The organism is Pseudochrobactrum kiredjianiae, from assembly GCF_030362795.1.
Lineage (GTDB): Bacteria > Pseudomonadota > Alphaproteobacteria > Rhizobiales > Rhizobiaceae > Pseudochrobactrum > Pseudochrobactrum kiredjianiae.
The window spans coordinates 113875-171545 of the sequence record NZ_JAUCBM010000001.1; the positions used below are offsets into that span (position 1 = coordinate 113875).

Annotated in this window: 58 protein-coding genes and 1 tRNA gene (2 of these 59 only partly in view); 40 read left to right on the plus strand and 19 right to left on the minus strand. The window is 48.1% G+C overall.

Features of this window, described 5'->3' with window-relative positions:
- The 14 genes from zapE to QUF18_RS00645 all read left to right on the plus strand — a co-directional run.
- Nucleotides 1-88 carry the final stretch of a cell division protein ZapE gene (gene zapE / locus QUF18_RS00580; RefSeq protein WP_289384306.1) on the plus strand. It extends 1097 nt beyond the left edge of the window, so the window shows 88 of its 1185 coding nt (coding positions 1098-1185); its start codon lies off the left edge, out of view; it ends in the stop codon at nt 86-88.
- Nucleotides 89-526: 438 nt separating this feature from the next.
- Entirely contained in the window at nt 527-1489 is a 963-nt protein-coding gene (mdh, locus tag QUF18_RS00585) for a malate dehydrogenase (RefSeq protein WP_289384307.1), read from the plus strand.
- Nucleotides 1490-1643: 154 nt separating this feature from the next.
- Nucleotides 1644-2840 (plus strand): ADP-forming succinate--CoA ligase subunit beta, encoded by a 1197-nt coding sequence (sucC, locus tag QUF18_RS00590; protein ID WP_289384308.1) that lies wholly within the window; start codon nt 1644-1646, stop codon nt 2838-2840.
- Nucleotides 2841-2843: 3 nt separating this feature from the next.
- Nucleotides 2844-3746 carry a succinate--CoA ligase subunit alpha gene (gene sucD / locus QUF18_RS00595; protein ID WP_289384309.1) on the plus strand — a complete coding sequence of 301 codons (903 nt, stop codon included), beginning with the start codon at nt 2844-2846 and terminating at the stop codon, nt 3744-3746.
- 284 nt (nt 3747-4030) lie between these two features.
- Nucleotides 4031-7027 (plus strand): 2-oxoglutarate dehydrogenase E1 component, encoded by a 2997-nt coding sequence (locus QUF18_RS00600; RefSeq protein ID WP_289384310.1) that lies wholly within the window; start codon nt 4031-4033, stop codon nt 7025-7027.
- Between the two features lie 75 nt (nt 7028-7102).
- Nucleotides 7103-8314: a 2-oxoglutarate dehydrogenase complex dihydrolipoyllysine-residue succinyltransferase gene (gene odhB / locus QUF18_RS00605; RefSeq protein WP_289384311.1), complete on the plus strand. Its 1212-nt coding sequence runs from the start codon at nt 7103-7105 to the stop codon at nt 8312-8314.
- 151 nt (nt 8315-8465) lie between these two features.
- On the plus strand, nt 8466-9125 hold the full coding sequence (locus QUF18_RS00610) for a LysE family translocator (RefSeq protein ID WP_289384312.1): 660 nt from the start codon (nt 8466-8468) through the stop codon (nt 9123-9125).
- Between the two features lie 159 nt (nt 9126-9284).
- A complete protein-coding gene (locus QUF18_RS00615) occupies nt 9285-9722 on the plus strand; it encodes a hypothetical protein (protein ID WP_374806481.1) in 438 nt (145 codons plus the stop codon).
- Between the two features lie 73 nt (nt 9723-9795).
- On the plus strand, nt 9796-11202 hold the full coding sequence (lpdA, locus tag QUF18_RS00620) for a dihydrolipoyl dehydrogenase (RefSeq protein WP_289384314.1): 1407 nt from the start codon (nt 9796-9798) through the stop codon (nt 11200-11202).
- A gap of 137 nt (nt 11203-11339) precedes the next feature.
- A complete protein-coding gene (locus QUF18_RS00625; protein WP_289384315.1) occupies nt 11340-11567 on the plus strand; it encodes a hypothetical protein in 228 nt (75 codons plus the stop codon).
- Nucleotides 11557-12492: a site-specific tyrosine recombinase XerD gene (gene xerD, locus QUF18_RS00630; protein WP_289384316.1), complete on the plus strand. Its 936-nt coding sequence runs from the start codon at nt 11557-11559 to the stop codon at nt 12490-12492. Before QUF18_RS00625 ends, xerD begins: the two co-directional genes overlap by 11 nt.
- Nucleotides 12493-12722: 230 nt before the next feature.
- Entirely contained in the window at nt 12723-13676 is a 954-nt protein-coding gene (locus tag QUF18_RS00635; RefSeq protein ID WP_289384317.1) for an acetyl-CoA carboxylase carboxyltransferase subunit alpha, read from the plus strand.
- 241 nt (nt 13677-13917) lie between these two features.
- Nucleotides 13918-15138 (plus strand): L,D-transpeptidase family protein, encoded by a 1221-nt coding sequence (locus QUF18_RS00640; RefSeq protein WP_289384318.1) that lies wholly within the window; start codon nt 13918-13920, stop codon nt 15136-15138.
- On the plus strand, nt 15138-15374 hold the full coding sequence (locus QUF18_RS00645; protein ID WP_289384319.1) for a sulfurtransferase TusA family protein: 237 nt from the start codon (nt 15138-15140) through the stop codon (nt 15372-15374). Before QUF18_RS00640 ends, QUF18_RS00645 begins: the two co-directional genes overlap by 1 nt.
- Before the next feature lie 153 nt (nt 15375-15527).
- Here the strand turns inward: QUF18_RS00645 and QUF18_RS00650 are convergent, their stop codons facing one another.
- Both QUF18_RS00650 and QUF18_RS00655 read right to left on the minus strand, forming a co-directional pair.
- The gene (locus QUF18_RS00650; RefSeq protein ID WP_289384321.1) at nt 15528-16694 is read right to left on the minus strand and encodes a CobW family GTP-binding protein; all 1167 of its coding nucleotides are present in this window, start codon (nt 16692-16694) and stop codon (nt 15528-15530) included.
- A gap of 9 nt (nt 16695-16703) precedes the next feature.
- On the minus strand, nt 16704-17822 hold the full coding sequence (locus QUF18_RS00655) for a D-alanyl-D-alanine carboxypeptidase family protein (protein WP_289384323.1): 1119 nt from the start codon (nt 17820-17822) through the stop codon (nt 16704-16706).
- A 379-nt stretch (nt 17823-18201) separates the two neighbouring features.
- On the opposite strand from QUF18_RS00655, the gene QUF18_RS00660 reads away from it, so the two are divergent.
- From QUF18_RS00660 to holA, 8 genes are all read left to right on the plus strand, one after another.
- On the plus strand, nt 18202-19398 hold the full coding sequence (locus QUF18_RS00660) for a M20 aminoacylase family protein (protein WP_289384325.1): 1197 nt from the start codon (nt 18202-18204) through the stop codon (nt 19396-19398).
- 260 nt (nt 19399-19658) lie between these two features.
- Nucleotides 19659-19735 (plus strand) — tRNA-Arg (locus tag QUF18_RS00665).
- A 90-nt stretch (nt 19736-19825) separates the two neighbouring features.
- Nucleotides 19826-20944: an NAD(P)-binding domain-containing protein gene (locus QUF18_RS00670; protein ID WP_289384327.1), complete on the plus strand. Its 1119-nt coding sequence runs from the start codon at nt 19826-19828 to the stop codon at nt 20942-20944.
- A gap of 8 nt (nt 20945-20952) precedes the next feature.
- A complete protein-coding gene (locus tag QUF18_RS00675; protein ID WP_289384329.1) occupies nt 20953-21567 on the plus strand; it encodes an HAD-IA family hydrolase in 615 nt (204 codons plus the stop codon).
- 216 nt (nt 21568-21783) lie between these two features.
- Nucleotides 21784-22734 (plus strand): ABC transporter substrate-binding protein, encoded by a 951-nt coding sequence (locus tag QUF18_RS00680; protein ID WP_374806480.1) that lies wholly within the window; start codon nt 21784-21786, stop codon nt 22732-22734.
- Nucleotides 22735-23078: 344 nt separating this feature from the next.
- Entirely contained in the window at nt 23079-23960 is an 882-nt protein-coding gene (locus QUF18_RS00685; protein ID WP_289384334.1) for an ABC transporter permease, read from the plus strand.
- Nucleotides 23957-24751, plus strand: a complete 795-nt coding sequence (locus QUF18_RS00690; RefSeq protein WP_289384336.1) for an ABC transporter ATP-binding protein — start codon at nt 23957-23959, stop codon at nt 24749-24751. The genes QUF18_RS00685 and QUF18_RS00690 overlap by 4 nt, the downstream gene beginning before the upstream one ends.
- Before the next feature lie 108 nt (nt 24752-24859).
- Complete coding sequence (gene holA / locus QUF18_RS00695) at nt 24860-25906, plus strand: DNA polymerase III subunit delta (RefSeq protein WP_289384338.1); 1047 nt, start codon at nt 24860-24862, stop codon at nt 25904-25906.
- Nucleotides 25907-25966: 60 nt separating this feature from the next.
- Here holA and QUF18_RS00700 read toward each other — a convergent pair whose 3' ends face one another.
- The 5 genes from QUF18_RS00700 to mnmE form a co-directional block, all read right to left on the minus strand.
- On the minus strand, nt 25967-26845 hold the full coding sequence (locus QUF18_RS00700; RefSeq protein ID WP_289384340.1) for a ParB/RepB/Spo0J family partition protein: 879 nt from the start codon (nt 26843-26845) through the stop codon (nt 25967-25969).
- Nucleotides 26846-26896: 51 nt separating this feature from the next.
- Nucleotides 26897-27697, minus strand: a complete 801-nt coding sequence (locus QUF18_RS00705; RefSeq protein WP_289384341.1) for a ParA family protein — start codon at nt 27695-27697, stop codon at nt 26897-26899.
- A gap of 53 nt (nt 27698-27750) precedes the next feature.
- Nucleotides 27751-28383 carry a 16S rRNA (guanine(527)-N(7))-methyltransferase RsmG gene (rsmG, locus tag QUF18_RS00710; protein WP_289384342.1) on the minus strand — a complete coding sequence of 211 codons (633 nt, stop codon included), beginning with the start codon at nt 28381-28383 and terminating at the stop codon, nt 27751-27753.
- Entirely contained in the window at nt 28380-30275 is a 1896-nt protein-coding gene (gene mnmG, locus QUF18_RS00715) for a tRNA uridine-5-carboxymethylaminomethyl(34) synthesis enzyme MnmG (RefSeq protein ID WP_289384343.1), read from the minus strand. The genes rsmG and mnmG overlap by 4 nt, the downstream gene beginning before the upstream one ends.
- 316 nt (nt 30276-30591) lie before the next feature.
- Nucleotides 30592-31920 carry a tRNA uridine-5-carboxymethylaminomethyl(34) synthesis GTPase MnmE gene (gene mnmE, locus QUF18_RS00720; protein ID WP_289384344.1) on the minus strand — a complete coding sequence of 443 codons (1329 nt, stop codon included), beginning with the start codon at nt 31918-31920 and terminating at the stop codon, nt 30592-30594.
- Nucleotides 31921-32011: 91 nt separating this feature from the next.
- On the opposite strand from mnmE, the gene QUF18_RS00725 reads away from it, so the two are divergent.
- Nucleotides 32012-34036, plus strand: coding sequence for a thioredoxin domain-containing protein (locus QUF18_RS00725; protein ID WP_289384345.1), 2025 nt, complete (start codon nt 32012-32014; stop codon nt 34034-34036).
- 167 nt (nt 34037-34203) lie between these two features.
- On the opposite strand, the gene rho is transcribed toward QUF18_RS00725, so the two are convergent.
- The 3 genes from rho to hemE all read right to left on the minus strand — a co-directional run bounded on the left by rho (nt 34204) and on the right by hemE (nt 37269).
- Nucleotides 34204-35469 (minus strand): transcription termination factor Rho, encoded by a 1266-nt coding sequence (gene rho, locus QUF18_RS00730; protein WP_289384346.1) that lies wholly within the window; start codon nt 35467-35469, stop codon nt 34204-34206.
- Nucleotides 35470-35713: 244 nt separating this feature from the next.
- On the minus strand, nt 35714-36244 hold the full coding sequence (gene hemJ / locus QUF18_RS00735; RefSeq protein ID WP_289384347.1) for a protoporphyrinogen oxidase HemJ: 531 nt from the start codon (nt 36242-36244) through the stop codon (nt 35714-35716).
- The gene (gene hemE, locus QUF18_RS00740; protein ID WP_289384348.1) at nt 36244-37269 is read right to left on the minus strand and encodes a uroporphyrinogen decarboxylase; all 1026 of its coding nucleotides are present in this window, start codon (nt 37267-37269) and stop codon (nt 36244-36246) included. Before hemE ends, hemJ begins: the two co-directional genes overlap by 1 nt.
- A gap of 329 nt (nt 37270-37598) precedes the next feature.
- On the opposite strand from hemE, the gene QUF18_RS00745 reads away from it, so the two are divergent.
- From QUF18_RS00745 to QUF18_RS00770, 6 genes are all read left to right on the plus strand, one after another.
- Nucleotides 37599-38522, plus strand: coding sequence for a pyruvate, water dikinase regulatory protein (locus QUF18_RS00745; protein WP_374806454.1), 924 nt, complete (start codon nt 37599-37601; stop codon nt 38520-38522).
- Nucleotides 38523-38736: 214 nt separating this feature from the next.
- Nucleotides 38737-39336 carry a Maf-like protein gene (locus QUF18_RS00750; RefSeq protein ID WP_289384349.1) on the plus strand — a complete coding sequence of 200 codons (600 nt, stop codon included), beginning with the start codon at nt 38737-38739 and terminating at the stop codon, nt 39334-39336.
- A complete protein-coding gene (locus tag QUF18_RS00755) occupies nt 39329-40177 on the plus strand; it encodes a shikimate dehydrogenase (RefSeq protein ID WP_289384350.1) in 849 nt (282 codons plus the stop codon). Before QUF18_RS00750 ends, QUF18_RS00755 begins: the two co-directional genes overlap by 8 nt.
- A 12-nt stretch (nt 40178-40189) precedes the next feature.
- Nucleotides 40190-40780: a dephospho-CoA kinase gene (coaE, locus tag QUF18_RS00760; protein WP_289384351.1), complete on the plus strand. Its 591-nt coding sequence runs from the start codon at nt 40190-40192 to the stop codon at nt 40778-40780.
- Nucleotides 40781-40799: 19 nt separating this feature from the next.
- Nucleotides 40800-41501, plus strand: coding sequence for a DNA polymerase III subunit epsilon (dnaQ, locus tag QUF18_RS00765; protein WP_289384352.1), 702 nt, complete (start codon nt 40800-40802; stop codon nt 41499-41501).
- Between the two features lie 75 nt (nt 41502-41576).
- Nucleotides 41577-42062, plus strand: coding sequence for a hypothetical protein (locus tag QUF18_RS00770; RefSeq protein WP_289384353.1), 486 nt, complete (start codon nt 41577-41579; stop codon nt 42060-42062).
- A gap of 69 nt (nt 42063-42131) precedes the next feature.
- Here QUF18_RS00770 and secB read toward each other — a convergent pair whose 3' ends face one another.
- Together secB and QUF18_RS00780 are read right to left on the minus strand one after the other, a co-directional pair.
- Entirely contained in the window at nt 42132-42614 is a 483-nt protein-coding gene (secB, locus tag QUF18_RS00775; protein WP_289384354.1) for a protein-export chaperone SecB, read from the minus strand.
- Between the two features lie 314 nt (nt 42615-42928).
- The gene (locus QUF18_RS00780) at nt 42929-43471 is read right to left on the minus strand and encodes an FxsA family protein (RefSeq protein WP_289386066.1); all 543 of its coding nucleotides are present in this window, start codon (nt 43469-43471) and stop codon (nt 42929-42931) included.
- A gap of 369 nt (nt 43472-43840) precedes the next feature.
- On the opposite strand from QUF18_RS00780, the gene QUF18_RS00785 reads away from it, so the two are divergent.
- From QUF18_RS00785 to QUF18_RS00800, 4 genes are all read left to right on the plus strand, one after another.
- Nucleotides 43841-44557, plus strand: coding sequence for a Tim44/TimA family putative adaptor protein (locus tag QUF18_RS00785; RefSeq protein ID WP_289384355.1), 717 nt, complete (start codon nt 43841-43843; stop codon nt 44555-44557).
- 137 nt (nt 44558-44694) lie between these two features.
- On the plus strand, nt 44695-45810 hold the full coding sequence (gene mltA, locus QUF18_RS00790; RefSeq protein WP_289384356.1) for a murein transglycosylase A: 1116 nt from the start codon (nt 44695-44697) through the stop codon (nt 45808-45810).
- A gap of 4 nt (nt 45811-45814) precedes the next feature.
- Complete coding sequence (locus QUF18_RS00795) at nt 45815-46558, plus strand: Smr/MutS family protein (protein WP_289384357.1); 744 nt, start codon at nt 45815-45817, stop codon at nt 46556-46558.
- Nucleotides 46555-46932, plus strand: a complete 378-nt coding sequence (locus QUF18_RS00800; protein ID WP_289384358.1) for a helix-turn-helix domain-containing protein — start codon at nt 46555-46557, stop codon at nt 46930-46932. Before QUF18_RS00795 ends, QUF18_RS00800 begins: the two co-directional genes overlap by 4 nt.
- A gap of 115 nt (nt 46933-47047) precedes the next feature.
- Here QUF18_RS00800 and QUF18_RS00805 read toward each other — a convergent pair whose 3' ends face one another.
- The 4 genes from QUF18_RS00805 to hslV all read right to left on the minus strand — a co-directional run bounded on the left by QUF18_RS00805 (nt 47048) and on the right by hslV (nt 50736).
- Nucleotides 47048-47947 carry a DUF1402 family protein gene (locus QUF18_RS00805; protein WP_289386067.1) on the minus strand — a complete coding sequence of 300 codons (900 nt, stop codon included), beginning with the start codon at nt 47945-47947 and terminating at the stop codon, nt 47048-47050.
- A gap of 261 nt (nt 47948-48208) precedes the next feature.
- Nucleotides 48209-49516: an ATP-dependent protease ATPase subunit HslU gene (hslU, locus tag QUF18_RS00810; protein WP_289384359.1), complete on the minus strand. Its 1308-nt coding sequence runs from the start codon at nt 49514-49516 to the stop codon at nt 48209-48211.
- 5 nt (nt 49517-49521) lie between these two features.
- Nucleotides 49522-50121, minus strand: coding sequence for a DUF2585 domain-containing protein (locus tag QUF18_RS00815; RefSeq protein WP_374806453.1), 600 nt, complete (start codon nt 50119-50121; stop codon nt 49522-49524).
- Between the two features lie 57 nt (nt 50122-50178).
- Nucleotides 50179-50736 (minus strand): ATP-dependent protease subunit HslV, encoded by a 558-nt coding sequence (gene hslV, locus QUF18_RS00820; protein ID WP_022709154.1) that lies wholly within the window; start codon nt 50734-50736, stop codon nt 50179-50181.
- Between the two features lie 265 nt (nt 50737-51001).
- Between hslV and hisB the strand changes: the two genes are divergently transcribed.
- From hisB to coaA, 7 genes are all read left to right on the plus strand, one after another.
- Nucleotides 51002-51604 (plus strand): imidazoleglycerol-phosphate dehydratase HisB, encoded by a 603-nt coding sequence (gene hisB, locus QUF18_RS00825; protein ID WP_289384363.1) that lies wholly within the window; start codon nt 51002-51004, stop codon nt 51602-51604.
- 2 nt (nt 51605-51606) lie between these two features.
- The gene (locus QUF18_RS00830; RefSeq protein ID WP_289384364.1) at nt 51607-52125 is read left to right on the plus strand and encodes a DUF2628 domain-containing protein; all 519 of its coding nucleotides are present in this window, start codon (nt 51607-51609) and stop codon (nt 52123-52125) included.
- 1 nt (nt 52126) lies between these two features.
- Nucleotides 52127-52777: an imidazole glycerol phosphate synthase subunit HisH gene (gene hisH, locus QUF18_RS00835; RefSeq protein WP_289384366.1), complete on the plus strand. Its 651-nt coding sequence runs from the start codon at nt 52127-52129 to the stop codon at nt 52775-52777.
- Nucleotides 52774-53517: a 1-(5-phosphoribosyl)-5-[(5-phosphoribosylamino)methylideneamino]imidazole-4-carboxamide isomerase gene (hisA, locus tag QUF18_RS00840; RefSeq protein WP_289384368.1), complete on the plus strand. Its 744-nt coding sequence runs from the start codon at nt 52774-52776 to the stop codon at nt 53515-53517. The genes hisH and hisA overlap by 4 nt, the downstream gene beginning before the upstream one ends.
- Nucleotides 53514-54317 (plus strand): imidazole glycerol phosphate synthase subunit HisF, encoded by an 804-nt coding sequence (gene hisF, locus QUF18_RS00845; protein ID WP_289384371.1) that lies wholly within the window; start codon nt 53514-53516, stop codon nt 54315-54317. Before hisA ends, hisF begins: the two co-directional genes overlap by 4 nt.
- A 255-nt stretch (nt 54318-54572) precedes the next feature.
- Nucleotides 54573-54896 (plus strand): phosphoribosyl-ATP diphosphatase, encoded by a 324-nt coding sequence (locus tag QUF18_RS00850; protein ID WP_289384374.1) that lies wholly within the window; start codon nt 54573-54575, stop codon nt 54894-54896.
- Nucleotides 54897-54947: 51 nt separating this feature from the next.
- Nucleotides 54948-55904, plus strand: a complete 957-nt coding sequence (gene coaA / locus QUF18_RS00855; RefSeq protein WP_374806452.1) for a type I pantothenate kinase — start codon at nt 54948-54950, stop codon at nt 55902-55904.
- Between the two features lie 61 nt (nt 55905-55965).
- Here coaA and QUF18_RS00860 read toward each other — a convergent pair whose 3' ends face one another.
- The 3 genes from QUF18_RS00860 to QUF18_RS00870 all read right to left on the minus strand — a co-directional run.
- Nucleotides 55966-56277, minus strand: a complete 312-nt coding sequence (locus tag QUF18_RS00860) for an HPr family phosphocarrier protein (RefSeq protein ID WP_289384378.1) — start codon at nt 56275-56277, stop codon at nt 55966-55968.
- A 136-nt stretch (nt 56278-56413) separates the two neighbouring features.
- Complete coding sequence (locus tag QUF18_RS00865) at nt 56414-56815, minus strand: PTS sugar transporter subunit IIA (protein ID WP_289384380.1); 402 nt, start codon at nt 56813-56815, stop codon at nt 56414-56416.
- A 420-nt stretch (nt 56816-57235) separates the two neighbouring features.
- Nucleotides 57236-57671, minus strand: the 3' portion of a protein-coding gene (locus QUF18_RS00870; RefSeq protein ID WP_289384382.1) for an HPr kinase/phosphorylase. The gene runs 38 nt beyond the window's last position; the window shows 436 of its 474 coding nt (coding positions 39-474); its start codon lies off the right edge, out of view; its stop codon occupies nt 57236-57238.

A 57671-nucleotide genomic window follows, 5' to 3' on the forward strand; every position in this document is an offset into this window, starting at 1 on the left:
CGCATCGCGCCTTTTCGAGATGCAAAGTGCCGAATATCTGGAAGCATTTGAGACAAATGAGTCAGGTGCAGTGCGGATAACCGCGTGAAGAACGAGCTAAACAGGCCATATATTCCTGTTGTCACTATTTTGTGACGATCATAGCCTAATTTATGTCGATTAGAGGAATCATAAGAGCTCTTATGATTCAGCAAATAAGCATTCCGCAATCAGGCTGACTGTAAGCCGTTCTGAATAAACAAAAATTAGCTGTAAGCGGACAAATTTCAGGGACAATTCCTCTTCTTGATTTCACCAGATGAAACAGGAGAAAAATTCGGCTTTTGTCAAAAATGATTTACGTTTACGTAAGAACTTATTTAGCTAAACGATTGAAATAATTAAATACAAATTTATTAGTTGAGTTATTTTGAAAACGGGCATATCGACCATACAGCGTAATGGCCTCTGCGGGCATAACTGAACGGAAAGCTCAAGCAGAGGTTAAGCTGTTTTAGTTAGATTTTAGATCAGGGAAGTAACCAGCATGGCTCGCAATAAAATTGCTCTCATCGGTTCAGGCATGATCGGCGGAACGCTCGCCCATATGGCCGGTCTCAAAGAGCTCGGTGACATTGTGTTGTTCGATATCGCCGAAGGTACTCCGCAGGGCAAAGGCCTCGATATCGCTGAATCCTCACCGGTTGACGGTTTCGATGCAAAATTCACCGGTGCCAATGACTATGCTGCCATCGAAGGCGCAGACGTTGTTATCGTTACCGCCGGTGTACCGCGCAAGCCAGGCATGAGCCGTGATGACCTGCTGGGCATCAACCTGAAAGTCATGGAACAGGTAGGCGCAGGCATTGCCAAATACGCCCCTGATGCTTTCGTGATCTGCATCACCAACCCGCTCGATGCGATGGTTTGGGCTCTGCAGAAATTCTCCGGTCTGCCAGCAAACAAAGTTGTCGGTATGGCTGGTGTGCTTGATAGCGCCCGTTTCCGTTACTTCCTCGCTGAAGAATTCAACGTTTCCGTTGAAGATGTTACCGCATTCGTTCTCGGCGGTCACGGCGATACCATGGTTCCGTCGAGCCGCTATTCGACTGTTGCCGGTATTCCTCTGCCGGATCTGGTCAAAATGGGCTGGACTACACAGGACAAGCTCGACAAGATCATTCAGCGCACCCGTGACGGCGGTGCTGAAATCGTTGGCCTGCTGAAAACCGGTTCGGCTTTCTATGCGCCTGCTGCTTCCGCTATCCAGATGGCAGAATCCTACCTCAAGGATAAGCGCCGCGTTCTGCCAGTTGCCGCGCAGCTGACCGGTCAGTACGGCGTTAAAGACATGTATGTCGGCGTACCAACCATTATTGGTGCGAACGGCGTAGAACACATCATCGAAATTCAGCTCGACAAAGAAGAACAGGCCGCATTTGAGAAATCAGTTGCTGCAGTTCAGGGTCTTTGCGACGCCTGCATCGCGATTGCACCTAATCTGAAATAAGCACCCGTAATTTAAAGTTCTGGGATGTATCGGGGCGCTTTTCCCAAAAGTGGCCCCGAACTGCTCTCTGGAACTTCATATAAAAATCACGAAACCTGTCTATCAACGCAAGTTGAAACCACAGTTTTCAGGGCGCCTTACAAAGGACAACCAGATGAACATTCATGAATATCAGGCCAAGCGCCTGCTCCACTCCTACGGCGCACCGATTGCCAATGGCGTGGCTGTATACTCCGCTGAACAGGCTGAAGAATGGGCAAAGACCCTTCCTGGCCCGCTTTATGTGGTCAAGAGCCAGATCCACGCCGGTGGCCGCGGTAAAGGTAAGTTCAAAGAACTGCCTGCTGAAGCTAAAGGTGGCGTACGTCTTGCCAAATCCATCGAAGAAGTTGTTGCCAACGTTAAAGAAATGCTCGGCAACACTCTGGTGACCAAGCAGACCGGCCCTGCCGGCAAGCAGGTTAACCGTCTTTACATCGAAGATGGTGCGGATATTGACCGTGAGTTGTATCTCTCCCTGCTGATCGACCGTACCAACGGCCGTCCGGCTTTCGTTGTCTCCACCGAAGGCGGTATGGACATTGAAGCTGTTGCGGAAGAAACACCGGAAAAGATCATCAATGTTGCAATCGATCCTGCCAAAGGCGTGACCGATGAAGACAATGCAAAGCTCGCAGACGCGCTGAAGCTCGAAGGCGAAGCCCGTGCAGATGCAATTGCGCTGTTCCCGGTTCTCTACAAAGCTTTTGTTGAAAAAGACATGAGCCTGCTGGAAATCAACCCGCTGATCGTCATGACCAATGGTCGCGTACGCGTGCTGGATGCCAAAGTATCCTTCGACGGCAATGCTCTGTTCCGTCATCCTGACATTCAGGAACTGCGCGATCTGTCCGAAGAAGACGAAAAAGAAATCGAAGCTTCCAAGCATGATCTGGCTTATGTTGCCCTCGAAGGTAATATCGGCTGCATGGTCAATGGTGCCGGTCTTGCTATGGCAACCATGGACATCATCAAGCTTTACGGCGCAGAACCGGCAAACTTCCTCGATGTTGGCGGCGGCGCTACCAAAGAAAAAGTAACAGCTGCATTCAAGATCATCACTGCTGATCCGGCTGTTGAAGGTATCCTCGTGAACATCTTCGGCGGCATCATGAAATGCGATGTTATCGCTGAAGGCGTGATCGCAGCTGTTAAAGAAGTTGGCCTTAAAGTTCCTCTGGTGGTTCGTCTCGAAGGCACCAATGTTGAGCTTGGCAAGAAAATCATCAACGAGAGCGGCCTGAATGTTATTTCAGCTGACGATCTCGACGATGCAGCGCAGAAAATCGTTGCTGCAGTGAAGGGAAATTGATCCATGTCTATTCTTGTAAACAAGGACACCAAGATCCTCGTTCAGGGTCTGACCGGTAAGACAGGTACTTTCCACACCGAACAGGCGCTGGCTTATTACGGCACTCAGATGGTTGGCGGTATTCACCCTAAAAAGGGTGGCGAAACCTGGACAGGTTCCAAGGGCGAAAATCTGCCGATTTTTGCAACTGTTGCTGAAGCAAAAGAACGTACCGGTGCAGACGCATCCGTGATCTACGTTCCGCCTGCAGGTGCAGCTGATGCCATCATCGAAGCAATTGAAGCTGAAGTCGGTTTCATCGTCTGCATCACTGAAGGTATTCCGGTTCTGGACATGGTTCGCGTGAAAGAACGTCTGGAACGTTCAAAGTCACGTCTCCTCGGCCCTAACTGCCCGGGCATCCTGACCCCTGAAGAATGCAAAATCGGCATTATGCCAGGCAACATCTTCAAAAAAGGTTCGGTCGGCGTTGTTTCCCGTTCGGGTACACTTACTTACGAAGCTGTGTTCCAGACCTCCAATGAAGGTCTTGGCCAGACAACCGCTGTTGGTATCGGCGGCGATCCGGTTAAAGGCACAGAATTCATCGACGTGCTGGAAATGTTCCTTGCGGACGAAAACACCAAATCGATCGTTATGATCGGTGAAATCGGTGGTTCGGCTGAAGAAGAAGCAGCTCAGTTCCTCAAAGACGAAGCCAAGCGCGGCCGTTCAAAGCCAATGGTTGGCTTCATCGCCGGTCGTACCGCTCCGGAAGGCCGCACCATGGGTCATGCCGGTGCCGTTATCTCCGGTGGCAAGGGCGGCGCTGAAGACAAGATTGCAGCTATGGAAGATGCGGGCATCCGCGTTTCCCCATCGCCTGCACAGCTCGGCAAAACACTTGTTGAAGTTCTCAAGGGCTAAGGCCCTTGGGTTGAAGTTCTCAAAGGTTAATCCCTTGGAACCCTGACGATAATGGCAGTTTTTAAGCACAACTGCCTCTAAAAAGCCCGGTTCGTGGCCCAAGCCACAGCAAAGCACGAACCGGGTTTTATAAAAACGATTACCTATGCCTGTTTCTATTGGAAATCAGTTTTAAAACACTATTTCTCAATACAGAAACAACAGACCAGTAACTTAAAACGGGACCGGAAGATTTTCCGGTATGGCCGGTATAAGGAGACGGAGTGAATACTCCGGCAAGGACAATGGCACGGCAAGAAGAAGCCAACGACGTTTTCGCCCTGACCTCGTTTCTCTATGGCGGCAATGCCGACTATATTGAGGAGCTCTATGCTGCATATGAAACCGATCCGAATTCGGTTAATGCAGAATGGCGTGATTTTTTCGCAAATCTCGGTGACAACCGACAAGATGTGCTTGAAAATGCCCGCGGCGCATCCTGGGAAAAGAGCAACTGGCCTGTTACGCCTAAAGATGAGCTGACCAATGCTCTCGACGGCAACTGGGCAGAAGTTGAAAAACACATCTCGGACAAGCTGAAAGGCAAAGGCGGCAAAGCTGCTCCTGCTGCACCAGCTCTGAGCGAAGTTGAAATTACACAGGCAGCACGCGATAGCGTTCGCGCGATCATGATGATCCGCGCTTACCGTATGCGCGGTCACCTGCATGCCAATCTTGATCCGCTGGGTCTTTCCGAAAAGCCAAATGATTATAATGAACTGGCTCCGGAAAACTACGGTTTCACTCCGCAAGATTTTGATCGCAAAATCTTCATCGACAATGTGCTTGGTCTTGAATATGCGACCGTGCGCGAAATGCTCGATATTCTAAAGCGCACCTATTGCTCAACACTCGGTGTTGAATTCATGCATATTTCTGATCCGGCTGAAAAAGCCTGGATTCAGGAACGTATTGAAGGTGCCAATAAAAATATCGCTTTCACACCGGAAGGTAAGAAAGCCATCATGTCCAAACTGATCGAAGCTGAAGGCTTTGAACAGTTCATTGACGTGAAATACAAAGGCACCAAGCGTTTTGGTCTCGATGGCGGTGAATCTCTGATTCCTGCTCTTGAACAGATCGTCAAACGCGGCGGTTCCATGGGCGTTAAAGAAATCATTTTCGGTATGGCTCACCGTGGCCGTCTGAACGTGCTTTCGCAGGTTATGGGCAAGCCACACCGCGCTATTTTCCACGAATTCAAGGGCGGCTCTTATGCGCCGGATGATGTGGAAGGTTCGGGCGACGTTAAATACCATCTGGGCGCATCTTCGGATCGTGAATTCGACGGTAACTCCGTTCACCTGTCACTGACAGCCAACCCTTCCCATCTGGAAATCGTTAATCCGGTTGTTATGGGTAAAGCCCGTGCCAAGCAGGATCTGCTCGTTGGCCGTACCCGTGATGATATGGTACCGTTGAGTGAACGCGCAAAAGTTATGCCGCTGCTGCTGCATGGCGATGCTGCTTTTGCCGGTCAGGGTGTTGTTGCTGAATGTATGGGTCTGTCGGGTCTGCGCGGTCACCGCGTTGCCGGTACTGTACATTTCATCATCAATAACCAGATCGGTTTCACCACTGATCCGTCCTTCTCCCGTTCATCGCCATATCCGTCCGATGTTGCGAAGATGATTGAAGCTCCGATCTTCCACGTCAATGGTGATGATCCGGAAGCTGTGGTTTTTGCTGCAAAAGTTGCAACCGAATTCCGCCAGACCTTCCATAAGCCGGTTGTTGTGGACATGTTCTGCTACCGTCGCTTTGGTCATAACGAAGGCGATGAGCCTGCGTTCACCCAGCCTTTGATGTACAAAGAAATTCGCAAGCACAAAACCACTGTTCAGCTCTACAGTGAGAAGCTGATTGGCGAAGGTCTGCTGACTCAGGCTGAAATCGACCAGATGAAAGCTGAATGGCGCGATAAACTGGAAACAGAATTCGAAGCCGGTCAGAACTATAAGCCGAACAAGGCCGATTGGCTTGACGGCGCATGGGCAGGTCTGCGTACCGCTGATAATGCCGATGAACAGCGCCGTGGTAAAACCGGCATGCCAATGAAATCCCTCAAGGAAATCGGTAAAAAGCTTGCCGAGACACCTGAAGGTTTCAATGTTCACCGTACCGTTCAGCGTTTCCTCGACAATCGCTCCAAGATGATTGATTCCGGTGAAGGCATTGATTGGGCAACAGCTGAATCGCTGGCTTTTGGTTCGCTTGTAACTGAAGGTAATCCTATCCGTCTTTCCGGTCAGGATGTTGAGCGTGGCACGTTCTCGCAGCGCCACACTGTTCTTTACGATCAGGAAAATCAGCAGCGTTATATCCCTCTGAATAATCTTCAGAAGGGTCAGGCGATCTACGAAGCCATCAACTCGATGTTGTCCGAAGAAGCCGTGCTTGGTTACGAATATGGTTATTCCCTGTCAGAGCCTCGCGCACTGACTGTCTGGGAAGCTCAGTTCGGTGACTTCGCCAACGGTGCTCAGGTTGTTTTCGACCAGTTCATCTCTTCGGGTGAGCGTAAGTGGCTGCGTATGTCCGGTCTCGTCTGCCTTCTGCCACATGGCTATGAAGGTCAGGGTCCTGAGCATTCATCCGCACGTCTGGAACGCTTTCTGCAGCTTTGCGCGGAAGATAATATGCAGGTTGCCAATGTTACGACACCGGCAAACTACTTCCACATTCTGCGCCGTCAGATGAAACGCGACTTCCGTAAGCCGCTGATCATGATGACACCAAAATCCCTGCTGCGTCACAAGCGTGCAATTTCTTCTTTGAGCGAACTGTCCGGAGACAGCACATTCCACCGCCTGTTGTGGGATGATGCACAATATCTCAAGGATCAGCCGATCAAACTGCAGAAAGATGCCAAGATTCGTCGCGTCGTTCTCTGCTCCGGTAAAGTCTATTACGACCTTTACGAAGAGCGTGAAAAACGCGGCATCGACGATGTCTACCTGCTGCGCGTTGAACAGCTTTATCCGTTCCCGGCCAAAGCCCTCATCAACGAACTCTCCCGCTTCCGCGGTGCAGAAATCGTCTGGTGTCAGGAAGAGCCAAAGAATATGGGCGCATGGTCGTTCATCGAGCCTTATCTGGAATGGGTTCTGGCGCATATTGATGCGAAATATCCGCGTGCCCGTTATACTGGCCGTCCGGCTGCCGCATCGCCTGCAACAGGTCTGATGTCCAAGCATCTTGAACAGCTCGCAGCCTTCCTTGAAGACGCGCTCGGTTCTTAAAATTTAAATTATGACCCGCTGTTATGCAGCGGGTCAGTCTATCATTCAGATTAAAGTTCCAGGGAAGATAAAACCATGGCCACCGAAATCCGCGTTCCCACCCTTGGGGAATCCGTCACAGAGGCAACCATCGGCAAATGGCTCAAAAAAGTTGGCGATGTGATCGTTGCTGACGAACCATTGGTTGAGCTGGAAACCGACAAAGTTTCTATTGAAGTTCCGGCACCTGTTTCCGGTGTTCTGACAGAAATCGCCGCTCAGGAAGGTGACAATGTTGGTCTCGATGCTCTGCTCGGTCAGATTGATGCATCCGGCGCAGCGAGCGCCCCTGCCGCAAAACCTGCTGCTGCACCAGCCGCTGCACCTGTAGCCGCTGTTGCTCCTGCGGCAACTTCTTCTTCTATGCCTGCTGCGCCGGCAGCTGCCAAGCTGATGGCTGAAGCCGGTCTGAACAATGATCAGGTTGACGGTTCCGGCAAACGTGGTCAGGTTCTCAAAGGCGATGTTCTTGCAGCGCTTGCAAAAGGTACTGCTCCAGTTGCAGCTGCTCCTGTTGCCGCTCGTCCTGCGTCGCCTGCCAGCGATGCACCACGCGAAGAACGCGTGAAAATGACCCGTCTGCGTCAGACCATTGCGCGTCGCCTGAAAGATGCTCAGAACAGCGCAGCCATGCTCACCACTTATAATGAAGTGGACATGAGCGCGGTTATGGATCTGCGTGCACGTTACAAAGATATCTTTGAGAAGAAGCACGGCGTTAAGCTCGGCTTCATGGGTTTCTTCACCAAAGCTGTAACCCATGCGCTGAAAGAAATTCCGGCTGTTAATGCCGAAATCGACGGCACCGACATCATCTACAAGAACTTTGCACATGTCGGCGTTGCAGTCGGTACTGACAAGGGCTTGGTGGTTCCGGTTGTTCGCGATGCCGACCAGATGTCGATTGCTGAAATCGAAAAAGAAATCGGCCGTCTCGGTCGTTCAGCACGCGATGGTCAGCTATCGATGGCTGACATGCAGGGCGGCACATTCACCATCTCCAATGGTGGTGTATACGGTTCCCTGATGTCTTCCCCGATCCTGAACGCACCGCAGTCCGGTATTCTCGGCATGCACAAGATTCAGGAACGTCCGGTTGTTGTCGGCGGTCAGATCGTTATCCGTCCGATGATGTATCTGGCTCTGTCCTACGATCACCGTATCGTTGACGGCAAAGAAGCTGTGACCTTCCTCGTCCGCGTTAAGGACAGTCTGGAAGATCCGGAACGTCTGGTTCTCGACCTGTAATAAACGGAATAAGAGCGCTGTTATAAAACAGCGCTCTTTTCATCTGCATCATATCTGAGCCGTTGCGGCTCTCTCTTTTTATAGTGCATATTTTGACTGTGAGGGCTGTCTCGCAGTTTCAAGATGCGTACAAAAAATCACGGAGCCTTTCATGCAGTATGTGATCGAATTTACCGGTCTGATGGCGGTATTCGTGATCCTGCTCGTAGCGCCCGGTGCGGATTTCGCGCTGATCGTGCGCCAGAGCATCGTGCATGGCCGCCGTGCAGCCTTTATTACCAGTTTGGGCATTGGCGCATCGCTGATGTTCCACATCTCCTATACGATCCTCGGCATCGGCCTGATCGTTTCCCAGTCTCTGTTTCTGTTCTCATTGATTAAATGGGCCGGTGCTGCCTATTTGTTTTATCTCGGTATCAAGGCGCTGCGCGAAAAACCGCTCAATGCAGCCGATGCGGAGAAAATCATTCAGACAGACGCGGACGCTGTTAAACCACAACCAATGGCAATTTCCGCAAAGCGCTGCTTCACTATGGGCTTCATCACCAATGCGCTGAACCCGAAAGCCGTTTTATTCTTTCTTTCCCTGTTCTCATCTCTTGTCAGCCATGAAACACCAGCTGCCATTCAGGGCATCTATGGCGTGTTGATCGCCATCGTCGTGATCGGCTGGTTTGCGATTGTGACACTGTTCTTCACGCTGGAGCCTGTACGTAAACGCTTTTTTGCTCTGGGCGCATGGTTTAATCGTGTGACCGGTATGGTATTTATTGGCTTAGGCATTAAGCTTGCCAGCCAGCAAGCCCATTAAAACAACGCATTGTGCTTCAGGCCGATGCTGTAAATCAGACTTTTAAAGCCCGGTGAGGGAACAATGCTTATCAGAACAGTCATTTTAAAAAAGACCTTTGCCTGCCTCGCAAGCTGCACAATCCTGCTGACGGCAACAGCGGTTGCTTCGGCGGCCTGTATGCAGAACCGCGCCATTTATTCTGACAAAGACCAGAATTACACGCTGACTTTTAGTCCTGTACAAAAAGAGGATGATCAGTCCGGCAACAGTTTCACGATCATTGCCAATGAAAAACCTGAATTTAAATTACAGGGTGCAGTGCAATGGACAGAGGGGGCTGCGCGCCCCACAGCCATGATCACTTATAATTGTGCGGGTGATGATGCTGCAGAAGATGAAATTGATGACTGCACAATCTGGCAGGGCGTAGTATATGCCCTTAAAGATGGTGCAGATGCAGAGTTTCTGCCCCGCAATGACGAACCGGCTGCCGCTGCTATTCTTCTGCCGGACTTTGTCAGCATGCTGGACAGCTATGATTTTGGTGAGGTCAAACCAGCCGAGCCGCTGAACTGGGACGTGTTTCGTTTTAAAGCCTGCACACCCGAAGAATAAAAAAATCGACCCTCCCCCTCAAGCAGAAATCCCCTGCCTGAGCGGACTTAAAAAGAGTTAAAAGGATAGAGCAATGTCTTACGATGTCGTAGTCATCGGTACCGGCCCAGGCGGCTATGTTGCAGCGATTAAAGCTGCACAGCTCGGATTGAAAGTAGCAGTTGTTGAAAAACGCAGCACTTTCGGCGGTACCTGCCTGAATGTCGGCTGCATTCCTTCAAAAGCATTGTTGCACGCTTCGGAAGTTTTTGCTGAAGCCGGTCATTCTTTTGACGCGCTCGGCGTTGAAGTCAGCGCACCGAAGCTGAACCTCGAAAAAATGCAGGGTCACAAAGTTGCAACTGTAAAAGCCAACACCACCGGCGTTGAATTCCTGTTCAAAAAGAACAAGATCGAAGCTTTCACTGGTTTTGGTAAAGTTGTTGCTGCTGGCAAAGTATCGGTCACAGCTGAAGACGGTTCTGTAAAAGAACTCGAAACCAAAAACATCATCATCGCCACCGGTTCTGATGTTGCCGGTATTCCGGGTGTTCAGGTTGATATTGATGAAAAAATCATCGTTTCCTCAACTGGCGCACTGGAATTCACCAAAGTGCCTGAAAATCTGATCGTTGTCGGCGGCGGTGTTATCGGTCTGGAACTCGGTTCAGTATGGTCGCGTCTCGGCTCAAAAGTGACTGTTGTTGAGTATCTCGACAAAGTTCTTGGGCAAATGGACGGCGACGTTTCCAAGCAGTTCCAGCGTATGTTGGCCAAACAGGGCATGGATTTCAAACTCAGTGCCAAAGTAACCGGCGTTGAAAAATCCGGCAATGGCGCCAAGGTAACTTTTGAGCCTGTTAAGGGCGGCGATGCTGTTACCCTTGAAGCCGATGCTGTGCTGATCTCAACCGGCCGTCGTCCTTACACTGATGGTCTGGGTCTGGCTGAAGCCGGTGTATCTCTTGATGAACGCGGTCGCGTTGCCATCAACGATCATTGGCAGACCAATGTTGCCGGCATTTATGCAATCGGCGACGTGGTTAAAGGCCCGATGCTGGCGCACAAAGCGGAAGATGAAGGCGTTGCGGTTGCAGAAATCATCGCCGGTCAGAAAGGCCACGTCAATTTTGATGTGATCCCAAGCGTTGTTTATACCCAGCCGGAAGTGGCTTCTGTTGGTAAAACTGAAGAAGAACTGAAAGCTGCAGGTATTGAATATAAAGTGGGCAAATTCCCGTTCACAGCCAATGGCCGTGCCCGCGCAATGCAGCACACTGACGGTTTTGTGAAAATTCTGGCTGACAAAGCAACAGACAAAGTTCTCGGCGCCCATATCCTCGGTTACAATGCCGGTGAAATGATCCACGAACTGACTGTTTTGATGGAATTTGGTGGTTCTTCCGAAGATCTGGCTCGTACATGCCACGCACATCCGACCATGTCGGAAGCTGTTCGTGAATCAGCAATGGCCACTTACGACAAGCCAATTCATATGTAATCTGCCAATTACACAAAATACGAGGCCCGGTTTTTATCGGGCCTTTTCTTTTTCATGTCGAATTTGGTTAGGCTTTATTGAGAATATCAGGGCACAATAGGCTCACGCATCATGAAAATGAAAGCACTGCTGCCTTTATGCCTACCCTCACCCGACTGATCATTCTGTTGGCTGTTATTGCCGCCTGTATTTACGGGCTGATGCTGGCGCTTGTTAAAACGGTTAGCCCGGTTACCTCAGAGATCACTATTCGTGTGCCTGCCAATAAAATGCTGCAACAACCACATGATCCGGCACCTGTAGGGCCTGCACCGGTACCATCACCCTATACAGACGGAGAACCGGAGGCTGAAGATGCAGAATAATCTCTCGACAGAAGCAGCAATCGACTCATTTCTTGAAATGATGAGCGCCGAGCGGGGTGCGGCCGATAATACACTGGAATCCTACCGCCGCGATCTGGAGACGGCGGCAGAGTTTATGAAGGGTCGTAAAACCAGACTGGTTATTGCCACATCTGCCGATCTCAAAACCTGTCTTGATGATATGAATATTCAGGGTTTTGCGGCTACCTCGCAGGCACGCCGGCTCTCCTCTTTACGGCAGTTTTTTCGCTTTCTCTACACAGAGGGGCTCCGCACGGATGATCCGACCGGTATTATCGACGTGCCAAAGAAAAATCAGGCTTTGCCAAAAATTATGAGCGAAGACACTGTTTCAAAACTTCTCATGCAGGCAGAGACTGAGGCAAGGCCTCAAGAAGACATGAGCGGCTATTTTAATGCCGTGCGTCTCCATGCGCTTCTGGAAGTGCTCTATGCCACCGGTATGCGTGTGAGCGAGCTTGTCGGCCTGCCGGAAAAAACCATTCGCAGCAATCAGCGTTTTCTGCTCGTGCGTGGCAAAGGCTCCAAAGAACGTATGGTGCCGCTGTCTGTGAAGGCGCAAAATGTCCTGAATATTTATGTAGGTTTACGCGACAAGGTCCCGGAATGGCAAAATAATCCGTGGCTGTTTCCTGCACGATCTGAAAATGGCTATTTGGCACGACAAGTCTTTGCCCGTGATTTGAAATCACTTGCCGCAAGAGCGGGGATTTCTGCGGCAGCAGTCTCTCCCCATGTTTTGCGCCATGCTTTTGCCAGTCATCTTTTACAAAATGGTGCAGATTTGCGTGCAGTTCAGCAATTATTGGGGCATTCGGACATTTCTACGACACAAATTTATACCCATGTGCTGGAAGAAAGACTGCATCAACTGGTTGCAACGCATCATCCGCTTGCCGATTGACGCTATGAAGTTTAAGAGAAACATATTCGGCAGATAGAAATTTCTGTCAGACAATCTATATAAGATAAATGAAACCGTCTGAAAGGCCTTCTGGTCTGGCGGATTGAAAGCAGCGAAGGCAAAAGCGGCAACCGCCTCCCAGAGCTGCGTCAAAGAAAAGATGGATCGGTTTTTCTAATTATGAAATTAGGAAAACTGATTTAGTCTCCGGAGCGTAATAGTCAGGTCATATGTATAATTACCTTGATTTTGAAAAACCCGTCGCAGATCTCGATGGTCAAATTCTCGAATTGAAAAAACTGGCGCAGGAAAGCGGCAGCGTAGAGATGAGTGACGAAATACGGCGGCTTGAAAAGCGCTCTAGCGATGCGCTGAAAGATATTTATCGTAAGCTGACGCCTTGGCAGAAAGTTCAGATTGCCCGTCATCCGGATCGCCCGCATTGTCTGGATTATGTAAATCAGCTGTTTACAGAATTCACACCGCTGGCCGGTGACCGTAATTTTGCTGATGATCAGGCTATTCAGGCTGGTTTTGCCCGCTTTAATGGTCAGGCCGTTGCTATTCTCGGTCAGGAAAAAGGCAACGATACCAAAACACGTCTGAAGCATAATTTCGGTTCTCCGCGTCCGGAAGGCTATCGTAAAGCCATTCGTATCATGGAACTGGCCGATCGTTTCAAACTGCCGCTCATTACCTTTGTAGACACCGCCGGTGCTTATCCGGGTGTGAGTGCTGAAGAACGCGGACAGGCAGAAGCGATTGCCCGCTCGTTAGAAATGAGCATGAAATTGCGCGTTCCGGTTATCACCGTTGTGATCGGTGAAGGCGGTTCAGGTGGTGCGATTGCAATTGCTGTCGCAAACCGCGTCTATATGCTGGAACATGCAATCTATTCGGTGATCTCACCGGAAGGCGCTGCTTCCATTCTGTGGCGTGATTCGACCCGTGCGAAAGACGCAGCCACCAACATGCGTATTACTGCGCAGGATTTGCTTGAGCTGAAAATTATCGACAATATTATTGCGGAACCACTCGGCGGCGCACATCGCGGTAAAACCGCAATTATTGATGCTGCCGGTGATGTCATTGCCACCGCATTGAAATCACTTGAAGGTGTTGATGGCGAAACCCTGAAACAGGAACGCCGTCAGAAATATCTGGCAATGGGTCGTAATCTCTGATTATCGGCACCTGTGTGACTTCTTACAATTCAGGCCGCGCGATCAGCGCGGCCTTTGTCTTTTCAGCTCTATAGTCAAACCCGGCGATCTGTTGTAAATATCGCCCTGCACTAACTTCATAACACTTTATCAATCATACTGACCGATAATACGGGACAAACTGATTGCCGCTAAAAATTTGCCTTTTTGCTATTTCAGGATATTTTGGTCTAACTCTTACGTAATTCTGCCGGTGAACCTTATGAAACTCAGAACTGCAATTTTTGCTTCACTGATCGCAACCGTCGCTCTTGCCGGTTGTCAGGGCTCTGTTTTTGATGGTGTTGGAGCCAAGGCCGAACGCGAGCTGCCTTCCAAAGTTCAGGCTAAAATCAAAGCCAAAGGCATGAATAAAACATCACCGGTGATGGCACGTATCTTCAAAGAAGAAGGCGTTCTGGAAGTATGGAAGCAAAAAACCAATGGTCGTTATGACATGGTTGCTTCCTATGAAATCTGCAAATGGTCCGGCAAGCTGGGTCCAAAATTTGTTGAGGGTGATCGTCAGGCGCCGGAAGGTTTCTATTCCGTCTCTGCTGCGCAGATGAACCCGAACTCGCAATTTTATCTGTCTTTCAATCTCGGCTTCCCGAATGCTTATGACCGCGCGCATGGTCGCACCGGCCAGCATTTGATGGTGCATGGCGCTTGCTCATCGGCTGGTTGTTATTCCATGACCGATGAAAGCATGTCCGAGATTTATGCTTTTGGCCGTGATGCCTTCAAAGGTGGTCAGCGTGATTTTCAGGTTCAGGCTTTCCCGTTCCGCATGACCGCAGCGAATATGGCACGCTATAAGAGTGATCCGAATTATGAATTCTGGGCCATGCTTAAAGAAGGCTATGACCAGTTTGAAATTACCAAAGTACCGCCAAAAGTCGATGTTTGCGGCAAGCGCTACGTCTTTAATCAGAACTTCCCGGGACAACAGGGAATATCGGCTTCTGCCGCCTGCCCGCCAATGTCTCAGCCGGATTCAATCCAGTCTGCTTATTCCAGCTACCAGAAAACCTATGACGCAGCATTTTCAACGGCCATAAACAAGTCGTCCAAGAAAAACCTTGCTCCGTCGATTATGGGAATTCAGGAAGCGAAACTGGTGTCTGACTGGAGCGCACGCCGCGCTCGTGGTGAAAAAGTATCACGTACGCCGCCATCTTTGAGCCCTGCCTCTTCCGAGACACCAGGTTCGCCGGACACAGCGGCACCAACAGCTATTGCGCAGACACCTGCTCCTGCAGCAGCAACCACTGTTGCAACATCTGCTGCGGTTACAGCACAGCCAGAACTTGATCAGAATGTAACTGCATCTGTGCCGGTTCCTGCTAGCAATCCTGTCGCTGCAGAAACAACACCTCAGGCCGTGCCGGTTGTGCCGTCACCAGAGAAGAAATCGCTCTGGAACAGAATGACCGGTCAATAATGATCACGTCTGAAACGGCAGTATTTTACGATTTTAAGGGGCTGCAATGCCCCTTACCCGTTTTAAAAACCCGCAAAAAACTACAAGATTTAAAAGCCGGTGATGTGATCAGGATAGAAACAACTGACCCGCTTTCACCGCTTGATATTGCCCATTTCTGCCAGTCAGAAGGACACACGCTGCTTGAGCAGCAGAGTGAAGGCCGCGTATTTCATTTTCTGATACAAAAAGGCTAGAGCGCCGTGTGCCAGACTTGGCACACAAAGGTCGCTCTAACACTTTAAAATTAGAGCATTTCACAGTCAAGTTGGATCAACTTGGACAGTCCGGGATAATGCGACAAACTAAAGAATCTAGAGCACGTGCGCCCACTTGGGCGCACAAAGCCATCAGCCTTTCATAGAAAACCCCGGAATTGCCAGCGGATTATCGGTCAGCGCCTGTGCATCAGCCTGATCAATACGTGGTTTGCCTAAAAATGCATCAAACAAATCACGGACATAGGCCTCATCCAGATCTTTGGTAATCAGCACCAGACGTGTCTGATATTTGTTGTCCTGCAATTCCTGCGGCCATGCTTTCAAGCGCACAGGCGGATGCAAAATCTGCTGAACACCATGAATAATCAGCGGTCGTTCCGCATCTTCAGCAACCGCAACAATCCCCTTCATACGCAGCAATTTATCGCCATGGGTCGAGCGCAGCAAATCCAGAAACATCTCAATCGCCGAGAACGGTACCGGCGCATCATGCTTCAGTGAGAAAGAACGGATCGCAGTATCATGGTGATGATGGTGGTGATGTCCGTGATCATCATGATGATGCCCCGAACAACCGGCGCCGTGAATTTCGCAAATATGATCATCGTGAGAATGAGGATCATCATAGCTGTCAGCTTTCAGCCAGTTCTGCACATCCGGCGTTTTGCCCGCCGGATTATACAAGCCGCAATCAAACAAGGCCGCATAGCCAATCTCGTCGGCTACAACATCATAAATTTCTGCAGCCGGATTGAGCGTTCTGATCCGTGATCTCAAAGCAGCAAGCTGCTCTGCATCCGCGAGATCAGATTTGGTGAGGACAATGCGGTCAGCAACAGCAATCTGTTTGACGGCTTCAATATGCGCGTCAAGTGTCGCCATGCCATTGACTGCATCAACCGTGGTAATCACACCATCAAGCTTCAGCACCTGCATCAGTACCGGATGCCCCATCAGTGCCTGTAAGACCGGCACCGGATCAGCCAGACCGGTCGTCTCAATCACAATGCGCTGCAGCTCATTGATTTTGCCCATCTGCACGCGTTCGATCAAATCCGCCAGGGTATCGACCAACTCACCACGAACGGTGCAACATAAGCAGCCATCAGCCAGCTGAATAACACCATCCGCTGCCTGTTCAACAAGCAGATGATCGATGCTCACATCACCAAATTCATTGATGATAACTGCCGTATCCTGCAAGGCAGGATCTTTCAGCAGGCGATTGAGCAAGGTCGTTTTTCCTGCACCCAGAAAGCCTGTAAGCACAGAAACGCTGATCGGTTTGAAGGGCATGTCAGACCTTTAATTCACTGCAGTTGTCATGTTGCCGCGCATAGGCCGCTGCAACGGAATCGGCACCTGCGAGATATGCAAACTATTACCCGCCTTCACATCCGGTGCTTTGGCGATCAGGCCAACCGGTACAGCAACAGGCTCACGGGTCATTGCAGTGATATAAGACGAATTAATTTTCAGGCGGCCTTCAACATCGCGACCATCCCAACGGTCGGACATAGCTTCCTGACTGCAAATCTGCGCGCGCAAATCTGTGACCTGATTATTATTGCCGCCGTAAGGCGCAAGGCTTGCCAGAGTTGCACCGCCCCCACCACGGGTGGCGAAACCGTTTTGCAGCAATTCTGCAGCCTGTACGGTACGGTCTTCCTGTCTGGATGCGCCCAGAACAATAGCCACGATCGTACGACCATTACGTGTCGCCGAACCGGCGAGATTAAATCCGGAGGCACAAATAAAACCGGTTTTCATACCGTCTGCGCCGTTAAAGCGGCCGAGCAGAATATTGTAATTCGCCTGAACCTTTTTACCCTCGCCCGGATCAATTGCTTCCGTATTGAAGTAATGGGCATATTCTGGGAACTCACGGCGCAACTGTGCAGCGAGCAGAGCCATATCACGGGCAGTCGTGTAATTGTTCGGATCCGGCAGACCATGCGGATTAGAAAAATTGGAACCGAACATACCAATGCGCTTGGCTTCAGCATTCATCATTTTAGCAAAACCGGCTTTGCTGCCACCGACAGATTCAGCCACTGCGACAGACACGTCGTTAGCGGATTTGACCATCATGATTTTCAAAGCATTGTCGAGCGTCAGCACAGAACCGGCTTTATAACCCATTTTGCTCGGCGGCTCTTTGCTTGCGGCAACAGACATACGAACCGGCGATTCCAGTGTTTTCTGACCGGAGCGCAAAGCGCGGAACACCACATAGGCTGACATCATTTTGGTAAGCGATGCCGGATACCAGCGCTTAAAGGCTTCATTATGCGCCAGCACTTGTCCCGTTGCCACATCGACGGACATATAAGGATTAGCTTCTGCCGCCGACATGCTTTGAGAAACAGCAAGGCATGACACAGTCATGGCCAGAACAGATTGTTTTAAAATACGCGGGATCATGGGATGACCACCTTTCAAGGCGAAATATTCAATAGACAGAGATCCGGATCAATACGCTGTATATCCGCAGATCAATATCTGCCTTCAACTCAGCAGATCTTCAATCGGGATAAAAAGGCAAAAATCCGGTCGTCAGAAAAAATGCCTGCACATTTTTACTCGGTTGTACTTTTCTACTCCAGTCCGGCCATAAAAGGCAAAGACCGATTGGCGAAATTTTGTAAAACACATTATGTTATCTGAGAGCGTTGTGTTTTACCCACACTGTCTCAGACAAAATTTCGTCTTTCTTGCATAATTACCGAAGCTGAAAAGCACTCGGAGTTACGTTATCCACACACCGCCTCGGAGGAGAGGCACACAGGTTCGGAGAACAGAAATGCCGCTTTTAGACCGCGCTGCTCAATTAAAACAGGAAGTCAGCCTGTGGCGCAGACATTTACACAGCAAGCCGGAACTACTCTATGACGTTCATGAAACTGCGGCATTTGTTGAAGAAAAATTACGTGAATTCGGTTGCGATCAGGTTGTGACCGGTATTGGGCGCACCGGCGTTGTCGGCGTGATTAAAGGTAAAAAAGGGGCTGGTCAGGCTATCGGTCTGCGCGCCGATATGGACGCGCTGCCGCTTACTGAAACCGGCACACCGGAATGGGTTTCTCAAAATCCGGGCAAAGCCCATTCATGCGGCCATGACGGTCATACATCCATGCTGCTGGGTGCCGCAAAAATTCTCTGCGAAACCCGTGATTTTTATGGCGATGTCATCGTCATTTTCCAACCTGCTGAAGAAGGCGGTGCCGGTGGTCTGGCGATGGTCAATGATGGCCTGATGGATCGTTTCAATATTGTTGAAGTTTACGGCATGCATAATATGCCGGGCATCACAGTCGGTGAACTGGCGGTTTGCAAAGGCCCGATCATGGCAGCGACTGATGAGTTCACAATTACCATCAACGGTAAAGGTGGCCATGCTGCCCAGCCGCATCGCAATATTGATCCGATCGTTATCGGCTCCCAACTGGTCACCGCATTGCAGAGCATTGTTTCACGTGGATCAAACCCGCTGGATTCATTGGTCGTCTCTGTCACCAAATTCAATGCCGGTGAAGCTTACAATATCATTCCGGAAAAAGCAGTTCTCGCAGGCACTGTCCGCAGCCTGACAAAACACAGCCGCGCTTTTGCTGAACAGCGTATGCGGGCGCATTGTGAGGCCTTCGGTCTGCTCAATAATATCACCATCGATCTCGACTTTAAAAACAACTATCCGGTGACATTCAACCATTCTGGTCAGACTGACATCGCAGCCGATGTAGCTGACAAGGTCAGCATCAATGGGCCGATCACTCGTGAAGTTGAACCGATGATGGGTGGTGAAGATTTCTCCTACATGCTGGAAGCGCGTCCGGGTTGCTATATTTTCTTAGGGAATGGCGAGAGCGCAAATCTGCATCATCCGGCCTATGATTTTAATGATGATGCCCTGCCTTATGGTATGAGCTATTGGGTTGAGCTGGCGCAATATCGTCTCAAAGATGCGCAGCTTTCACCGGCTGAGAAAATCGCAGCCTGATCTCAGACTGCAAATTAAACAGGTTACTGTTCAGCGAAGAGGCATAATCCCCTCTTCGCTTTTTTAATTCACTAGAGCATTTCACAGTCAAGTTGGATCAACTTGGACAGTCCGGGATAATGCGACAAACTAAAGAATTGAGACGCGAACACTGCGATCCAACATGAACGTAAACCGCTCTAGCGACTATTCCGGCATTTTCTGCCCTGCCTGCCCTTGGCTTACAGTCAAAAAATCAGTATGTGTGCAAGAGACTATCCGGTCCCGTAGCTCAGTAGGATAGAGCGCAAGATTCCTAATCTTGAGGCCACTGGTTCGAATCCAGTCGGGATCACCACCTCTCCCTTCACTGCCTCTGACAACTTGTATGTGCTGCGCGAAAACCTAAGTAAGAATGAGACATTCTTATTTCAGGCGAATTGCGGTTATGGCAGATTATTCAGAAGCGACTTCCCCATCCAATAATCTACGCATGGCCTATAAAACTGATATTGTCATTATTGGTGCCGGACAGGCTGGTTTATCCTCTGCCTATCACTTGCAAAAATCCGGCCTGAAAGCGGGTAGCAATTTTCTTCTTCTGGATAAGTCACCCAATGCAGGCGGTGCATGGCAATATCGCTGGCCTTCCCTCACCCTCAGCACCGTCAACCGGATTCATGATCTTCCGGGCATGACCTTCTCTGATGTTCTGGAGCCGGAAGTATCCGAGGTCAAAGCGTCTGTAGCAGTGCCGCATTATTACGCAGCCTATGAAAAGAAGTTTCAGCTGCCTGTTTACCGGCCGGTCAATGTCAGTGTCGTTTGTGAGCGCAATGATCGCTTTCGGATAGAAACCGACCGTGAGACTTTTACGGTACGCGGCATCATCAACGCGACCGGCACTTGGGAAACACCAGTCATCCCACATTATACTGGTGCGGAGCTTTTCAAAGGGCAGCAGCTTCACACCCGCGATTATCAAGCAGCCGAAGCTTTTGCAGGCAAGCATGTCATTATCGTCGGTGGCGGCATTTCTGCTTTACAGCTGCTTGATGAAATATCTCAGGTCACCACAACGACTTGGGTGACACGCAGTGAACCGCAATTTCGTGAAACACCCTTCAGCGAAGAAGATGGCCGTGCGGCTGTAGCTATTGTTGAAGATCGCGTGCGCCGCGGACTGATACCCGGCTCTGTCGTTTCTGTGACCGGCATTCCGCTCACACCAGCATTACGTGCTGCGCGTGATCGCGGTGCATTAAACCGCCTGCCAATGTTCAGCGAAATAACTGAGACAGGTATCCGCTGGGCAGATGGCACAGAACAAAGAGCAGATGTGATTTTATGGTGTACCGGTTTTCGCAGTTCGCTTGATCATCTGGCGCCATTGCAAATCCGCGAAGCTAATGGCGGTATTATCATGGGCGGCAGACTGGCAACACAAGTCATGAAAGATCCGCGTATTCATCTCGTCGGTTACGGCCCTTCCGCTTCCACCATCGGTGCCAATCGTGCCGGTGCTGCTGCCGCAAAAGAACTGAGCGCATATCTCAAACTTGATTAGGAATGTGTATGTCCCGATTGACGATGAAAGCTTTAATGGTGGATGTTGATGGTGTTCTGATTAAAGGTCGCCCTCTCGATGGAAAACACTGGTCGACAGATTTGGAGACAGATCTCGGCCTGTCACCTATCTTGTTACAAGATAGATTTTTCACGCCCTATTGGGATAAAATTGTCACCGGAAAACTGGATCTTATTACAGCGCTCAAACCGGTACTTTCAGATTTAGCACCCCACCTCACCACAGAGGATTTCATAGCCTACTGGTTTAAGAATGATGCCCGCCTGAATACAGACCTGATTGAGTCTCTGAAATTTTATCGCTCCGCTGGCGTACAAATTTATCTCGCAACCAATCAGGAGCATATGCGTGCGGATTATATTGCTCAAAAACTGAAATTAAATACGTTCGCAGATGCTATTTATTATTCAGCAGCCCTCCGCGTTAAAAAACCGGATCATCAGTTTTTTGAAATTGTTACCAGCCTGTCTATGCTGCAACCCGAAGATATTGTTTTTCTGGATGACACACAGACCAATATTACAGCTGCTATTCAGGCTGGATGGCAGGCAATTCACTGGACAGAATATTCTTGTCTGACATCGGAAATTGCCAGCCTCTGAACTTCTAAAACCTGCAGCGTGATGTTAATCTTTTGCTAACCACAATGATTCACGTGAAACAACTATGTTTTTGCCGCCATGGCTGACCTCAGAATGGCATTAAAATGCACCGCGTCACGCTATCCCAATATGATGCGCGTTGACCTCTCTTAGAGAACTGATTATTCGTTTTATCGGGACGCGGAACAGAGGGAGATTTTCATGCGTACACTTATTATGACTTTGCTATCGACAGCCATGGCCACCGCAATGATTGCTGCTCCGGCTAATGCCAAAGATGTCAGCGTTGCTGTAACAGCAATTGTTGAGCATCCGGCTCTTGATGCCGTCCGCGATGGTGTAAAAGATGCACTGACTGCGGCTGGTTACAAAGAAGGCGAAAACCTGAAATTCACCTATCAGTCAGCTCAGGGTAATCCTGCAACTGCTGCACAGATCGCGCGTCAGTTCATCGGCGAAGCACCGGATGTGATTGTTCCGATCTCCACGCCTTCTGCTCAGGCTGTTGTTTCAGGCACCCGTGATATTCCGGTTGTCTTCACTGCGGTTTCTGATCCGGTTGGTGCACAGCTCGTTAAAAGCATGGAAAAGCCTGGTGGCAATGTCACCGGTCTGTCCGATCTTTCACCGGTAGCAGATCACGTTAAGCTGATCAAAGAAGTTGCGCCAAATGTGAAGACCATCGGCTTCCTTTATAATTCCGGTGAAGCCAATTCGCTTTCCCTTCTTGAAGGCCTGAAAGTTGCGGCCAAAGAAGCCGGTCTCGAAGTGGTTGAATCTGCTGCGACCAAATCCGCTGAAGTTCAGGGTGCGGCTCGTGCGCTGATCGGCAAAGCAGATCTGATTTATGTTCCAACTGACAATACCATTATTTCTGCGCTTGAAGGTGCGGTCAGCGTCGCAGAAGAAGCCAAAATTCCTTTGATGACTGCGGATACAGATTCCGTCAGCCGTGGCGCATTCATCGCTCTCGGTTTCAACTACTATGACGTCGGTAAACAGACCGGCGAAGTGGTTGTCCGTATTCTGAAGGGCGAAAAGCCAGGTGATATTCCGGTGAATGTTGCTGCCGGTACCGATCTGGTCGTCAATCTGGTTGCAGCTAAAAAGATGGGAATTGAAATCCCTCAGGCTGTTGTCGATCGCGCCAGCAAAGTTATCAAATAATAATCTGGATACAAACCGGTAAAGCTGCTTTACCGGTTTTTCATCATCCGGATATTCAACCAAAAAATAACTGAATATCCGGACACTTTCCTTTGTGTCTTTCACCTTCGCACTGGCTACCGTGAAGTGACACGCACATATCAACAGGCAGACTGCCCCGTATTTTCAAACTAGAGCGCCGTGCGTCCTCTTGCGCGCACAAAGGTCGCTCTAACATTTTATATTTACAGCGTAATTCCTTAAACTGATTTAAGTTTAAGGAATTACGCTGTAGCAAAACAGAAACTCTGTGAACGATTTGTTTGAAAGTGCCGGCCGTTTGCACAAGCCGAAGGAACATTATTTTGAGTCTGATCGCTTTTTGGGGCGCGGTCGAATTAGGTCTGGTCTTTTCATTTGTAGCTCTCGGCGTTTATCTGTCGTTCCGTGTGCTCGATTTTCCTGATCTGACTGTAGATGGTTCCTTTCCGCTCGGCGCAGCTGTTACTGCTGTTCTCATTCTTGCCGGTGTTAATCCATGGTTAGCTGTACTGATTGCTATGATGGCTGGTGCTGTCGCCGGACTTGTGACCGCGACTTTGAATCTCCGTTTTGGTATTCTTAATCTGCTGGCCTCTATTCTCACGATGACTGCACTTTTCTCAGTCAATCTGCGTGTGATGGGCAAGCCGAATGTCGCTCTGATTAATCAGGATACTATGCTCTCCCCTTTTTATGGTCTGGGCGTTCCTGAATATTATGTCCGTCCGCTTTTTGTCGGTGTACTTGTTATTATTGCAGCTTTGCTGGTCTGGCGCTTTCTGGAAAGTAATATCGGCCTTGCTATGCGTGCAACCGGTACCAATGCGCGTATGGCACGTGCACAAGGCGTCAAGACCGATCGCCAGATCTATCTGGGGATGGCTATGTCCAATGCTCTGGTGGCGCTTGGTGGCGCATTATTCGCGCAGACGAACGGCTTTGCCGATGTCACCTCCGGTGTTGGTACCATTGTCGTTGGTCTGGCTGCCGTCATTATTGGCGAAACATTGTTCCGCACCCGCTTCCTGCTCTGGGCATTAATCGGCTGTATCATCGGTTCTATTCTTTATCGCATTGCTATCCAGCTGGCTTTGGGCAGTGATTTTATCGGGCTGAAAGCTTCCGATCTTAATCTGGCAACGGCAGTTCTGGTAACACTGGCACTCATATTGCCACGCCTGCGTCGCGGAGGTGCATCCAAATGATTGAAATTTCAAATCTTGGCGTCGTCTTCGGTCGCGGAACACCCCTCCAGAAACAAGCTCTGTCCGGTATCAATCTTACAATTGAGAAGGGCAGTTTTGTTACTGTTATCGGTTCGAATGGTGCAGGAAAATCTACTCTGCTCGGTGCCCTCGCCGGTGATGTGCAGGCATCAGAAGGTAAAATTCTGATCGGTCATAAAGATGTTACCAAACAATCGACTGCTGAGCGTGCATCTATGGTTGCCCGTGTATTTCAGGATCCGCTGACCGGTAGCTGTGGTGCATTGTCCATTGAAGAAAATCTTGCTCTTGCCGCCATGCGCGGACAAAAGCGTGGCCTCTCCCATGCGCTCAATAACAAACGCCGCGAGCTGTTCCGCGAACGCATTGCCAATTTGAATCTCGGCCTTGAAAACCGCGTTCAGGATCGTATGGATCTGCTTTCAGGCGGCCAGCGACAGGCGCTTTCCCTGATCATGGCAACACTGGCAAACTCAGAAGTTTTGCTGCTGGATGAACATACGGCAGCACTTGATCCGGGCATGGCAGATTTCATTATGAAGCTCACTGCCAAGCTGGTTAGTGAAAACAAGCTCACCACATTGATGGTAACCCATTCAATGCAGCAGGCACTTGATTACGGTACGCGCACTATCATGCTCCACGGTGGTAATATCATTCTCGATGTGTCCGCTGATGAACGTAAGAATCTCACCGTCAAAGACCTGATTGATATGTTCAAAAAGGTTCGTGGTGAAACATTGGATGATGATGCTTTGCTGATTCAATAGAACAATCTGTACATCTGAAATGCAAAATGCCGCGCTCAACCCGCGGCATTTTTATTTGAAAATACAAACACAGATTTCCCTTTTCATACCTTTGTTGTAAGCAGACATATGGCACAGAAAAAAGCACATGAAGTAGACGGGTTTCTCGCGCGTCCGGCACAAACCGGAACAGTCGTGCTGATCTATGGGCCTGACAAAGGCTTGGTCAGCGAACGCGGTGCTAAATATGCAAAGCTCACCGGTTTGCCTCTGGATGATCCTTTCGCTGTTTTACGTATTGAAGCAGATGAAATTGACAAAGACCCTGCCCGGCTGATGGATGAAGCCCGGACAATTTCGATGTTTGGCGGTGATCGTCTGATCTGGATAAAAAATGCTTCTGCGCAAAAGAATCTGGCTGAAGCTGTCAAAGCGCTGATTTCAGAACCAGCTCAAGATACCTATATTCTGATTGAAGCAGGCGACTTGAAAAAAGGTGCAGGCTTACGCAGCAATGTGGAAAATGGTTCCACAGCCATGGCTTTGCCCTGCTATGCAGATGATGCACGCGGTATTGATGGTCTGATTGATGATGTGTTGCAGGCCAACAATTTACAAATATCTAATGATGCCCGTCTGTTTTTACGTATGAGCCTTGGCGGCGATCGGTTGGCAACACGCGGTGAGCTTGATAAACTCTGTCTCTATGCACGCGGTCAGCAGCGTATTGAAATTGAAGATGTACGGCAATCCGTCGGTGACGTTGCAGCGCTGTCACAGGATGAAGTCATTGATGCTATCCTGATTGGGGATTTGTCGAAATTCAACACAGCCTTTGATCGCGTGGTAAATACCGGCACACATCCATTTCTGCTTCTGAATAGCGCTATGCGTCAGTTCAGCCAGTTGCAAATTATGCGCTACAATATGGAAACAGGAAATGTACCGGCTGGTCTTGTCGTTAATTCAGCAAAACCACCGATTTTCTTTGCCCGTAAAAAACTCGTCGAGACTGCATTAGGACTGTGGAGTGTCGCAGCCATTAACCGCGTGACAGACAGACTTCAGCGCACGGTTCTTGAGAGCCGTCAGAATGCAGCGCTTTCTACCGCAATCATCAGACAGACCTTTATTGCCCTTACTGTTGAAGCAATTCGCAATAAACAACGTCGCTAAAGATAAATTTGTATAATAAAAAAGCCGGTCTAAAAACCGGCTTTTTTTATTATTGATATATCAACTTTGCAATCGGCGGCAAACTTCATCCAACTGTTCAAGCGAACTATAACGGATGCGAACTTCACCACCGCGATCACGATGATTAATTTCAACTTTCATGCCAGTGACATCAGACAGCAATTTTTCAAGTGCTCTTGTATCTGCATCTTTTTCTACGGGCACACGTTCCGGCTTGACCGCTGGGATACCCTTGCTCTCAGCCTGAGATAAGGCCTCAACCTGGCGAACAGAAAGACCTTCCTTAACGATCCTCTGTGCGACAGCATGCGGATTTTCCATTGTAATCAATGTACGCGCATGACCGGCAGTCAATGCGCCCTCATTAATCAACCCCTGCACTTCCGACGGAAGCTTGAGAAGCCGCAAGGTATTTGCCACGTGGCTACGGCTTTTACCGATAACCTGCGCCAGATCAGCTTGGGTATAATCATGGTCATCAATCAAAAGCTGATAACCCATTGCTTCTTCAACAGGATTTAGATCAGCACGTTGAACGTTTTCAATAATCGCAAGTTCAAGAGCAACACGATCATCCACATCACGCAGAATAACCGGAATCTCAGTCAAACCTGCACGTTGAGCAGCACGCCAGCGGCGCTCACCGGCAATCAGTTCAAAATGTTCGCGGTTTTCCGGTGCCGGACGCACAACAATAGGCTGCACAATGCCATGTTCACGAATAGACTGAGCCAGATCTTCCAGTTCCGCTTCCGTAAAAATACGACGTGGATTGCGCGGGTTACGGCTTACGAATTCAATAGGCACATAACGTTCAAGCGGAACCGGTGCCTTACGTTCTTCCATAGGCCGGTCGATATCCCCAATCAGAGCTGCCAGACCGCGACCAAGACGCTTTTTTGAAGGATCATCGTTCATCAGTTGAATGCTTTCTGCAAATTGTTACGTGTTCGAATCGAATATTCAGTTTCATGCTGCGCTACGAAGTTGACGTTCCCGCTGGATCACTTCCGAAGCCAGCTGTAGATATGCCTGACTACCAGCACATTTGAGATCATAAAGAATAGCAGGTTTTCCATGCGATGGGGCTTCTGAAACCCGAACATTGCGAGGAATAACTGTGCGGTAAACTTTTTCGCCCATAAATGCGCGCACGTCATCAACAACCTGATTGGCCAGATTGTTACGGCTGTCATACATGGTCAGCACCACGCCCTGAATGGTCAGATCCGGATTCAACGAATTGCGAACCTGATTAACCGTTTCGAGCAACTGGCTGAGACCTTCCAGTGCGAAGAACTCGCACTGCAGTGGCACCAGAACAGAATCTGCGGCCGCCATTGCGTTCAATGTCAAAAGATTGAGTGATGGCGGGCAATCGATCAGAATGTAACTAAAATGATCGGCAATGCCTGAATCAAAACGCAACGCATCACGCAAGCGTCTGGTTCGGTCCGGAGCATTGGAAATTTCCATTTCAATGCCAAGCAAATCCAGCGTTGATGCAATCAAAAACAAGTTTGGTACATCAGTTGCAATAGCAGCATCAGGTACTGATGCTCCCTGTGTCAAAACATCATAGGATGATAATGGACGGTTTTTGCGATCAACACCAAGTCCGGTACTAGCATTGCCCTGCGGATCGAGATCAACAATCAATACATTTTCACCGATTGCAGCCAAAGCAGTCGCCAGATTAATAGCGGTCGTGGTTTTCCCTACGCCGCCTTTCTGGTTCGCGATTGTTATAATCCGTGTTCTGTTATTCATAATAATTGTCCCGAATAACTTCTATTTCCAAGCTTTACTGAACGATTAATCATTCAGCGGCGCTGTAAATTGCTGATTTCAAGAATGACAGAATCTGCTTCTATCGCGCTTTCATGCCGTACAAGATCAAATTTCCAATTTATCAGGCTTTCATCAATCTCACGCTGATAGTCGCGCCCTTTTTGAAACAATGCTTTAGCACCTTTAGTCATCCATGGTGCTGTCAGTTCAAACAGTTTATCAAGCGAGGCCAACGCCCTGGCTGTGATGATTTCAGGAACCTGAATGAGTTCATAACAGCTTTCAATTCGTGCATTTACCACTTGCCCCGGAGCCTGAAACTGAGCCAGAGCATTTCTGAGAAATGCTGATTTTTTGCCATTACTCTCAACCAAACGAATTGAGCCCCCTGTCTGTTTCAACAACACTGCCAAAACAACACCAGGAAAACCACCACCAGATCCCAAATCAAGCCACTGTTTTGCCTGTGGCGCTAATTTGAAAATCTGAACACTATCCAAAATATGCCGTTCCCAAAGTGTCTCAAGCGTATTTGGGGAAGCCAGATTGATCGCTTTAGACCATTTTTTAAACAGAATTTCAAAACCAATCAGATCATCTGCTGTTTCACGTGAAACAGATGGGTATATTTGTTTCAGTGAATCAAAATATTTATCTTTTGTCATGCTGGTTTTGCCAAATCACCCGAAATATCCTGTGCAATACCATGTCTGCGGATATGTGTTATCAATAATGCGATAGCAGCCGGCGTCATACCTTCAATTCTTTGCGCTTCCGCAATATTGGAAGGATGGCGTTTTTCAAGTTTTTGCTTGAGCTCAATAGAGAGACCGGAAATGCTTGAGAACTGAATTGATCGCGGAATTATGAGTTGTTCTTCACGTTCCATCACAGCAATATCTGCTGTCTGACGATCAAGATATACTGAATATTGCGCTTCAATTTCTAAAGCTTCTTTTGTTGCCGATGACAAACCAGAAAGCTCAGGCCAAATGCCGGTAAGGCGTTCCAGATTAATATCCGGATATGAAAGCAAATCATAAAGCGAGCGTCGAATGCCGTCTTTATTCAAATTCAGTCCATGTGCAGCAGCTGCATTTGGTGTGATCAAAAGCGTTTGTGCAAGCTCCCTCGCCTGATCTAATTCCTGCTTTCTCTCATTAAAGCGTGCCTGCCGTACCTGCCCTATTAGTCCCCAACCTTCACCTAACGGTGTCAAACGACTATCCGCATTATCAGCACGGAGTGAAAGTCTGAACTCTGCACGAGACGTAAACATGCGGTAAGGTTCACTCACACCGCGCGATGTCAAATCATCTAACATCACACCAATATAAGCTTCAGTACGCTGAAGAATAACAGGTTCACTACCACCAGCATGTCTGGAAGCGTTCAAACCAGCCAAGAGGCCTTGAGCACCGGCTTCTTCATAACCGGTTGTACCGTTAATCTGACCCGCCAAGAATAAGCCCTTTACTCGGCGTGTTTCTAGACTACGTTGCAATTCACGCGGGTCAATAAAATCATATTCAATAGCATAACCAGGTTGCAGCATCTTAGCATGCTCCAAACCAGGAATCGTTTTGAGAATATCAAGCTGTACATCTTCCGGTAAACTGGTCGAAATACCGTTCGGATAAACGGTATCATCGTCCAGACCTTCCGGCTCCAGAAAAATTTGATGTCCGTCACGATCGCCAAATTTTACAATTTTATCTTCAATTGACGGACAATACCGTGGCCCGATGCCTTCAATATTGCCAGAATACATTGCCGAGCGATGAATATTATCGCGGATCAATTGATGCGTTGCATCAGTCGTACGCGTAATACCACAATCGATTTGTGGTACTGTAATTTTATCCGTCATCATAGAAAACGGAACCGGATCTTCATCTGCAGATTGTTTATCCAAACTTGCCCAGTCAATTGTCTTGCCATCAATACGACAAGGCGTACCGGTTTTTAACCGACCTAACCCAAAACCCAAACCTATCAAACGTTCAGACAATCCCAGAGCTGGTTTCTCCCCCATACGTCCGGCAGGAATTGTCTTCTCACCAATGTGGATTAAGCCATTGAGAAATGTTCCGCTCGTCAACACGACAGATGCACAATTGATAATTGTTCCGTCCAGCAATTGAACGGCTTTGACTGCGCCATTTTCAACAAGGATATCTGCAGCGCCGCCTTCAATCACCGTCAGGTTTTGCTGTTCTTTGATGAAGCTCTGAATGGCAAGACGATATAATTTGCGATCAGCTTGCGTTCGGGGGCCACGTACTGCGGGGCCTTTACGACGATTCAATAAACGAAATTGAATCCCAGCCTGATCGGCAGCCTTGCCCATCAAACCATCAAGTGCATCAATTTCACGAACAAGCTGTCCCTTCCCTAATCCGCCAATGGCAGGATTACAGGACATAACACCGATCGTATCAAAATGGTGCGTTACTAAAGCTGTTTTAGCGCCAGTTCTTGCTGATGCTGCGGCAGCTTCTGTGCCGGCATGTCCACCACCAATAACAATGACGTCATAAAAACCAGTCATAATCATATCCAAAACTTGTTTGGTTTCACGTGAATCATCATTCTCATGTTCTCTCTGAAAAGGGAACACATAACTAGAGCATTTCACCATCTAGTTATTTTAACTTGGTGCTCATTGAAATGCGACAGCTAAAAATTCAGAGTGAGAGCAATAGATTTATACCTACGCAATTATTCTGAGTAATAATAATTTCAAAAAGGGAAATCTGCTGACTCAGAATAATTCTGCTGAGTCAAACTGTGTTTTATGATTCCACAGAATGTTTCACGTGAAACACATCTGATTGTAGTCAGGCTATATCATGAAATTTGTTTCACGTGAATCATTTTCCGATGCAGAATTGAGAAAATACAAGGTCGAGAATATCTTCTACATCCACATCACCTGTAATCTTCCCTAAATGCTGTGAGGCAATGCGTAGGTTTTCAGCTCTCAATTCCAAAGGGAGTTGTTCTGATTTATATGCTTTTTGTATTTCAGATTTGCATTGATTAAGTAGGTCAATGTGCCTACGACGTGTTGGTACAACTTCATTCTGAAGTTTTGTTTTTTCAGAAATGTATGTGCTCAAATTGTCCAAAAGCGTGCTGATCCCATCATTGTTTTGTGTTGAAATCAGATAATTATAATTTTGGGTATTCGTAGCCTTCAGGTCGGATTTGTTGCCTATTGTCCAGATATCTGTTTTGAACTCAGATGTATCTACGGCAATGGGATTGAAAATATCTTCAATGTATAAAATCAAATCTGCTTCGGCAGCTTTATCCATTGCACGCTGAATACCAATTTGTTCAACTTTTCCGGTTGTTTCGCGAATGCCGGCTGTGTCTGTCACGTAAGTCGCGATGCCATTCAGATTCAATTTCACTTCAAGTAGATCACGCGTTGTGCCCGCTTCATCAGAAATAATAGCCACGTCACGCGCAGCCAATAAATTCATCAAGCTTGATTTTCCGGCATTTGGTGCACCGATAATAACAATGTGAAAACCGTCACGTAGCATTGATCCGCGTTTACCGTCTTCAATATGTTTTTCAATTAGGACACTGAGATTCTGCATATCACTCCAGACCCGCTCTGATACTGAGCCCGGAACATCGCCTTCATCGGCGAAATCTAATTCTGCTTCGATAAAAGCGCGCGCCTGAATAAGCCTCTGCCGCCAATCCATATAAAGATTTCGCTGCGCTCCGGATGCAACTTGTTGGGCTAGCCGTCTTTGTGTTTCCGTTTCAGCAGAAATCAGATCAGCCAGCCCTTCGGCCATCGTCAAATCCATTTTTCCATTTGCAAATGCGCGACGTGTGAATTCTCCGGCTTCGGCTAAACGGCATTTTTCAAATTCTGACAAGCTTTCCAAAAATTTTTCCACTACAGCAATACCACCGTGAATATGAAATTCCGCACAATCCTCACCGGTAAAACTTTTCGGTCCTTCAAAGAAGAGTGTCAGGCCACTATCCAGAACTTCGCCTGCTTTGTTTTTTAAATTGCTGAAGTGCGCTTTGCGTGCTTCCGGTAATTTTCCCACAATGGTTTCGGTAATGAATCGAGATTGCGGGCCTGATAATCTGATAATTGCTACGCCGGAAGGCAAGCGTCCGCTTGAAAGCGCAAAAATAGTATCGTGATGAAAAGACTGCACTGACATCGAAAATCCGTTACAAGTTAAGAGAATAATTGCCGTTCTTTAGCTGCTAGAAGCACTACCGTATCGGCTTGAATATCGGAAAGGCAAAGCCATGAACCCGACGCAAAGCCCAACACAAAACAATGCCAGTTCTAATCGCCTTCATACAGCGAACAGCACATATTTGAAACAGCATAGCGCTAATCCGGTAAACTGGCAGCTTTGGGGCAATGAAGCGCTCGAATTCGCCCGCCTTTATGACAAGCCGATTTTGCTTTCCATCGGATATTCTGCCTGCCACTGGTGCCATGTTATGGCACATGAATGTTTTGAAGATGAGCAAATTGCTAAGCTGATGAATGAGCATTTTATCAATATTAAAGTCGATCGCGAAGAACGACCGGATATTGATCAGATCTATATGTCAGCTCTGACCGCGATGGGCGAACAAGGCGGCTGGCCGCTGACCATATTTTTAACGCCGCAAGGTGATGCTTTTTGGGGTGGTACATATTTTCCTAAATACGCGAATGGTCGCCTGCCCGGCTTTATGGATATTCTTCAAAGCCTCGGCACTTTATGGAAAAATGATCGCGAGCGAATTAACAGTAATGTTACGGCGCTTAAATCGCATTTGCAGAATGTTTTAACACCAGATGCTAAAGCCGCCGAGAATGATGAAAGCATTTTCCAGCGTTATGCAGATACAATAGCCAGACGTATTGATACGACATATGGCGGCATCAGCGGGCAGCCTAAATTTCCGAATTTCCCGTTTATGTCGATGCTCTGGGCATCATCAAAAATTAGCCAGCAACAACAGCATCATGATCTGTTCATTCTCAGCACCGAGAAGATGCTCAATGGCGGTATTTATGATCATCTTGCCGGTGGACTGGCGCGCTATAGTACAGACGCATTTTGGCTCGTACCGCATTTTGAAAAAATGCTTTATGATAATGCCCAAACAATCCGACAGTGTCTATGGGCCTGGACTAGTACGAAAAATTTATTGTTTCGGAATCGAATCGAAGAAATTATTCATTGGATTACATCTGAAATGACTTTGCCGGATGGCGGTTTTGCCTCTGGTCTAGATGCGGACAGCGAAGGTGTTGAAGGTAAATTTTATATCTGGGATCGGTCAGAAATAGAGACAGTTCTCGGCCAAGATGCATCTGAATTTATTGAAAAATACAATGTCAGCCCTGATGGAAACTGGGAAGGCAGCAATATTCTTCATCGGCTGGATATGCTGAATTTCAACCAAGAAGAAGATAAAACTCTAAAACCAATGCGGGAAAAACTGCTTGGCATAAGAAATTTACGTATCAAACCCGGACGCGATGAAAAATGCCTGACAGACTGGAATGCCTATTTCATTCGCGCTTTGGCTGAAGCTGCCCGTGTTTTTAATCGCGCTGACTGGTTGGAGCTGGCAAAAGTAACTTACCGGACATTGCTTCCAGAACAAGGAGCAGCCCTCAGTCATGTGTGGTCAAAGGCTGCATCAAAACTCCCTGCGCTCTCCTCTGATTACGCCGCGCTCATCAATGCAGCTTTGTCGGTTTATCAGGCTGATCCGCAGCAAAACTATATTGAAGATGCCAAATCACTACTAGACGCTCTTAATCAGCATCATCTCGATCAGAATGATGATTATCGTCTGACAGCTTTAGATAATGATGATGTGATTTTCTATCTCTATGGCGATCAGGATGAAGCTATTCCAAGCCCTACCAGTCAGATTATAGAAGCCTGCACTAGACTGGCATTGATAACGGAAGATGAGGCGCTTTTAAGCAAAACCAATGGGCTGGCAGAGCGTGCTTTAGGGCGTGGCAAACATATGGCTTATGGTCAGGCCGGTATTCTCAATGCTGCAGTGCAACTGCTTGATCCGATTAAACTGGTGCTGATTATTGAGGATACGGAAGATGAATTATACCGCTGTGCATCCCGTCATGCTGATCCTTGCCGTACAGATATCATTCTAAGCCACAAACAAGCTTCACAGCAGCCGCAATGGGCGTCTTTCCTATCCCTATCAGGAAATCGCTCTTGCGCCATTCTGTGCCGTAATCAGGTCTGTTTACCGCCGGTTTATAATGCAGCCAATCTGGAGAAATTACTGTAATTATAAAAACAAAAAACGCCGCCCTTTTGAGACGGCGTTTTTACAGCATAATTTCTTAAACTTGAATCAGTTTCAGGTAAAATTATGCTGCAAATATAAAATGTTAGAGCTACATATTTGCGTCCTAGCGGGCGCACAGCGCTCTAATATCAGCATAATGAAACAAATCACGTGTTCATTGAATCGAAGAATTCAGCATTATTCTTCGTCTGTTTCAGCTTATCAATCAGGAATTCAATCGCATCGGTTGTGCCCATTGGCGCAAGAATACGACGCAGAACAAAGATTTTCTGCAGATCCTGACGCGGTACCAACAGATCTTCCTTACGTGTACCGGATTTGAGAATATCCATCGCAGGGAAGATACGCTTATCAGCGACCTTACGGTCAAGAACGATTTCCGAGTTACCGGTACCCTTGAATTCTTCAAAGATAACTTCATCCATACGCGAACCGGTATCGATTAGCGCAGTTGCGATAATGGTCAGCGAGCCGCCTTCTTCAATATTACGGGCGGCACCGAAAAAGCGTTTCGGACGCTGCAGCGCATTCGCATCCACACCACCGGTCAAAACCTTACCGGATGAAGGAATAACAGTGTTGTAGGCACGGCCAAGACGGGTGATCGAGTCCAGCAGAATGACCACATCGCGGCCATGCTCAACAAGGCGTTTTGCCTTTTCAATCACCATTTCAGCAACCTGAACGTGGCGTGTTGCCGGTTCATCAAAGGTCGAGGATACAACCTCACCTTTCACGGAACGCTGCATATCGGTTACTTCTTCAGGACGCTCGTCAATCAGCAAAACAATCAGGTAGCATTCCGGATGATTGGCGGTAATCGAATGCGCAATATTCTGCAGCAAAACAGTTTTACCGGTACGTGGCGGCGCAACGATCAGGCCGCGCTGGCCTTTACCAAGCGGTGCAACCAGATCAATTACACGGGCTGAATTGTCTTTATTGGTCGGAATATCCAGTTCCATTTTGAAACGCTCATTCGGGTAGAGCGGTGTCAGATTATCAAAATGGATTTTATGACGGATTTTTTCCGGATCTTCAAAATTGATCGTATTCACTTTAAGAAGTGCGAAATAACGTTCGCCTTCTTTCGGGCTACGGATCGGCCCTTCAACTGTATCACCGGTTTTCAGGGAAAAACGGCGGATTTGCGAAGGAGAAATGTAAATATCATCCGGGCCTGGCAGATAATTGGCATTTGCTGAACGCAAAAAGCCAAAACCATCCGGCAATAATTCGACGACACCCTCACCGATGATTTCAACTTCCTGAGAGGCAAGGCTCTTCAGAATAGCGAACATCAGTTCCTGTTTACGCATAACACTGGCGTTTTCAACCTGCAGCTCTTCAGCAAGAGCGAGCAAATCGACAGGTGTCTTGTTCTTAAGATCTTGTAGTTTCATTTCCTGCATGGGTGCGGAACTCGTATTATAAAAGATTGAAAAAAGAAAAATGCAGTTGTGCGCTTATAATGGTCATGAGGGGCATGACCGGCATCGGAAACCTGCTATTCTTGAAGGAAGGTGTCTTTCCTTAACCGGTTCCGGCGATTTGAGCAAGAGCCAAGCTGCTTTGCAGCGCTATAAAAATAATCAGAAACAGTGAAATTACGCTCTGAACAGCGCTCAAAGCGTAATTTCTGTACTTATATGCCGATCAGAACGGCTTTACGACAACCAGAATGACAATCAAAATCATCAGAACTGTCGGAACTTCATTCACAATGCGCCAATGTTTGGTGGATTTAGTGTTTTTATCCTGAGCAAACATCCGTACGCTTTTGGAAAGATAGCCATGCAAACCGGATAGCAAAACAACCAGAAAAATCTTGCCATGCAGCCAGCCGCCACGGAATTCAAAGATTTTCCATGCAAGCCACAGGCCTAAAACCCAGGTCACAATCATCGCCGGATTGATGATATAGCGCAGCAACCGGCGTTCCATGATTTTAAAGGTTTCAGAGGCTTGCGATCCGGTCTTTTCCTGACTGTGATACACAAAAAGCCGCGGCAGATATAACATACCTGCCATCCAGGCGATCACAGCGATAATATGAAAAGCTTTGATCCAGAGATAGGCCGCATCTGTGGCTGCAAAAAACAGCGCATAGGCTGCAATTGCAGTAATAACGACAGCAATCACTGCTCTCACAGCAGGATTGCCGGTATTAGCGCCGGATTTATCCATTATGCACCTGCCTGACGGATACGGTTGACCATTTGAGCAACATTTTCGAGCGGAGCCTGCGGTGTGATCCCATGACCAAGATTAAAGATCAGTGGTCCCTGCCCCAGCTTTTCAAGAATGACATCCACGCCTTCATCCAGAGCCTTACCACCGGAAACCACACGCAGCGGGTCCAGATTGCCCTGTACAGCGCCTTGGCTTTGTAATTCCTGTGCGAAGGTCAGCGGAACAGACCAGTCCAACCCAAGAGCATTTACGCCGGTTTTGGCGCGGTAATCCCGATAGAGCATCCCTGCTCCTTTCGGAAAACCGATAATCACAGCATCAGGATGCACATCGCGGACTTTTTTAATAATACGGGCAACCGGCTTGATGCAGAAATCTTCAAAGCAATCTTCATCCAGTACACCGGACCATGAATCGAAGATCTGAACCGCATCGGCACCGCAATTGAGCTGTTCAATCAGATATTCAGCAGAAATATCTGCAAGATCAGTCAGCAGCTTAATGAAAACATCGCGGTGCTGATAGGCAAACAGACGTGCGGGTGCCTGATCCGGTGTACCGTGGCCGGCAATCATATAGGTGGCAACAGTCCATGGGGCACCGCAAAAACCGAGCAACGTTGTTTCATCAGGCAATTGTTGGCGCAACCGGCTGACGGTTTCATATACAGCGCTTAATTTGGCTGCTTTACCTGTAATGTCGAGATCTTTGATTTCATCAACTGTCACAGGTGTCATCAAAGGTCCTCTTCCTTCTTCAAAGCGAAGGTCGCGTCCAAGAACGTGAGGGATGACAAGAATATCTGAAAAGAGAATGGCTGCATCAAAGCCATAACGGCGAATAGGCTGAAGGGTCACTTCCGTTGCCAGTTCAGGATTGTAGCACAGATCAAGAAAGCTTCCTGCGTGCTGACGTGTCTGGCGATATTCCGGCAAATAACGTCCTGCTTGTCTCATCATCCAGATTGGTGGTGGAAAGACGGTTTCACCTTTTAGAACGTTCAGAACTTTACGTGTCATGCGATTTACCCACACCGGTTTTCCCCGGTTATCCCATAAAGAAAGTGATGTTTTTGGATTCTTATGATTCTTAGAGTCTGTGTATAACGGGGATTAAATGTTTCCCTGAGTTTTCCCACAGGCTGATCACGAAAACCGGCTGATGTGGATAAATTGCCCATCAAATGGGAAAAAGCAATGCGACTAAAAATTCATCAATAAAAACTGATACTTATTGCAAGTTCTGTTCATTCTATCCTGTGGACAACCGTTGAATGAATTCTTTCCAAGTTTGAATTGCTCCTGTTACCCACAATGTTTATTGTCACGAATATACAGTCAGGCGCGCTGTGGATGAATCTTGTTTAAATCAACAGGCAGATGAAGACGTGTCAGAGCTGGCTATTTTTACACACAGCCATCAACAGGGATGTGAGAAATCTGTGACAAAGACTCTTTCTTACTTTCATCTTCATCTGATTTCAGATGCTACCGGAGAGACTCTCCTCGCAGCAGGCCGTGCAGCGGCCGCTCAATACAGTCATGCGCGCGCTATTGAGCACATGTATCCGCTGATCCGAACCGAGAAACAGCTGGCTAAAATTCTGGAAAATATTGATGCCGAACCGGGCATCGTTCTCTACACAGTTGTCGATCAGAAGCTGGCTTTGAAAATTGACGAAGCCTGTTCGCAGATGGGCATACCGAGCGTTTCAGTACTGGAACCAGTGCTGGCAACTTTTCAATCCTATCTCGGTGCACCCGCTCATCGCCGTGCCAGCGCCCAGCATGTGCTGGATGCCGGTTATTTCCGCCGGATTGATGCGCTGAACTTCACGATGGAGCATGATGACGGGCAATTGCCGCCGGATCTGGAAGAAGCAGATATCATCCTCATTGGCATTTCACGCACTTCCAAAACGCCAACCAGTATTTATCTGGCCAATCGCGGAATTAAGACAGCCAATATACCGTTGGTTTTAGGCATACCTTTGCCGGAAGCGCTGCTTCATGTGAAAAAGCCGCTTGTTGTCGGGCTGATTGCCAGCGCCGAGCGTATTTCCCATATCCGACAGAACCGGATGCTGGGCACATCTCCGGGGCTGGATACGGAAAGCTATACGGATCGTATCAATATTGCACAGGAACTGGCCTATGCGCGCAATATTTGCGAGCGCAATAACTGGCCGGTGATTGATGTTACACGACGCTCGATCGAAGAAACGGCTGCTGCTATTCTCGCGCTGCGTCCGCGTGTCAGATCGGATGATTGATAAGCGTTTTTCACTGTCTAGAGCGCCGTGCACCTTCTTGAACGCACAAAATTCGCTCTAACACATTAAATTTACAGCATAATTTTTATCTTAAAACGATTCAAGTTTAATGAATTATGCTGTAGCGTGATGAAACATCTGATATTCTTCAGAGAAGTATTTTGAGCTGCGTATAAGGCAGTGATCTTTTTGATATTTGAACGGAGTTTTCAATATGGCGCTGCCTTTGATCCTTGCTTCACAAAGCCCTTTTCGTGCAACAATTTTAAAAAATGCAGGCATTCAGTTTACATCGCAGAAAGCCAATATTGATGAGCGCGCAGTGGAAGCGCCGCTTTATGAAACCGGTGCAACGCCGGAAGATGTAGCGCTGATCCTTAGCGAAGCTAAAGCTGAAGAAGTAAGCCAGCGTTTTTCCCATTCGCTGATTATCGGCTGTGACCAGACATTGTCGCTTGGCAGTGAAATTTTTCATAAGCCTGCGGATATGGACGGCGCACGCCGTCATTTGCTGGCTTTGTCAGGTAAAACCCATCAGCTGAACAGTGCTGTGGTGCTGGTTCAGAACGGCCAGACCGTATGGCGTCATGTTTCGGTCGCTAATATGACCATGCGTCATCTGGAGCCGGGCTTTATTGGCCGTCATCTGGCGCGTGTTGGTGATATTGCGCTTTCCAGTGTGGGCGCTTATCAGGTTGAAGGTGAAGGTATTCAGCTTTTCGACAAAATTGACGGTGATTATTTCACCATTGTCGGTCTGCCATTGCTGCCTTTGCTGAAAGAATTGCGTGCCAGAGGAATTATTGATGGCTGAGATGAAACAAGCTTTTGTAACCGGTTTTCCGATTAAACATTCGCGCTCGCCTTTAATCCACAATTACTGGCTGCAGCGCTATGGTTTAAGCGGCTCTTACAAAGCAATTGAGAACAGCCCTGAGGACTTTCCGCACTTTGCGCAAACCCTTGCCGAACAAGGCCTGCGCGGTGGTAATGTGACCATTCCGCATAAGGAAGCAGCCTTTGCATTATGTGAAAAACGTGATGCAGCGGCAGAAGCCATCGGGGCTGTGAATACCCTGTGGATAGATGCGGAAAACAAGCTCAATGGCGGCAATACAGACGCTTATGGTTTTGCTGCAAATCTCGATGCGCAATTGCCAGATTGGGCGCAGGGGAAATCAGCTTTGGTGCTGGGTGCGGGTGGTGCCAGCCGCGCGGTTATCTATGCTTTGCTGAACCGTGGCTTTGACAAGATTATCGTTGTGAACCGCACTGTGGAGCGGGCGCAGGCCTTAGTTGATCATTTTGGTTCGAAAATTGAAGCCGCAAGTTGGGATCAGGCACAGGGCTTTGTGAGCTCAGCCGATGTGATTGTGAATACAACTTCACTGGGCATGAGTGGTCATGGCGAGGCAGAAGCTTTTCCGCTTGATTTCACTAAAGCTAAAGCCGGTGCGGTTGCAACGGATATTGTCTATATTCCTTTGGAAACGCCGTTTCTGGCTCAAGCACGACAGGCTGGTTTGCGCTGCGTTGATGGTCTTGGCATGTTGCTGCATCAGGCAGTGCCGGGCTTTGAGCATTGGTTTGGCGTGCGTCCTAAGGTAACAGATGCGTTACGTCAGATCATCCTGGATGATATTCTTAAACGCTGATTGGGTAGTTTCATGATCAAGCTGGGACTGACCGGTTCAATCGGCATGGGAAAATCCACAACCGCGCAGCTTTTTGCAGAAAAAGGTGTGCCGGTTTACGATGCTGATGCGACTGTCCATCAGCTTTATCAGTCCGAAGCAGTGCCGCTGATTGCCGAGGCTTTTCCGGAAGCTGTTATTGACGGGCAGATTGACCGTAAAATCCTGTCTGCCAGTGTTTTAGGCAAGCCGGAACAGCTTAAAAAGCTTGAGACTATTGTTCATCCGCTTGTTCATGCAAAAGAACAGCAGTTTTTACGCGATGCAGCGGCCAAAGGTGCCAAGCTGGTGGTTCTGGATATTCCGTTGTTGTTTGAGACGGGCGGAACAGGCCGTGTGGATAAAATCCTTGTGGTCAGTGCGCCTTATGCGATTCAGCGGCAACGGGTGCTTGAGCGCGAAAATATGACGGAAGCAAAATTTCAGTCGATTTTAGCGCGTCAGATGCCGGATGCTGAAAAACGGGCAAAAGCGGATTTTATTGTTGATACGGGACGAGACAAAGATTTTGCCCGCCAGCAAGTGTCAGAGATTTTAGAAAAGCTGCAAAACACAGCTTCATAAGCAATTTACAGGATCAACCATGCGCGAGATTGTTTTCGATACGGAAACCACCGGCCTTGATAAAAATGAAGACCGGGTGATTGAAATCGGCTGTATCGAGATGGTGAACAAGTTCATCACCGGAGAAACATTTCATATTTATATCAATCCGCAGGGCAAAAAAGTTCATCCGGATGCATTGGCTATTCATGGTATTACGGATGAGAGCCTGCTAGAAAAACCGACTTTTCCTGAAATTGCGGACAAGTTTCTGACCTTTATCGAAGGGGCTAAACTGGTTGCGCATAATGCGATGTTTGATATCGGCTTTCTGAATGCCGAATTGGAGCGGATTAACCGGACACCAATTTCTACGGACGTAGTGATTGATACACTTGCTCTTGCGCGCCGTAAGCATCCCATGGGGCCAAATACGCTGGATGCGCTGTGTAAGCGTTATGGCGTCGATAATGCGCATCGTAAACTACACGGCGCATTGCTCGATACGGAATTGCTGGCAGAAGTTTATATTGAGCTGCTCGGTGGTCGTCAGACGTCATTGGGCCTGAGCGTTCAATCAGGAAGTGAAAATACAAATGGCAATGAATCTGTTGCCGAGATTGTGCTGAAAGCACGGCCAACGCCCCTGCCCTCACGCCTGACTGCAGATGATCTGGCAGCCCATCAAAAGCTGGTTGATAAAATGGGCGATAAAGCTGTCTGGAAAAAATATTTGAATTAATTTTTATCTTTTATATAGATGTTTTTATATATTTTTGTAACTTATATCGATCTTTAATAGGGCGATGGAATAGTTATGAGAAAAATAAAGAATATTATTTTAGTTTTTAATTTTCTTCTTTTTTCTTTTATTGATCCTTCATTTTCTGAAAATCAGAAATTTATTTGTGATCTTTCACATATGTGCAAAGTATCACCACCTTGCAGTGATGAAAAAGATCCACAGAATTCCGGATGTCCCGGAGTGAAAGAATGTCGTTTTTTAAAAAATGATGATTTAAAATTAAGCCTTGATATTAATGAAAACGAAGTGACTACAAAATGGAATACTGGTTTTTTTGATAATGCTTTCAAGCATAAAATTTTATCGGAATCAGATATTTCTGAATACACAGGATTACCAACAAAAATATATACATTAGGCTTTTTTGATGATCTTAATGTCGTTAAACAAGTTATTTGGCTTAAAACTACAGGGGATGAGGGATCTATCTCAATAGCTGATGTTGAAATAGGTTCGCAGTCAAGTTTTATGAGTGGCTCTTGTAAAAAAGAAAAATAGAAATTCGTTACAAAAAAAGCCGCTGCGTCTCAGACACAGCGGCTTTTTTTAAAACATCACGCAAAAAGCTTAGTTTACCTGAGCTTTAGCCTGTTCTTCAGCCATACGCTGCTGGAACATCTGCGCAAAATCGATAGGGTCGATCATCAGTGGCGGGAAGCCGCCATTGCGTGTTGCATCAGCAATGATCTGACGGGCAAACGGGAACAGCAGACGCGGGCATTCGATGAACAGGATCGGCAGCATATGTTCCTGCGGAATGTTCTGAATGCGGAAAACACCGCCATAAACCAGCTCTGTATTGAACAGAACATCTTTACCTTCACCAGCCTGTGCAGTCAGGGTCAGCACAACGTCAAAATCGCCTTCAGCGATCGGATTTGCGTTCACATTGACATTGATGCTGATGTTTGGTGCATTTTCGCGCGGACGCAGCGAAAGTGGTGCATTCGGGCTTTCAAAGGACAAATCCTTGATATACTGAGCCAGAATGTTGAGGGATGGCTGTGCAAGACCGTTGCCGTTCTGTGTTTCGTTTGGCGTCTCTGCCATTATCATATACCTTTTTGTTAACGATGATCGACAGATCGTCGAACAGCATAACAGCACAGGATATTGTGCTGTAACGCTTTGAAAGCTCATACAATTTTACTGTAAAAACAACTTCAACCGAAGAAATTGAACCATAAAATTGATCACGTGGTTTCAGAAAACCAAGGCTTGTGCAAAAGCAATCCGAAACATGTGCCATTTGGCTAGCATATGTGCCTTTTGCAGGCAATAACGCATGATACTATTTGATAATGCTAAAAAGAACAGGCTTTAGAGTGAGGCTTGGCAAGACAATACCGTTTCTCCTGCTTTATTCACTTTCTGTTATCTTCAATCTCTTTCGGATCTGTTCCCCATGGAGAGTTATTATTCTTTTTGTCGTCGTCTGAGGAACTGGAATAATCCTCAGGATCGAGATCAATAATATCGTCATCCTGCGGGGCGTTTCTCTGGGTGTAAGTTGAATAGCTGGTGCTGCTAGCCTGAAAATTTGTCGCCATCATTACACGGTTGCGTAAAAACCGGTTCCAGATGAGATCACGAACAGGCGGGATAAACAGCAAAAGTCCGATAATATCGGTCAGAAAACCCGGAATAATCAGCAGGATACCGGCAAAAATCAGCAATGTTCCATGAATGATCTCACGCTCAGGAGCGCGCCCTGCTGCGGTTTCTGCTTTCATCTGGTTGAGCAGGCTCAGACCCTGCCGGCGCAACAGCGCAAAGCCCAGAACAGCACTGAGGACAATCAGGCCAAGTGTTGCAAGCACGCCGATTTCTGAGCCGACAATGACAAAACCGGCAATTTCGATAAATGGCAGGGCTAAAAACATGAGCAGGCTGATCGGACCTAGCATTTTCTTCACGGGTGATTGACCTTTTGACTGACAGACGACAGATGCGGTTTTTGACCGTAAATATGCCGGATTATGAAATTAAACAGAATATATAGATAAGAATGCCGGTTTGGCATTTGAATGCCGGAATGCAGTGAACTATATATTTTTTTAAAACATAGCGTTTTTATGGTATCTTAGCTGCAAATTTATGGCTGATGGCAGCGTAACTGAAGGCTTTTGCGGTATAAAGATCAGACTTATTACAGCATATTCTGAATATGCTCTGTTAAAAAGATATTGTATAATTCATCAGTACAGGCAAAACCTGAGACTGAGGTGTTCATTGTGTGATCCGGCAGATAGCTGCGGAGATAGTTGGCGAGCGGTATGAATTTTTTCAGTTTTGGCACATTCTTTTTCTTCATCGTTGCAGTGATTATTTTCCTGCAATTACGCAGCGTGTTGGGAAAACGCACTGGCAATGAGCGTCCGCCATTTGATCCTTATACGCGGCGTGAAGAAGACGCGACACAAGTGTCTCAGCAAAAAGACAATGTTGTTTCACTGCCGCAGCGCCAGACAATGGAAAAGCAGGGGGAAAATCAGGCAAAAGATTTTGCATCCATTGATGCAATGGCGCCTGAAGGAACAGCGCTGAATACCGGTTTGCGCAATATCCGTGCACAGGATGCCAGTTTTGATCCGAAAGAATTCCTCAACGGCGTTAAAATGGCCTATGAGATGATTGTACTATCCTATGCTGATGGTGATCGTAAAACCTTGAAAAACCTGCTTTCCAAAGATGTTTATGAAGGCTTTGACGCAGCAATTAAAGAGCGTGAAACGCGCGGCGAGAAAGTTAATTCCACTTTTATCGGTATCAATCAGGCGAAAATTGTTGCGGCTGATATGAAGGGCAAAGATGCACAGGTTACAGTGCGTATTGTCAGCGAGATGATTTCTGCTACTCAGGATAAGCAGGGCAATATTATTGACGGAGATCTGGAAACAGTTGCGGAAATTCGCGACGTCTGGACCTTCGCCCGCAATACTGCAAACCGTGATCCGAACTGGAAACTGGTTGCAACAGAAGCGGAAGACTAAAGCATTTCCAGTAAAACTGCGAAGCGGTTTTGCGTAAGGATAATGCGTAAAACAAAAAGATAGAGCGGTTCCAACGATTCAATATTAACCAGAACCGCTCTAATCCCGTTTACTGAAATGATGAGAGGAGCAGTGTGATGTCAGATCTGTCTGCAAAACACTGCTCTTTTGAAATTTTAGATTTCGTTGATTGTGACGACTGGGCACAGGATGATCATAGTGCAGCCTTTGATGCTTTTTTAAAATGCGCGATCTATGCGAAAAAAAATACTTATAAAAGCGGGATTTTAGGTCCGCAATTTGAAGAGCTTTTACCTATTTTTGCAAAAGCCCGTTCACTGGCGGCAACGCAACAGATCAACCGGCAAGTGGCGCGTGATTTTTTCGAGCGCAATTTCTTTCCTGTAAAAATTATTCCCTTTGAGCGGAAAACCGGTTTTGTAACCGGATTTTATGAGCCGGAAATTGCAGCCTCCCGTATTAAAACCGCACAATATTCTGTGCCTTTTTACCGAAAACCGGCAGATCTCATTAAGCTGGATACGGATAATCGCCCGAAAAATTTGCCTGATGATATGGCCTTTGGCCGTTATCATAACGGGCAGATGACAGAATATTATGACCGGCAGGCGATCGATCAGGGAGCATTGGCAGGGCAAGCTCTGGAAATTGCCTATGTAGCTGACAAAGTGGATGTCTATTTCGCCCATGTACAGGGCGCTGTGCGGCTGAACTTTGAAGACGGCACACAGATGCGCCTCACCTATGCCGCGAAGTCCGGGCATGGCTTTACGGGCGCAGGGCGTGTTCTGATTGATAAAGGAGAGCTGGAACCTGCACAGGTCACGATGCAGACGATCCGCCAGTGGCTGGCAGAGCACCCTGCCCGTGTTGATGAAATCCTATGGCATAACCGTTCTTATATTTTCTTCCGAGAAGCACTGGTGCATGATGCAACGGCAGGGCCGGTCGCGGCAGCGAAAGTGTCCCTCACCGCCAAAAGGTCGCTGGCTGTAGATCGTAAATATCATTGCTTTGGCGCGCCGATTTTCATAAATGTACATAAATTTTTAGAAAATGGTGGCTCATTTCGTCATTTACTGATTGCTCAGGATACCGGATCAGCCATTCTTGGCCCTGCCCGTGGTGATCTGTTTATGGGTTCCGGTGATGAAGCAGGCCAGCTTGCCGGCCGGATACGTCATGATGCGGATTTCATCATGTTGCTTCCCCGCAAAAACACTGCGGAGTAGCGCGATGAAAACCACGAAGAAAAAACGCTCTGCACCACGCGTTTCGGATAAAGACATGATGAGAATGCTAAAAAATCCGAAAGAAGAGCAGAAGCCTGCGGAAATCTCATCACACCAAATCTCCGGTTTTCTGAAGGCAGAAGATCGCATTCTTTGGGAAACCATTGCGCGTACCACCCGCCCTTTACGGCCTGTAGCTAAACGTCCGGCTTTTGTGATTGAGGATATGCATCTGTGGGATATGGAAAACGGGCTGAATATCCCGCAACGGGTGCAGGACGAGCCGGTTAAAGCAGCAGTAGCGAAAGCCAGTCGTGAAACATCTCTGCAAACGCAGAAAAAGCAGGAAACCCTCACCAATCCGTTGCATGATATTGACCGGCCGACGATCCGCAAAATTGCCAAAGGGCGTGTTGATATTCAGGCGCGGATTGATTTGCATGGCATGCGTCAGCACGAAGCGCATGATCTGCTCTATGGTTTCCTCTCAGATGCATGGCACAGAGGTTTGCGTTTCGTCTTGGTAATTACCGGTAAAGGCACGTCGATGGGCAGTGACGGCGTATTAAAGCAGGCTGTGCCGCATTGGTTCTCTACGCCACTCTTCCGCATTTATGTGAGTGCCTATGAGGATGCTGTGCGCCATCATGGCGGACAAGGCGCGCTCTATGTCAGATTACGCAAAACACCAGCTGAGAAGCTTGCAGAGCGCCAATCTCTCCCTTTAAGCAAGCGGTCACTCTCATGACGCCATTTGGATTGCGGTTACGGCAGTTACGTGAAGAACGGGGTGTCAGCCAGAAGGATATGGCAGTCGCCATCCGCGTCTCTGCGGCTTATCTCTCAGCATTGGAGCACGGAAGGCGCGGACAACCGACCTGGGATTTACTGCAAAGAATGATCGGTTATCTGAATATTATCTGGGATGAAGCCGAAGAACTGCAAAATCTAGCAATGATTTCGCATCCGCGCGTGACAATTGATACAGCCGGATTGTCACCGGAAGCCACAGAGCTGGCCAATTTGCTGTCCAATCATATCCATATTCTGGATAAGGAAATGATTGCAAATCTCAGCACAATGCTGCGGCAGGCTTATAAAAAGCACCGCAGCCTGCGCTAGAGCGTGTCGCGTTTAATCGTACCCACTGCGCTCGCGTCTCAATTCTTTTAATTGTCGCATGTTCGCGGTAGCTCAAATGAATTCATTTGAGCGCGACATGCTTTAACTGTTTGGCTTAAAACAGTGATTTCAAATCATCCATTTTGGAATTAACCAGCCAGCCATAGTAATTTTCCTGTGGCATCTGTTTATTCGGCTTGCCCGCATTGGCACCAGCCAGCGCGCGGGCGCGGGCATCTGCACCGCCGGTATTATACAAAGTCGCTGTAATGCCCGGATTTTTTGAAATATCGAAATCGGCATATTTCTTGTAGGAATTGATGGAATGTTTGATCGTTGCCGCCATGTAGGCCAGACTCAGATCAGGATCCATAATTGTTTTATAAACCTGCGCACCATTTTCAGCATTGAGTTTTGGCAGGCCGGAAATACGGTTGACCATGTCTGACATTTGCAGTGCGGTTAGCGGGCTGATCTGGCCGAGACCAAAGGTCTGTCCGGCATAGAAAGGCTGGAAAAACACGGCAGCAAAACGGTTATTCGGATAAGAATTACCACCGACTGTTTTACCGCGGAATTGTGCATCCCAGATATTTTCACGGCAGACCCACAGAGAATAGCTGTCGGACAGGCCGGAGCATTTTGTAAATTCAGGGCGTTTGATGAAATCACCGACAGCCTCGCCTTTATATTCAAAGCTCACACCCTGTTTCACATAGGAAATCGCTTTAACATAATAGGTCTGTAACTGGTCATAGGCATCAACATTATAGGTGTGCTCACCAATGATCGCGCCGGCAATATGAACCGGATCAATATTATAGGCGGCTGCCGTTGATTTGATTTTTGAGCGCAGATTTCGGTCGGTTTTCAGAAGTGTATAAATCTTCTGATATTTCGCTTCATAGGTCGTATTCAGCTTTTTCGTACGCTTGGCGGAAGCGCCGGGAATTGGCGGCTGCTCGGCATTACGGTTGCCTGCCGGTACAACTGTTGTAGCGTGTGCGGCTGACATGAGTGTACCTGAAATGATTGTGAAGCCAAAAATACCTGTACCGGCAGCGATTACGATCTTTTTAAAAGGATGGCCGAGATTCATAGGTATTTTGCTCCGTTTGCACTTGCTCTCAATACTAAAAGAATTTCAGGAAAGCACGCATTTTAACTTCGCGCAGAAAATAAGAAACCCTCGCGCACAAGTCGAGAGGGTTTCAAAACTTAACTGCATCTGATGTGTGAATGTCACACAATGCTGATGTTCGAGCCTATAGCCCCATCACAGAATAAAGCGTGACAAATCGATATTCTTGGCCAGATCACCAATGCTGTTGCGCACATAAGCGGCATCAACAGTAAAGACCGAGCCGCCTTTATCCGGTGCGTTGAATGAAATATCATCCAGCACTTTTTCCATCACTGTCTGTAAACGCCGCGCACCAATGTTTTCAATGGTGGAATTGAGATCAACGGCAATATCCGCCAGCGCATCAATTGCATCATCGGTAATTTCCAGCGTCACTTCTTCTGTGGCCATCAGCGCCACATATTGTTTCAGAAGGCTCACTTCAGTTTCGGTGAGGATCGAGCGAAAATCTTCGCGTGTAAGGGCGTTAAGCTCAACACGGATCGGCAGACGACCCTGCAATTCCGGCAAGAGATCCGATGGCTTGGCCACATGGAACGCACCGGAGGCAATAAACAGAATATGGTCGGTTTTGACCGGTCCGTATTTGGTCGCTACAGTCGTGCCTTCGACGAGTGGCAGCAAATCACGCTGCACACCTTCGCGGGAAACCCCTGCCCCTGTGCCGCCTTCACGCGATGCAATCTTGTCGATCTCATCAAGGAAAACGATACCGTCATTCTGGGTTGCTTCCAGCGCTTCCTGTGTCACCTGATCCTGATCCAGCAGCTTGTCGGATTCATCATTGATCAGCAGCGCATAGGATTCTTTGACGCTTGTTTTGCGTGGCTTTGTACGGCCACCCATCGCTTTGCCAAGCATATCGCTCAAATTGATCATACCAATATTGGCACCCGGCATACCCGGAATTTCAAAACCCGGCATACCCGAGCTGGTATCGGCAATTTCAATCTCGATCTCTTTGTCGTCGAGATCGCCTTCACGCAGTTTTTTACGGAAACTGTCACGGGTTGCAGGGCTGGCTGTTTTGCCGACCAGTGCATCCAGCACGCGCTCTTCCGCATTGATATGGGCTTTGGCTTTCACCTCTTCGCGCTTTTTCTCGCGGACAAGACCAATGGCGATTTCCACCAGATCACGGATGATCTGCTCCACATCGCGGCCGACATAGCCGACTTCTGTGAATTTGGTTGCCTCTACCTTGATGAAAGGCGCACCGGCCAGTTTGGCAAGACGGCGTGAAATTTCTGTTTTACCGACACCGGTAGGCCCGATCATCAGAATATTCTTCGGCATCACTTCTTCGCGCATCTGGCCTTGCAGCTGCTGACGGCGCCAGCGATTACGCAGAGCAATAGCTACAGCGCGTTTGGCAGCATTCTGACCGATAATGAAGCGATCAAGCTCAGAGACGATTTCACGGGGAGAAAATGTGGTCATATTTATCAGGATCCGCTTTGCCACTGCCGGATAAAGTCGAACGGATGCAGCAGCATGATAACATTAAGAATGAGGTTGTCTCGAATAACGATAAGGGCAAGAATTTCGAAAAATATTGCCGTGGTGACTATCACCCATATAGGAAGCCGGGCTGCAAGAAAAAAGCCCAGAACCATGGAGAGTGTATCGAATACGGAATTGAGGATACTGTCGCCGAAATAATCTACGGAAGATGTATTGGCACGGTAGCGATCAATAATGAAATTCGAATTCTCAACCAGCTCCCAGCTGATTTCTAATCCAAGCGCCAGCAGCAACCGCACATGCAGCGGTGCTTTTGGTGCAATCAGCCAGAACAATCCGTAAAAAAGAAACCCGTGAATGATGTGGGACAGCGTATACCAGTCAAAGAATTGCTGGGAATTTTCGTTGCTGTTCACTTCATTCACGAAGAGACGGATTGTTCCGCATTCGCAGACCGGCACACGCCCCATCATATAAAGGATAACCGCCTGTATGGCTGTTGTTATCCCGATAATGAGCAGGATTTTACCCCATGGCCACGATGAGCCGGTTGCTTGAGATGAAACTGGTGATGCGTTCACAATATACCTTTAGCGAAAAACAGAATTAAATTTAGTTTTCGCATAATTGGCAGCTTCTTACGCGCAATCAAGACTTTCTACGGTGAAATTGCTGTTTGTGTAGACACAAATTTCAGCGGCAATGGTCATTGCTTTACGGGCAATGGTCTCTGCATCCATATCTGTGTCAATCAATGCACGTGCTGCCGACAGGGCATAATTGCCGCCGGAACCAATCGCCATCACACCGTTTTCCGGCTCCAGAACGTCACCCAGACCGGTAATGGCCAGCGTAATGTTCTTATCTGCAACAAGCATCATCGCTTCCAGCTTGCGCAAATAGCGGTCTGTACGCCAGTCTTTAGCCAGTTCTACGGATGCGCGCATCAGCTGATCGGGATATTGCTCCAGTTTGGCTTCCAGTCGCTCTAGCAGGGTGAAAGCATCGGCTGTCGCACCGGCAAAACCGGTAATCACGCTGCCGCCTTTGCCGATACGACGCACTTTGCGGGCATTGCCCTTCATAATGGTCTGGCCAAGCGACACCTGTCCGTCACCGGCGATCACCACTTTATTGCCCTTGCGCACGGTAACAATGGTGGTGCCGTAAATTGTATTCGGATTATGTTCAATCATTTGCGCAACTCCGCTGATTGGTCTTCATCAAATCGATCTGCTGTATTTATGTTCTCATACGTAAATTACAACGGACAATAATACACCCTGTATGATCAAAGCATTTGGCAAAACTCCGGCACTGTACAGAGCATTTGTAATTATTAGAATTTTTGGAAATGCTCTGCTTGTTTGAATTAAAGCACATCTTACCCGAAAACCGCTTCACACTTTTCGGGATGTGCTCTAGAACAAGGTCGGAGAAGAACAAGATCGGGTTATCAATATGAGCAATCAGCGTACAGTAAAAGTCAGCCGCAGCACCAAAGAAACCAGCATTGAAGCTGAGGTTTTTCTGGATGGTACGGGTCGTTTCGATATTTCGACCGGCGTTGGCTTTTTCGATCATATGCTGGAGCAATTATCGCGACATTCGCTGATTGATATGAATATCACCACCAAGGGTGATACGCATATTGATGACCATCATACGGTTGAAGATACCGGTATTGCGATCGGTAAGGCTATTGCGGAAGCTCTGGGTGAGCGCCGCGGTATTGTGCGTTATGCTTCGATTGATCTCGCCATGGACGAGACACTGACCTCTGCGGCGCTGGATGTATCCGGTCGTCCGTTTCTGGTTTGGAATGTGGCATTCAATGCGCCGAAAATCGGTACATTCGATACAGAACTGGTGCGGGAATTTTTTCAGGCGCTGGCGCAGAATGCTGGCATTACCCTGCATGTGAATATGCGTTATGGTACCAATAATCATCATATTGCTGAGACCTGTTTCAAGGCTGTGGCACGCGCATTGCGTATGGCGATTGAAACCGATCCGCGGCAGAAAGATGCCATTCCTTCGACAAAAGGTACGCTGAAAGGCTGATTATGGCCAGCTATATCGTTCTGGAACCAACGGATGCAGTGAAACTGAAACCGGCTAAAGCTGTCAGCGGTGACCATACGATTTTCGTGCGCGATGAGTTTACCGTCTTTGCTCTGATCTTGCCATTTTTTTGGCTGCTTACGCATCGGCTGTGGTGGCATGCGCTGATGGTTGCCCTGATCAGCTGGGGCGCATTCAGCGTTTTAGGCTCATATCTTTCCTTAGCTTTTGTCGTTTCCGGCCTGTCACTTTTGCTGTCGCTGTTTGTTGCGCTGGAAGGGCGTAACTGGTATCTCACGGCTCTCAGACGCAAAGGTTATGAGGAGGTGGCACTGATCAGTGCCAATGACTTGAGCGATGCGGAAATTCTTTATTTTTATGGTGCGTCAAAACCTGCTGAAAAAGCGGAGCCTCCGGCTGATACTCCCGCCAAAGCAGTGTTGAAAAGCACAACCGGCAATAGTGCGCCCGATGCGGAGAACACTATGATCGGTCTGGTTGAATATCACGGAAGGTCGTGACATGCGTGTTGCCATTATTGATTATGGTTCCGGAAATCTCAAATCGGTAGCCAAGGCTTTTGAACGTGCGGTATCGGATATGGGCAGTCCCATTCATGTGGACGTGACCAGTGATGCCAAAGCCGTGCTGGCCGCAGATCATATTGTGCTGCCGGGTGTGGGTGCCTATGCCGATTGCCGCCGCGGACTGGATGCTGTTGCCGGTATGGTCGATGCTCTGGATGAGGCTGTTCAGCATAAAGCACGGCCGTTTCTCGGTGTTTGCGTGGGTATGCAGCTGCTTTCAACGCGGGGCTTGGAAAAAAGCACAACCAATGGCTTGAACTGGGTGCAAGGCGATGTGCGCGAGATGAAGCCGTCTGATCCTGCTTTGAAAATTCCGCAGATCGGCTGGAATACGATTGAACTCAAGCACGATCATCCGGTTTTCAAAAATATTGCGACCGGGGAGCATGGTTTGCATGCCTATTTCGTGCATTCCTATATGTTTGATGTGAAAAACAGCGCTGATGTGCTGGCAACCACCAGCTATGGCGAAACCGTTACGGCGGCAATTGCACGCGATAATATTGTTGGCACGCAGTTCCATCCGGAAAAAAGCCAGCGCCTCGGCCTTAAACTCATTACTAATTTCCTGAAGTGGAAGCCATGATACTTTTTCCGGCAATTGACCTGAAAGACGGTGAATGCGTTCGCCTGAAACTGGGTGATATGAACCAGTCCACGGTTTATAACACTGATCCTGCAGCTCAGGCGAAAGCCTTTGAAGATCAGGGATTTGAGTGGCTTCATGTGGTTGATCTGAACGGCGCTTTTGCCGGTTCCAGTGTCAATGGCACGGCCGTGGAGGCTATTCTAAAAGCAACCAAAAATCCGGTTCAGCTCGGCGGCGGTATCCGCACGCTGGAGCATATTGAGGCATGGCTTTCCAAAGGGCTTTCCCGTGTCATTCTTGGCACAATCGCTGTACGCGATCCGCAGCTGGTGATTGAAGCTTGTAAAGAATTTCCGGGCAAAGTGGCCGTCGGCATTGATGCCAAAGGCGGCAAAGTTGCGGTAGAGGGCTGGGCAGAGGCTTCAGAACTCGGCGTGATTGAACTGGCGCAGAAATTTGAAGGGGCAGGGGTCGCAGCCATTATCTATACGGATATTGACCGCGACGGTATTCTGGCAGGCATCAACTGGCCTTCAACTCTGGCGTTGGCAGAAGCCGTTTCTATTCCGGTAATTGCTTCCGGCGGTTTGGCCTCGATGGATGATATTCATCGGATGACGCAGCTTGACGCCCGCAAGCTTGAAGGTGCGATTTCCGGTCGTGCACTTTATGATGGTCGTATTGATCCGGCTGAAGCACTGGCACTGTTGAAATCAGCACCGGAGGCAAGCCAATGACTTTAAAAGCACGCGTTATTCCTTGTCTTGATGTGAAAGACGGCAGGGTGGTAAAAGGTGTTAATTTCGTAGATCTGATTGATGCCGGTGATCCGGTGGAAGCTGCAAAAGCCTATGATGCAGCGGGCGCTGACGAATTATGCTTTCTTGATATCACCGCATCTTCCGACAATCGCGAGACGATTTTCGATGTGATTGCGCGTACCGCTGAGCAATGTTTCATGCCGCTGACTGTTGGTGGTGGTGTGCGTGCTGTTGCTGATATCCGCAAACTTTTGCTGGCCGGTGCTGACAAGGTTTCAATCAATACTGCTGCCGTACAAAATCCTGATCTGATTGCAGAAGCAGCCGATAAATTCGGCAATCAGTGCATTGTTGTCGCTGTGGATGCCAAGAAAGTATCGGGGGCAGGAGAGGCGGATCGCTGGGAGATTTTCACCCATGGCGGCCGCAATGCAACCGGTCTGGATGCGATTGAATTTGCCCGCACAATGGTTGATCGCGGGGCAGGGGAAATCCTGCTGACCTCGATGGATCGTGATGGCACTAAAGTGGGTTATGATCTGGCGCTGACCCGCGCTGTGGCAGATGCTGTGAGCGTTCCGGTGATTGCCTCCGGTGGTGTCGGCTCATTGGATGATCTGGTGGCTGGTGTTAAAGAAGGCCATGCCAGTGCGGTATTGGCAGCGTCCATTTTCCATTTTGGCACTTACACAATTGAAGAAGCCAAACGCTATATGGCAAGCCACGGTATTGCTATGCGTCTGGATGATGTTCAGAATTACAGCGGTTCCAGTTAAGGCTGAATCGTTGGAACCGCTGTAACTATTTGTTTTTACGCATTATCCGACGAAAAAACGGTTCCCGTTTTTGCTGGAAATGCTATAAATATTCAGAGGTTTTTCAAACAGAAACCTCTGTTTCTTTGGTAAAATTAAGTTGTTTCATGCAATGAGGGGTGCTTTTCATCCCTCATTTGCTTTAAAGACCACTGGCATTGCTGTGCGGGATTCTTATCGCGCATTCCATAAATTGCACTGAAACGGGAGTGCAGCATGACAAATTTCACCCTTGCTGAGCTTGAGCAGATTGTTGCTAATCGCGCAGCGGCCACAGACGGCTCATCTTATACGGCCTCATTGATTGCCAAAGGTCAGCATAAGGCCGCCCAGAAACTGGGCGAAGAAGCGGTTGAAACTGTTATTGCGGCGATGATGCAGGATGAAAAAGCCGTCATCTCGGAGAGTGCTGATCTGCTCTATCATTTGATGGTGGTGTGGAAAATTGCAGGGGTCTCTCTGGAATCCGTGATGCAGGAACTGGACAAACGCACGTCTCAGACTGGTCTGCAGGAAAAAGCTGCACGAAAACCGGAATAACCGGAAGCCTTTATTCGCAATCCAGTTTATTCAGAGATCGATATGCACTCCATGGATCTTTTTAAAAAGACGCATTATTCACCTTATCAGGTTTTTACCGCTGCGGAATGGGCAGAGTTTCGTGCCGATACGCCGCTGACCCTGACATTGGATGAAGTGAAACGTCTGCGCTCACTCAACGATCCGGTGGATCTGGATGAAGTGCGTCGTATTTATCTGTCGCTGTCGCGTTTGCTGTCCACCCATGTTGAGGCGCTGCAATCGCTTTATAAGCAGCGCAAACAGTTTCTGATGAAAGATGATACGGTCAAAACACCGTTCATTATTGGTATTGCCGGTTCTGTTGCCGTCGGAAAATCGACCACAGCGCGTATTCTGAAGGAATTGCTGCGCCGCTGGCCATCGAGCCCTAAAGTCGAGCTGGTGACCACTGACGGCTTTCTCTATCCCAATGAAGTGCTGCGTGCTGAAGGCCGGATGGAGCGTAAAGGCTTTCCGGACAGTTATGATGCCGGCGCTATTCTCAACTTCCTGTCTTCGATGAAGGCAGGGATGAGCCATGTTGAGGCGCCGGTCTATTCGCATCTGACCTATGACGTGGTTGCCGGTGAGTACGTGAAAATTGACCGGCCGGATATTCTGATTTTCGAAGGCATTAATGTGTTGCAGGTGCGTGATCTGCCTGCAGACGGCAAAGCCGTGCCGTTTGTGTCGGATTTCTTTGATTTCTCGATCTATATTGATGCTGATCCGGTGCTGATCCACAAATGGTACATCAATCGTTTTATGAAATTGCGTGAAACGGCGTTCCGTGATCCGCAAAGCTTCTTCCATCGTTATTCGCAATTATCGGAAGAGGCAGCATTGTCGATTGCCGAAGGTCTGTGGACGAATATCAATCTCAAAAACCTGTTTGAGAATATTCTGCCGACACGCCCACGCGCGGATCTGATCTTGCGTAAAGGTGAAAATCATATGATTGAAGAAGTGGCCCTGCGTAAAATCTGAATTTAAAACAAAAAAAAGCACCGGAAACCGGTGCTTTTTTTTGTAAAATGTTATGCTGATCTCAGCATTCTTCGCCGAACTTATCGCCAACGAGTTTCTCCAGTGCATCAAGTACGGCGACTGCCTCTACCCCGCAGGCGCTAACCTCAATGCAGCATCCGGGAGACGCCGCGAGCATCATCAAGCCCATAATGGATGTACCGCCAACGCTCATGCCGTCTTTTTCAACACGGACATGCGCATTAAAACTATCCACCAGCTGCACGAATTTTGCTGAAGCCCGTGCATGCAAACCACGCTTATTTACAATCGTAAACGAACGGCTTTCCGCCTTATCAGACTCATAGCATCCGCTGACAGCAACTTGCGCCATATTTTACTTTCCCGTCAAAAATGACGCCTTAACCGACAATCAGTAGCTGATTTTGTTATTAACTCGGCAGTACCTGACTTAGTTACTTGCTCGGCAGTACCTGACTTAGTTACTTGCTCGGCAGTACCTGACTTAGTTATTTGCTCGTCAGTACCTGACTGGCAACATTAATATATTTACGGCCGGCGTCCTGCGCCTCGCGCAAAGATACTTCCATATCGCCGGACTGGCGCACACTGGTCAGTTTGATCAGCATCGGAAGATTAACACCGGCAATCACTTCAACCCTGCCCGCATCAAGCACCGAAATTGCCAGATTGGAAGGTGTTCCGCCAAACATATCCGTCAGGATAATCACACCCTGTCCGAGATCAGCCCTAGCAACCGCCGCGACAATATCCTCACGACGTTTTTCCATATCATCATCGGCACCGATACAAACGGTTTCGAAATGTTCCTGAGGGCCGACAACATGCTCAACAGCATGGTGAAACTCTTCGGCCAGCCTTCCGTGCGTAACAAGCACGAGTCCGATCATTATGTAACTGCTCCTGCTGGTCGCTTTTCCATTGCCGCACTCAAAATCGTGTCGCACTCACAATATAAAAGCCTGTAAGCTATATCTCTGCCTGAACCACCGGTTCTGGTCTATCTTCATAAAATCTAAGCCTTCTGACCGATATGCCCTGACTTTAACCTCAGGTTTTCAATATTGGCCAGACCGTCTATGTTGGCACCGAGAATAATGAGTGCAAGCAAAAAATAAAGCCCCCATGATTTTCGTCGCTTATGCCGCACAAAATCCCAAGGTAGTTTATCAATTAGCCGTTAAAAAATATTGTATTTTAGAGCGCTGTGCGCCTTTTGGGCGCTATACAAGGTCGCTCTAACATTTTATATTTACAGCATAATTCTACCTTAAACTGATTCAAGCTTTAGGAATTATGCGATAGACAATTTATTTGCTGCCCCAGCGTTTCATCAATAATGTGGCTTCAATCGCTCTCGCACATTGCAGCGAATCGCAATCACCTGTCAGTTCAGGCAGTGTCAGAACCGGCACCATAAGTCCGGCCAGTTCGCGCATTTCATCCGTCGGATAGCGCGGCGCTTTATCAGCAGACACCAGTTCCACCAGCAGGTTGATTTCAGCTTGTGGCTGGTATGGAACTTCAAACAGGCCTGCGCCACGAATTTCAATTGCTCCGGCAATGGCCGGAGGTGTTGAGGCGATCAGTTTCTCATTATCTGTGCTGATAATGGTTTGGTCGTCTGCTATCAGCGTCCCAACACGACCAGCCTGATGTGCCCGCTCAATCAGTGTCAAAGCCAAAGACGATTTTCCCGAGCCGGAATTGCCGCATAATAAAACACCGAAAGAGCCGAGAACCAAT

Coding starts and splice junctions, on each gene's coding strand:
- mdh (WP_289384307.1), top strand. CDS start 527: ATGGCTCGCAATAAAATTGCTCTCATCGGTTCAGGCATGATCGGCGGA.
- sucC (WP_289384308.1), top strand. CDS start 1,644: ATGAACATTCATGAATATCAGGCCAAGCGCCTGCTCCACTCCTACGGC.
- sucD (WP_289384309.1), top strand. CDS start 2,844: ATGTCTATTCTTGTAAACAAGGACACCAAGATCCTCGTTCAGGGTCTG.
- QUF18_RS00600 (WP_289384310.1), top strand. CDS start 4,031: ATGGCACGGCAAGAAGAAGCCAACGACGTTTTCGCCCTGACCTCGTTT.
- odhB (WP_289384311.1), top strand. CDS start 7,103: ATGGCCACCGAAATCCGCGTTCCCACCCTTGGGGAATCCGTCACAGAG.
- QUF18_RS00610 (WP_289384312.1), top strand. CDS start 8,466: ATGCAGTATGTGATCGAATTTACCGGTCTGATGGCGGTATTCGTGATC.
- QUF18_RS00615 (WP_374806481.1), top strand. CDS start 9,285: ATGCAGAACCGCGCCATTTATTCTGACAAAGACCAGAATTACACGCTG.
- lpdA (WP_289384314.1), top strand. CDS start 9,796: ATGTCTTACGATGTCGTAGTCATCGGTACCGGCCCAGGCGGCTATGTT.
- QUF18_RS00625 (WP_289384315.1), top strand. CDS start 11,340: ATGCCTACCCTCACCCGACTGATCATTCTGTTGGCTGTTATTGCCGCC.
- xerD (WP_289384316.1), top strand. CDS start 11,557: ATGCAGAATAATCTCTCGACAGAAGCAGCAATCGACTCATTTCTTGAA.
- QUF18_RS00635 (WP_289384317.1), top strand. CDS start 12,723: ATGTATAATTACCTTGATTTTGAAAAACCCGTCGCAGATCTCGATGGT.
- QUF18_RS00640 (WP_289384318.1), top strand. CDS start 13,918: ATGAAACTCAGAACTGCAATTTTTGCTTCACTGATCGCAACCGTCGCT.
- QUF18_RS00645 (WP_289384319.1), top strand. CDS start 15,138: ATGATCACGTCTGAAACGGCAGTATTTTACGATTTTAAGGGGCTGCAA.
- QUF18_RS00650 (WP_289384321.1), bottom strand. CDS start 16,694: ATGCCCTTCAAACCGATCAGCGTTTCTGTGCTTACAGGCTTTCTGGGT.
- QUF18_RS00655 (WP_289384323.1), bottom strand. CDS start 17,822: ATGATCCCGCGTATTTTAAAACAATCTGTTCTGGCCATGACTGTGTCA.
- QUF18_RS00660 (WP_289384325.1), top strand. CDS start 18,202: ATGCCGCTTTTAGACCGCGCTGCTCAATTAAAACAGGAAGTCAGCCTG.
- QUF18_RS00670 (WP_289384327.1), top strand. CDS start 19,826: ATGGCAGATTATTCAGAAGCGACTTCCCCATCCAATAATCTACGCATG.
- QUF18_RS00675 (WP_289384329.1), top strand. CDS start 20,953: ATGTCCCGATTGACGATGAAAGCTTTAATGGTGGATGTTGATGGTGTT.
- QUF18_RS00680 (WP_374806480.1), top strand. CDS start 21,784: ATGACTTTGCTATCGACAGCCATGGCCACCGCAATGATTGCTGCTCCG.
- QUF18_RS00690 (WP_289384336.1), top strand. CDS start 23,957: ATGATTGAAATTTCAAATCTTGGCGTCGTCTTCGGTCGCGGAACACCC.
- holA (WP_289384338.1), top strand. CDS start 24,860: ATGGCACAGAAAAAAGCACATGAAGTAGACGGGTTTCTCGCGCGTCCG.
- QUF18_RS00700 (WP_289384340.1), bottom strand. CDS start 26,845: ATGAACGATGATCCTTCAAAAAAGCGTCTTGGTCGCGGTCTGGCAGCT.
- QUF18_RS00705 (WP_289384341.1), bottom strand. CDS start 27,697: ATGAATAACAGAACACGGATTATAACAATCGCGAACCAGAAAGGCGGC.
- rsmG (WP_289384342.1), bottom strand. CDS start 28,383: ATGACAAAAGATAAATATTTTGATTCACTGAAACAAATATACCCATCT.
- mnmG (WP_289384343.1), bottom strand. CDS start 30,275: ATGATTATGACTGGTTTTTATGACGTCATTGTTATTGGTGGTGGACAT.
- mnmE (WP_289384344.1), bottom strand. CDS start 31,920: ATGTCAGTGCAGTCTTTTCATCACGATACTATTTTTGCGCTTTCAAGC.
- QUF18_RS00725 (WP_289384345.1), top strand. CDS start 32,012: ATGAACCCGACGCAAAGCCCAACACAAAACAATGCCAGTTCTAATCGC.
- rho (WP_289384346.1), bottom strand. CDS start 35,469: ATGCAGGAAATGAAACTACAAGATCTTAAGAACAAGACACCTGTCGAT.
- hemJ (WP_289384347.1), bottom strand. CDS start 36,244: ATGGATAAATCCGGCGCTAATACCGGCAATCCTGCTGTGAGAGCAGTG.
- hemE (WP_289384348.1), bottom strand. CDS start 37,269: ATGACACGTAAAGTTCTGAACGTTCTAAAAGGTGAAACCGTCTTTCCA.
- QUF18_RS00750 (WP_289384349.1), top strand. CDS start 38,737: ATGGCGCTGCCTTTGATCCTTGCTTCACAAAGCCCTTTTCGTGCAACA.
- QUF18_RS00755 (WP_289384350.1), top strand. CDS start 39,329: ATGGCTGAGATGAAACAAGCTTTTGTAACCGGTTTTCCGATTAAACAT.
- coaE (WP_289384351.1), top strand. CDS start 40,190: ATGATCAAGCTGGGACTGACCGGTTCAATCGGCATGGGAAAATCCACA.
- dnaQ (WP_289384352.1), top strand. CDS start 40,800: ATGCGCGAGATTGTTTTCGATACGGAAACCACCGGCCTTGATAAAAAT.
- QUF18_RS00770 (WP_289384353.1), top strand. CDS start 41,577: ATGAGAAAAATAAAGAATATTATTTTAGTTTTTAATTTTCTTCTTTTT.
- secB (WP_289384354.1), bottom strand. CDS start 42,614: ATGGCAGAGACGCCAAACGAAACACAGAACGGCAACGGTCTTGCACAG.
- QUF18_RS00780 (WP_289386066.1), bottom strand. CDS start 43,471: ATGCTAGGTCCGATCAGCCTGCTCATGTTTTTAGCCCTGCCATTTATC.
- QUF18_RS00785 (WP_289384355.1), top strand. CDS start 43,841: ATGAATTTTTTCAGTTTTGGCACATTCTTTTTCTTCATCGTTGCAGTG.
- mltA (WP_289384356.1), top strand. CDS start 44,695: ATGTCAGATCTGTCTGCAAAACACTGCTCTTTTGAAATTTTAGATTTC.
- QUF18_RS00795 (WP_289384357.1), top strand. CDS start 45,815: ATGAAAACCACGAAGAAAAAACGCTCTGCACCACGCGTTTCGGATAAA.
- QUF18_RS00800 (WP_289384358.1), top strand. CDS start 46,555: ATGACGCCATTTGGATTGCGGTTACGGCAGTTACGTGAAGAACGGGGT.
- QUF18_RS00805 (WP_289386067.1), bottom strand. CDS start 47,947: ATGTCAGCCGCACACGCTACAACAGTTGTACCGGCAGGCAACCGTAAT.
- hslU (WP_289384359.1), bottom strand. CDS start 49,516: ATGACCACATTTTCTCCCCGTGAAATCGTCTCTGAGCTTGATCGCTTC.
- hslV (WP_022709154.1), bottom strand. CDS start 50,736: ATGATTGAACATAATCCGAATACAATTTACGGCACCACCATTGTTACC.
- hisB (WP_289384363.1), top strand. CDS start 51,002: ATGAGCAATCAGCGTACAGTAAAAGTCAGCCGCAGCACCAAAGAAACC.
- QUF18_RS00830 (WP_289384364.1), top strand. CDS start 51,607: ATGGCCAGCTATATCGTTCTGGAACCAACGGATGCAGTGAAACTGAAA.
- hisH (WP_289384366.1), top strand. CDS start 52,127: ATGCGTGTTGCCATTATTGATTATGGTTCCGGAAATCTCAAATCGGTA.
- hisA (WP_289384368.1), top strand. CDS start 52,774: ATGATACTTTTTCCGGCAATTGACCTGAAAGACGGTGAATGCGTTCGC.
- hisF (WP_289384371.1), top strand. CDS start 53,514: ATGACTTTAAAAGCACGCGTTATTCCTTGTCTTGATGTGAAAGACGGC.
- QUF18_RS00850 (WP_289384374.1), top strand. CDS start 54,573: ATGACAAATTTCACCCTTGCTGAGCTTGAGCAGATTGTTGCTAATCGC.
- coaA (WP_374806452.1), top strand. CDS start 54,948: ATGGATCTTTTTAAAAAGACGCATTATTCACCTTATCAGGTTTTTACC.
- QUF18_RS00860 (WP_289384378.1), bottom strand. CDS start 56,277: ATGGCGCAAGTTGCTGTCAGCGGATGCTATGAGTCTGATAAGGCGGAA.
- QUF18_RS00865 (WP_289384380.1), bottom strand. CDS start 56,815: ATGATCGGACTCGTGCTTGTTACGCACGGAAGGCTGGCCGAAGAGTTT.